The organism is Pseudodesulfovibrio profundus, assembly GCF_900217235.1.
GTDB classification, from domain to species: domain Bacteria; phylum Desulfobacterota; class Desulfovibrionia; order Desulfovibrionales; family Desulfovibrionaceae; genus Pseudodesulfovibrio; species Pseudodesulfovibrio profundus.
Genome location: NZ_LT907976.1, coordinates 1 through 42,836 on the forward strand (window position 1 = coordinate 1; position 42,836 = coordinate 42,836).

General features: G+C 50.3%; 41 protein-coding genes and 2 pseudogenes. 29 read left to right on the top strand and 14 right to left on the bottom strand.

Annotated elements, in window-relative coordinates; genetic code table 11:
- Nucleotides 1–65: 65 nt before the first annotated feature.
- The 16 genes from DPRO_RS19615 to DPRO_RS19690 all read left to right on the top strand — a co-directional run bounded on the left by DPRO_RS19615 (nucleotide 66) and on the right by DPRO_RS19690 (nucleotide 19,964).
- Nucleotides 66–1,228, top strand: a protein-coding gene (locus DPRO_RS19615) for an IS3 family transposase (protein WP_097010279.1) whose coding sequence is annotated in 2 segments (ribosomal slippage) — nucleotides 66–338 and nucleotides 341–1,228 — 1,161 coding nt in all. Because the reading frame shifts where the segments join, the coding sequence is not laid out codon by codon here.
- 9 nt (nucleotides 1,229–1,237) lie between these two features.
- The gene (locus tag DPRO_RS19620) at nucleotides 1,238–2,278 is read left to right on the top strand and encodes an SLBB domain-containing protein (RefSeq protein ID WP_157917573.1); all 1,041 of its coding nucleotides are present in this window, start codon (nucleotides 1,238–1,240) and stop codon (nucleotides 2,276–2,278) included.
- Nucleotides 2,279–2,302: 24 nt separating this feature from the next.
- The gene (locus DPRO_RS19625) at nucleotides 2,303–3,352 is read left to right on the top strand and encodes a glycosyltransferase family protein (RefSeq protein WP_097013819.1); all 1,050 of its coding nucleotides are present in this window, start codon (nucleotides 2,303–2,305) and stop codon (nucleotides 3,350–3,352) included.
- Nucleotides 3,349–5,361 carry a capsular polysaccharide biosynthesis protein gene (locus DPRO_RS19630; RefSeq protein ID WP_097013820.1) on the top strand — a complete coding sequence of 671 codons (2,013 nt, stop codon included), beginning with the start codon at nucleotides 3,349–3,351 and terminating at the stop codon, nucleotides 5,359–5,361. The genes DPRO_RS19625 and DPRO_RS19630 overlap by 4 nt, the downstream gene beginning before the upstream one ends.
- A 13-nt stretch (nucleotides 5,362–5,374) precedes the next feature.
- Nucleotides 5,375–5,725: a DVU3141 family protein gene (locus tag DPRO_RS19635; protein ID WP_157917574.1), complete on the top strand. Its 351-nt coding sequence runs from the start codon at nucleotides 5,375–5,377 to the stop codon at nucleotides 5,723–5,725.
- Between the two features lie 72 nt (nucleotides 5,726–5,797).
- The gene (locus tag DPRO_RS19640; protein ID WP_162291212.1) at nucleotides 5,798–9,427 is read left to right on the top strand and encodes a glycosyltransferase; all 3,630 of its coding nucleotides are present in this window, start codon (nucleotides 5,798–5,800) and stop codon (nucleotides 9,425–9,427) included.
- 153 nt (nucleotides 9,428–9,580) lie between these two features.
- On the top strand, nucleotides 9,581–10,621 hold the full coding sequence (locus DPRO_RS19645) for a GHMP family kinase ATP-binding protein (protein WP_232005811.1): 1,041 nt from the start codon (nucleotides 9,581–9,583) through the stop codon (nucleotides 10,619–10,621).
- Nucleotides 10,622–10,645: 24 nt separating this feature from the next.
- A complete protein-coding gene (locus tag DPRO_RS19650; RefSeq protein WP_157917575.1) occupies nucleotides 10,646–11,458 on the top strand; it encodes a class I SAM-dependent methyltransferase in 813 nt (270 codons plus the stop codon).
- Nucleotides 11,445–12,200 carry a TylF/MycF/NovP-related O-methyltransferase gene (locus DPRO_RS19655; protein WP_157917576.1) on the top strand — a complete coding sequence of 252 codons (756 nt, stop codon included), beginning with the start codon at nucleotides 11,445–11,447 and terminating at the stop codon, nucleotides 12,198–12,200. The genes DPRO_RS19650 and DPRO_RS19655 overlap by 14 nt, the downstream gene beginning before the upstream one ends.
- A gap of 94 nt (nucleotides 12,201–12,294) precedes the next feature.
- On the top strand, nucleotides 12,295–14,502 hold the full coding sequence (locus tag DPRO_RS19660) for a sulfotransferase family protein (RefSeq protein ID WP_097013825.1): 2,208 nt from the start codon (nucleotides 12,295–12,297) through the stop codon (nucleotides 14,500–14,502).
- 116 nt (nucleotides 14,503–14,618) lie between these two features.
- Nucleotides 14,619–15,341 (top strand): class I SAM-dependent methyltransferase, encoded by a 723-nt coding sequence (locus DPRO_RS19665; protein ID WP_157917577.1) that lies wholly within the window; start codon nucleotides 14,619–14,621, stop codon nucleotides 15,339–15,341.
- Nucleotides 15,342–15,451: 110 nt separating this feature from the next.
- Complete coding sequence (locus tag DPRO_RS19670; RefSeq protein WP_157917578.1) at nucleotides 15,452–16,135, top strand: class I SAM-dependent methyltransferase; 684 nt, start codon at nucleotides 15,452–15,454, stop codon at nucleotides 16,133–16,135.
- Between the two features lie 144 nt (nucleotides 16,136–16,279).
- A complete protein-coding gene (locus DPRO_RS19675) occupies nucleotides 16,280–16,909 on the top strand; it encodes a class I SAM-dependent methyltransferase (protein ID WP_097013828.1) in 630 nt (209 codons plus the stop codon).
- 24 nt (nucleotides 16,910–16,933) lie between these two features.
- The gene (locus DPRO_RS19680; protein ID WP_157917579.1) at nucleotides 16,934–17,647 is read left to right on the top strand and encodes a nucleotidyltransferase family protein; all 714 of its coding nucleotides are present in this window, start codon (nucleotides 16,934–16,936) and stop codon (nucleotides 17,645–17,647) included.
- 5 nt (nucleotides 17,648–17,652) lie between these two features.
- Entirely contained in the window at nucleotides 17,653–18,309 is a 657-nt protein-coding gene (locus tag DPRO_RS19685) for a class I SAM-dependent methyltransferase (protein ID WP_157917580.1), read from the top strand.
- 492 nt (nucleotides 18,310–18,801) lie between these two features.
- A protein-coding gene (locus tag DPRO_RS19690) for an IS3 family transposase (RefSeq protein ID WP_097010279.1) occupies nucleotides 18,802–19,964 on the top strand; the annotation gives its coding sequence in 2 pieces (ribosomal slippage) (nucleotides 18,802–19,074 and nucleotides 19,077–19,964; 1,161 coding nt in all).
- 59 nt (nucleotides 19,965–20,023) lie between these two features.
- Here the strand turns inward: DPRO_RS19690 and DPRO_RS20795 are convergent.
- Entirely contained in the window at nucleotides 20,024–21,163 is a 1,140-nt protein-coding gene (locus tag DPRO_RS20795) for an RNA-guided endonuclease InsQ/TnpB family protein (protein WP_097013831.1), read from the bottom strand.
- Between DPRO_RS20795 and tnpA (DPRO_RS19700) the strand changes: the two genes are divergently transcribed.
- Complete coding sequence (tnpA, locus tag DPRO_RS19700) at nucleotides 21,089–21,514, top strand: IS200/IS605 family transposase (RefSeq protein ID WP_157917582.1); 426 nt, start codon at nucleotides 21,089–21,091, stop codon at nucleotides 21,512–21,514. The two genes, DPRO_RS20795 and tnpA (DPRO_RS19700), sit on opposite strands and share 75 nt — an antisense overlap.
- Nucleotides 21,515–21,692: 178 nt before the next feature.
- On the opposite strand, the gene DPRO_RS19705 is transcribed toward tnpA (DPRO_RS19700), so the two are convergent.
- The gene (locus tag DPRO_RS19705) at nucleotides 21,693–22,601 is read right to left on the bottom strand and encodes a site-specific integrase (protein ID WP_097013832.1); all 909 of its coding nucleotides are present in this window, start codon (nucleotides 22,599–22,601) and stop codon (nucleotides 21,693–21,695) included.
- Nucleotides 22,602–23,088: 487 nt separating this feature from the next.
- Between DPRO_RS19705 and DPRO_RS19710 the strand changes: the two genes are divergently transcribed.
- The 5 genes from DPRO_RS19710 to DPRO_RS19730 all read left to right on the top strand — a co-directional run bounded on the left by DPRO_RS19710 (nucleotide 23,089) and on the right by DPRO_RS19730 (nucleotide 25,782).
- Entirely contained in the window at nucleotides 23,089–23,520 is a 432-nt protein-coding gene (locus DPRO_RS19710) for a hypothetical protein (protein ID WP_097013833.1), read from the top strand.
- The gene (locus DPRO_RS19715; protein ID WP_097013834.1) at nucleotides 23,507–24,163 is read left to right on the top strand and encodes a hypothetical protein; all 657 of its coding nucleotides are present in this window, start codon (nucleotides 23,507–23,509) and stop codon (nucleotides 24,161–24,163) included. The genes DPRO_RS19710 and DPRO_RS19715 overlap by 14 nt, the downstream gene beginning before the upstream one ends.
- Before the next feature lie 238 nt (nucleotides 24,164–24,401).
- Nucleotides 24,402–25,154, top strand: a complete 753-nt coding sequence (locus DPRO_RS19720) for a ParA family protein (RefSeq protein WP_097013835.1) — start codon at nucleotides 24,402–24,404, stop codon at nucleotides 25,152–25,154.
- A complete protein-coding gene (locus DPRO_RS19725; RefSeq protein ID WP_097013836.1) occupies nucleotides 25,147–25,506 on the top strand; it encodes a hypothetical protein in 360 nt (119 codons plus the stop codon). The genes DPRO_RS19720 and DPRO_RS19725 overlap by 8 nt, the downstream gene beginning before the upstream one ends.
- A gap of 36 nt (nucleotides 25,507–25,542) precedes the next feature.
- The gene (locus DPRO_RS19730) at nucleotides 25,543–25,782 is read left to right on the top strand and encodes a hypothetical protein (protein WP_097013837.1); all 240 of its coding nucleotides are present in this window, start codon (nucleotides 25,543–25,545) and stop codon (nucleotides 25,780–25,782) included.
- Between the two features lie 71 nt (nucleotides 25,783–25,853).
- On the opposite strand, the gene DPRO_RS19735 is transcribed toward DPRO_RS19730, so the two are convergent.
- The 6 genes from DPRO_RS19735 to DPRO_RS19765 form a co-directional block, all read right to left on the bottom strand.
- A complete protein-coding gene (locus DPRO_RS19735; RefSeq protein WP_097013838.1) occupies nucleotides 25,854–26,426 on the bottom strand; it encodes a recombinase family protein in 573 nt (190 codons plus the stop codon).
- Complete coding sequence (locus tag DPRO_RS19740; protein WP_097013839.1) at nucleotides 26,423–26,665, bottom strand: hypothetical protein; 243 nt, start codon at nucleotides 26,663–26,665, stop codon at nucleotides 26,423–26,425. The genes DPRO_RS19735 and DPRO_RS19740 overlap by 4 nt, the downstream gene beginning before the upstream one ends.
- A 5-nt stretch (nucleotides 26,666–26,670) precedes the next feature.
- Complete coding sequence (locus DPRO_RS19745; RefSeq protein WP_097013840.1) at nucleotides 26,671–26,892, bottom strand: hypothetical protein; 222 nt, start codon at nucleotides 26,890–26,892, stop codon at nucleotides 26,671–26,673.
- A gap of 138 nt (nucleotides 26,893–27,030) precedes the next feature.
- A complete protein-coding gene (locus DPRO_RS19750; protein WP_097013841.1) occupies nucleotides 27,031–27,462 on the bottom strand; it encodes a hypothetical protein in 432 nt (143 codons plus the stop codon).
- Nucleotides 27,463–28,138: 676 nt separating this feature from the next.
- A complete protein-coding gene (locus DPRO_RS19760) occupies nucleotides 28,139–29,491 on the bottom strand; it encodes an IS1380 family transposase (RefSeq protein WP_097013843.1) in 1,353 nt (450 codons plus the stop codon).
- A 111-nt stretch (nucleotides 29,492–29,602) separates the two neighbouring features.
- Nucleotides 29,603–30,196: an IS1595 family transposase gene (locus tag DPRO_RS19765; protein WP_097013844.1), complete on the bottom strand. Its 594-nt coding sequence runs from the start codon at nucleotides 30,194–30,196 to the stop codon at nucleotides 29,603–29,605.
- A 110-nt stretch (nucleotides 30,197–30,306) separates the two neighbouring features.
- Here DPRO_RS19765 and DPRO_RS19770 point away from each other — a divergent pair, with 110 nt between their 5' ends.
- Complete coding sequence (locus DPRO_RS19770) at nucleotides 30,307–30,549, top strand: hypothetical protein (protein ID WP_097013845.1); 243 nt, start codon at nucleotides 30,307–30,309, stop codon at nucleotides 30,547–30,549.
- Between the two features lie 407 nt (nucleotides 30,550–30,956).
- Nucleotides 30,957–31,334, top strand: a pseudogene (locus DPRO_RS19775) (transposase family protein); the annotation flags it as partial.
- Nucleotides 31,335–31,397: 63 nt separating this feature from the next.
- Here DPRO_RS19775 and DPRO_RS19780 read toward each other — a convergent pair.
- Nucleotides 31,398–32,563 (bottom strand): IS3 family transposase gene (locus tag DPRO_RS19780; protein ID WP_097010545.1). Its coding sequence is split into 2 segments (ribosomal slippage): nucleotides 31,398–32,285 and nucleotides 32,288–32,563, totalling 1,164 coding nucleotides; the frame shifts between segments, so codons are not numbered across the junction.
- Nucleotides 32,564–32,630: 67 nt separating this feature from the next.
- Here DPRO_RS19780 and DPRO_RS19785 point away from each other — a divergent pair.
- From DPRO_RS19785 to DPRO_RS19795, 3 genes and pseudogenes are all read left to right on the top strand, one after another.
- Nucleotides 32,631–33,467 (top strand): annotated as a pseudogene (locus DPRO_RS19785) (ISL3 family transposase); the annotation flags it as partial.
- Nucleotides 33,468–33,564: 97 nt separating this feature from the next.
- Nucleotides 33,565–34,146, top strand: a complete 582-nt coding sequence (locus DPRO_RS19790) for a diheme cytochrome c (protein ID WP_097013846.1) — start codon at nucleotides 33,565–33,567, stop codon at nucleotides 34,144–34,146.
- A gap of 211 nt (nucleotides 34,147–34,357) precedes the next feature.
- Nucleotides 34,358–35,506: an IS4 family transposase gene (locus tag DPRO_RS19795; RefSeq protein WP_157917345.1), complete on the top strand. Its 1,149-nt coding sequence runs from the start codon at nucleotides 34,358–34,360 to the stop codon at nucleotides 35,504–35,506.
- Nucleotides 35,507–35,679: 173 nt separating this feature from the next.
- Here DPRO_RS19795 and DPRO_RS19800 read toward each other — a convergent pair whose 3' ends face one another.
- The 5 genes from DPRO_RS19800 to DPRO_RS19825 all read right to left on the bottom strand — a co-directional run bounded on the left by DPRO_RS19800 (nucleotide 35,680) and on the right by DPRO_RS19825 (nucleotide 40,488).
- Complete coding sequence (locus DPRO_RS19800; RefSeq protein WP_232005810.1) at nucleotides 35,680–36,495, bottom strand: metallophosphoesterase; 816 nt, start codon at nucleotides 36,493–36,495, stop codon at nucleotides 35,680–35,682.
- Nucleotides 36,496–36,626: 131 nt separating this feature from the next.
- The gene (gene tnpA / locus DPRO_RS19805; protein ID WP_097013847.1) at nucleotides 36,627–37,058 is read right to left on the bottom strand and encodes an IS200/IS605 family transposase; all 432 of its coding nucleotides are present in this window, start codon (nucleotides 37,056–37,058) and stop codon (nucleotides 36,627–36,629) included.
- 301 nt (nucleotides 37,059–37,359) lie between these two features.
- On the bottom strand, nucleotides 37,360–38,574 hold the full coding sequence (locus DPRO_RS19815) for an ISL3 family transposase (RefSeq protein ID WP_097010316.1): 1,215 nt from the start codon (nucleotides 38,572–38,574) through the stop codon (nucleotides 37,360–37,362).
- Between the two features lie 1,231 nt (nucleotides 38,575–39,805).
- Nucleotides 39,806–40,135 (bottom strand): helix-turn-helix domain-containing protein, encoded by a 330-nt coding sequence (locus tag DPRO_RS19820; RefSeq protein WP_097013849.1) that lies wholly within the window; start codon nucleotides 40,133–40,135, stop codon nucleotides 39,806–39,808.
- Between the two features lie 14 nt (nucleotides 40,136–40,149).
- Entirely contained in the window at nucleotides 40,150–40,488 is a 339-nt protein-coding gene (locus tag DPRO_RS19825; RefSeq protein WP_097013850.1) for a type II toxin-antitoxin system RelE/ParE family toxin, read from the bottom strand.
- A gap of 833 nt (nucleotides 40,489–41,321) precedes the next feature.
- On the opposite strand from DPRO_RS19825, the gene DPRO_RS19830 reads away from it, so the two are divergent.
- Nucleotides 41,322–42,305: a replication initiation protein gene (locus DPRO_RS19830; RefSeq protein ID WP_097013851.1), complete on the top strand. Its 984-nt coding sequence runs from the start codon at nucleotides 41,322–41,324 to the stop codon at nucleotides 42,303–42,305.
- Between the two features lie 235 nt (nucleotides 42,306–42,540).
- A complete protein-coding gene (locus DPRO_RS19835) occupies nucleotides 42,541–42,681 on the top strand; it encodes a hypothetical protein (protein ID WP_157917581.1) in 141 nt (46 codons plus the stop codon).
- Nucleotides 42,682–42,836: the final 155 nt, after the last annotated feature.

The following is a 42,836-nucleotide window of genomic DNA, read 5'->3' on the forward strand; positions in this document are numbered from 1 at the left end:
GAAGTGGCCTCGGAAAACTGGACCACTCGATAAGGTGGACATAAACTGCCCGAAGGAGGCAATTCATGTCCAAGACGAGAAAACGTTTCAGCGCGGAATTCAAAGCCCGAGTCGCCCTGGATGCCCTGTCCGGGGAACACACCCTGTCGGAACTCGCCAGCAAGTACGGCGTACACCCCAATCAGGTTTCCCAGTGGAAGAAGCAGGCCAAGGAAGGGATCGTGGCGTCCTTTTCAGGCAAGGCCGTCGGCCGTCAGGATAACGGGGCCCAGATCAAGGAGCTTCACGCCAAGATTGGCCAGCTCACGGTGGAGAAGGATTTTTTGCAACAAGCCTTCGCCAAAATTTGAGCTGTGAGCGAAGGCGAGAGGTGGTCGACAAGACTCACCCCGAGCTCAGTATCCGGCGGCAATGCCGAATTCTCAAGCTGTACCGATCGACGTACTACTACGAACCGATCGGCGAATCTCCGGCCAACCTGGCCCTTATGCGCCGAATCGATGAGTTGTTTATGGAGCTGCCGTTTTTCGGTTCCAGACAGATGCGTAATACCCTACGAGACGAAGGGCAAAGGGTCGGTCGTGAACGGGTACGACGTCTGATGCGTAAAATGGGCCTGATGGCGATTTACCAAAAGCCAAAGACAAGCCATCCGCATCCGCAACATAAGACGTATCCGTATTTGCTGCGGCACAAGGCGATTACGAAGCCCAATCAGGTTTGGTGTGCCGACATCACGTATATCCCCATGACACGCGGCTTCTTATACCTTGTGGCGGTCATGGACTGGCACAGTCGGGCCGTCCTGTCGTGGAGGCTCTCAAACACGATGGATGCTGATTTCTGCGTGTCTGCCTTGGAAGAAGCCCTGAATCGTTATGGGGTGCCGGAAATCTTCAACACCGACCAGGGATCACAGTTCACCAGCTACGAGTTCACACGGACGCTCAGAGAGGCTGGAATTCGTATCTCCATGGACGGTCGAGGCCGATGGATGGATAATGTGATGATCGAGCGTCTGTGGCGTTCGTTGAAATATGAATGTGCTTACCTGCGTGAGATGGGAACCGGAAGCGAACTGCGGCAAGCCTTGGCTTGGTGGTTCGATTTCTACAACAATCGACGTCCGCATTTTGCTTTTGACGGCAAGAAGCCGATGGAGATATATCAGAACCGTTCCAGGCCAGAGGGGGTACCCCCTCTGGCCTGGAACGAAAGAGCGGCGTAGCTCGTAAACGTGTCCACCTTAAAATCGTCGCTCAGTGGTCCGAAGAACCGAGGCCACTTCTGTAACATTCGACTCAAAGACGGTGATGTTATCGTAGTCAGTAAGCGCGGTATTCGGGTTGGCGTTAACGGGCATGTTCGTACTCAGGCATGGTTTGAATTCTCCAATAAAGTTGTGCGCGGTTCTGAAGTTATGAAGTGGAGCGATCCGCTGCCAGGTGTAACCCATGTTTCTATTTGGGGGCATCGGGCAGGTGCACCGCTTAAGACCTACCTGTCTCTTGATGAGTTTGAGACGTTCGCTGTGCATGAGAATGATACTATTGAATTTATCTATGATGAACCTTCTGAGGCCATCACCATTTATGCTGAGGGTGCCTTGGATGGGCGATCACAGTTCTTCGTTCAAAAGGGAGCACGTCTCCATGATGTGTTGAATTATATCAAGGTGGATAAGAACTATGCTAAACTCGATTCCATCTACTTGCGGCGATATGAGGTTGCTAGGCGACAATCTGCGGCACTCATGGAATCGTTGTTCAGGCTGGAACAAAATGCGCTGACTTCTTCATCGGCCACGGCCGAGGGGGCCTCTATCAGACTTAAGGAAGCCCAGTTGATCAGTAAATTTGTCCAGCGCGCAAAAAAGATTAAGCCGCAGGGCGTGGTCTCCATTGCTCATGACGGACAGGTGGAGAACATTTATTTGCAGGACGGGGACATTATCATTGTTCCCAATCACTCCGATGTCGTGCTTATCTCAGGTGAGGTGATTGTTCCTAATGCTGTGGTTTATAAAACGGGATATACGATTTCTGACTATATTGGCATGTCCGGTGGTTTTGGCAATAAGGCGGATCCTAAGAATATTATCCTGTTCAAGGCAGACGGTCGAATACTGGATGCCAATAAAGACTTGATTGAAGCTGGTGATGCGATCATGGTCTTGCCAAAATATGAGACTAAGACCTTGCAGATAGCTAAGGACCTGACTCAGATATTCTTTCAGCTAGCAGTTGGCACAAGAGCAATCCTCACCCCTCTTTTCTAGTCGGCCAGATGTGCTATACCACAAATGACTGTTACAGTTAAAAAACTTGTTGCCAGATTGTGGCCCGCCTCTTTCGAAAGACTTCCTGGGAAAGTGGGGCCATTCACATTTTCGTCAACCGACAATCTTGTTGTCCTTCATTTTGGTGATACGCCGACTTTGGATTATTACTGGAAGACACGGTTCCCGACTGCGTTGTACATTGATACCGCTTGCGAAAAGTCAGATGCCGAGCTTTTGAACAATGCATCAGCCATTGTTCTGGTGCGGCATATCAGTCCGGTTTGGCAGAAAATGTTGCTGGCCGAATCCAACTCTTTGCCTCCGGTTTTGGTGTTTTTTGATGACGACATACCGGGCATCTTGAACGATCCACACATTCCTTTCGTCTACTCTCTGAAAACCGCCATTCGGTATGCTCGGGCTTTGAAGATTTTTGATAAGATTTGTTCATCGGTCTATGTTTCTTCCGATGGTCTTGCTGTGAAATACGGACTGGATGACCAATCTGTTTTAGGCCCGTTGCCGGTTGAGCCGACTGGTTCAGTTTTGTCCCAAAATGATGGTCCGGTGACGATTTTTTATCATGGCACCGCCTCTCATAGGCGAGAGATTCTCTGGTTACGGGATGTCATAGCTGAAGTGGTAAAACGCCAGCCCGGCGTGCTGTTTGAACTTTTTGGTGAAAAGCCGGTGAGTAAACTCTACCAAGGCATCGAAGGTGTCAGGGTCGTGCATCCCATGAAATGGCAGCCATTTCTGACGTATTCTGCATCTGTGAGCTATGATATCGGTTTGGCCCCACTTCTCGATTCACCCTTCAACCGATGTCGAAGTCATGTAAAATATTACGACATAACCAGAGCTAGTGGTGTGGGAATCTATTCCGAAAATTCAGTGTTTCATACTGTGATTAAAAGTGGTGAAAACGGACTTTTGGTCAAAAATTCCGTTCAGGACTGGGTTGATGCTATCTGTGGGTTGGTTCAGAATGGCAACATGCGCCGACGCATGTTTGAGAATGCGTCGGCACATATTGTCGATTTGCGCGAAACGTCAGGAGCTAGGGGATGATTGGTATCTTCTCCAGGGGCATGAGTCGCATCCCACACCTTGAAACTTTGCTCGGCGACGAGGTGCGTTTTCGCCCTGGTGCCCCAGATGGTTTGTCGGCTATTGCTGGGTGGGGCCACAAGCCCACGGCAGACAAAGCTAAACAGATGGCCGCAAAGTGGAGCCTTCCGTATTTGGCCGTGGAAGATGGCTTCTTGCGCTCCCTTGGTTTGGGCGTACAGGGCCATGCCCCTCTTTCTATTATCGTCGATGATGTTGGTGTTTATTATGATGCTACAGGCCCTTCTCAGCTCGAAAACATGATCCGAGATCGTGATTTTTCCGATGCAGAACTTCGCTTGGCCCGTAAGGCGATTGAGGGCATTGTCGCCAATGGGGTGAGCAAGTATAATCATGCTCCAGAACTGGCTGACGATTTGCCGAAAAATGGGTGCGAAAGGGTGCTTCTCATCGACCAGACCCAAAATGACGCTTCCGTCAAGCTGGGGTTGGCCGACGAATCAACATTTCTGGAAATGGCCCGTGCAGCGCGGGAAGAACACCCTAAAGCTGAGATTCTGATCAAAGTACACCCGGATGTCACTTCGGGGAAGAAGGTGGGCTATTTGGCCGAGGCTGATTTGTCCAACGTGACGGTCATCGATTACGATGTGAATCCCCTTTCCCTGCTCAAACAGGTGGACCATGTTTATACTGTGAGTTCGCAAATGGGGTTCGAGGCACTGCTTAGGGGGGTGGCGGTTACCTGCTTCGGGATGCCGTTTTATGCCGGACGGGGGCTGACCTGTGACAGGTTATCACTTGACCGGCGATCTGTCGGACGATCCCTGGAAGAAGTTTTTGCCGCAGCATATATCTGCTATGCGAGGTACCTAGATCCCTTTACCGGGCAGCTTTCTGGAATCATGGAGTCTGTCCAGATCCTTGCTGATCAGAAACGTCACAATGACCGGAATCGAGGCGATTGGGTTTGTGCCGGTTTCTCCTGGTGGCGCAGGGGGTTTGCTTCACATCTATTCAAGTCCACGGACGGCAATATTCTCTTTGAAAACACAGCCGTAACCACGGCTGTCACCGCCTACGATATTGGCGGAAGAGCCTTGGTTTGGTCTGCGAAAACACCGCCCGGAACGTGGGAGGCGTGTGAAGACAAGGATGTTACGGTGATCGGTGTAGAAGATGGTTTCCTCCGTTCCACAGGGCTTGGTTCGGATTTTTACTGGCCTTACTCGCTCTGTATGGATTCGAGGGGAGCTTACTTTGATCCGTCTGGCCCTAGCGACCTAGAAGTCATTCTCAAAGAGAAACAGTTTGATGAACAACTTGTTGAACGGGCCACGGCGTTGCGAAAGAAGATTGTTGCCAGTGGTATCACTAAATACAATGTTGGGTTAACGAAAGAGCAGGTCCCTTTCGATTCGGGCGGTCGGCAAGTGGTTCTGGTTGTGGGGCAAGTCGCGGATGACAAATCGGTGGAATTGGGCGGATTGGGCATAGCTTCTGATCGGGAGTTGCTTGAAGCTGTCCGGGTGAATCGACCTGACGCCTACTTGATTTATAAACCGCACCCGGATGTGGTCAGCGGTAATCGTGATGGTGGTGCTTTCGCTGACGAGGGTCGAAATGTCTATGACGTTATTTTAACGGATGTCGGCCTGAACGCGCTTTTCCCTGTCATTGATGAATTGCATACGCTGACATCATTGTCTGGTTTTGAGGCCTTGCTGAGGGGCATTTCAGTGTATACGTATGGCGGCCCTTTCTACGCGGGATGGGGACTGACGGAAGATAGATTAGATTTTCCCAGACGAAACCGCATTTTGGCTTTGGATGAACTTGTCGCTGGGGTGTTAATCCTGTATCCAACCTACTATGATTGGCGAACAGAAATGTTTTGCGGCCCCGAAGTTGTCCTGCAAAGGCTGGCTGACGGCGAAGAACCTCGTCAGGGAGTCGTGAGGCGGCGCATGTGCAGAGCCTTACAGACGGTACTCAATATATTGCCATAGAATGGAGTTGCTAGTGTTTCGAAGAATATTGCTTGTTGTACTGATCTGTTTCGTGGGGGGGTGTGTTTCCCAAAAAGCGCCACCGCCACAGCAAGTGGAGAACGAACAGCCTCCTCCGCCCACTATGAATGCGCTGGAAAACTACGTTGCAACATCTGTGGTGGGTAGTGAGACATTCATTGTCAACACCCGCTATGGTGATGTGCGCTTGAGAATCCGCAATCAGTATTATTCCGCTTCAAATAAAATATGTCGTTTGGTCGACCTGACCAACCAGAACGAATGTGATATCGAATTGGTGCTTTGCATGGATGAGAGTGGCGACTGGAAAGAAAAGCCGATTCTCTGGAACAGCTGTCAGTAACAATAGCCTTTTTAGTCAGTGGACGATTCTTTCCACAATATCCCTATCCGCATTAAGAGCTGCATGTCAAAAATGATGATAAAAGATATAATCCTTCCGACAAAAGAAGCTGCTGAATGCACGGGCGAACGGTTTGTTTTTCATGAGTCTGTTTCTTTGGAGATGACGTGTGAGCATATTCACCGATATATGTTTGCCGCTCTCCATGTTGAGGGCAAGAAGGTTCTCGATGTTGCCAGTGGCGAAGGATACGGCAGTCACATTCTCTCCCAGGTGGCAGAAAGTGTGGCTGGCGTGGACATTGACACCGCCTCGGTGCAAGCCGCCCGCGAGAAATATCAGGCTGGAAATTTGAGCTTTGTGGAAGCAGATTGTAAGGCAATGCCTTTCGAGGATTCCCGTTTTGATGTGGTTGTGAGTTTTGAGACTATAGAACATATTGTCGAGTGCGAATCATTCGTGGCTGAGGTAAAACGTGTTTTGTGCGATGATGGACTTTTCATATGTTCTTCCCCGAATAAAGAGGAATACGGAAAAAACATTCCGCATCCCAACGAATTTCATTTGCGCGAGTTAACGCAAGATGAGTTTGTCTCTTTGATTGATGATGAATTCAACCATACAAAAGTGTTGGGGCAATCATTTTTTATTGGATCGGCCATGTCGGTTCTTGATTCTATGAAGGCTAGTAATTTGGCGTACTTTCGCGACACAGGAAGTGGGGCTATTGCGTCGGATTCTGTCATGTCAGCGCCAGTTTATACCGTGGTCTTAGCTTCCAATGCCTTGTTACCAGAAGTCCCCGAGAATTTTTATGAGGGGAACTATCCTCGAACCTTGTTGAGCTCGTTGCAAGGGGGAATTCAGGAACGTGATGCAGCTTTTGTCAGGGAGCAAGCTCGCCTGGAAGGAGAGCTGGCTGAACGTGATAAAGTGTTGGTTGCCGAACAAGCTCGCCTGGAAGGAGAGCTGGCTGAACGTGATAAAGTGTTGGTTGCCGAACAAGCTCGCCTGGAAGGAGAGCTGGCTGAACGTGATAAAGTGTTGGTTGCCGAACAAGCTCGCCTGGAAGGAGAGCTGGCTGAACGTGATAAAGTGTTGGTTGCCGAACAAGCTCGCCTGGAAGGAGGGCTGGCTGAACGTGATAAAGTGTTGGTTGCCGAACAAGCTCGCCTGGAAGGAGAGCTGGCTGAACGTGATAAAGTGTTGGTTGCCGAACAAGCTCGCCTGGAAGGAGAGCTGGCTGAACGTGATAAAGTGTTGGTTGCCGAACAAGCTCGCCTGGAAGGAGAGCTGGCTGAACGTGATAAAGTGTTGGTTGCCGAACAAGCTCGCCTGGAAGGAGAGCTGGCTGAACGTGATAAAGTGTTGGTTGCCGAAATGGAACGCATGCAAACGGAGTTGACGGCTTTACATACGCAAAACAGTGAGTTGCAAAAGAAAAATGAAAGCAGCGCTTTTGGTCAGGATGAAGTAATTCGGGAGAGGGATCGTTTCAAATTGTATTTTGAGCAACAGGTGGAATATTCGGAGATGCTCAAGCAGTCTCTGTCCTACCTTCGGCATATGCTTACTGTCATGGCTGGTGATACAGTTCATGTTCGCAATTCTTTGCGTTGGAAGATCGGTACGGCTATTATCCGTTTTCTAGATGCGACCCAGTTGCAATTCAAGAGTCCTTCCAGGCTTGATCGTATGGACAGGACCATAGCGGAATTCCGTACTTGGGAATCCAACTATGACCGATGCGAGCGGCGTAGCGAAAGTATTGATGCCTGTGATGTGCAGTGTTTCGAGCTTTGGGACAAGCCTGTAGTGTCGGTGATTATCCCTGTCTATAATCAATATGAATACACCCGGAACTGCATTACATCTATTGTAAAAAGTAGCATCAAGGTGCCATACGAAATCATTGTGGCGGATGATTTGTCTACGGATGAAACGCTTAATTTGAGTGAGGAATTCCCTTTCGTCAGTGTTGTGCGTAACGATGAAAATCTCGGCTTTCTCAAAAACTGTAACAACGCCGCAACACATGCTGAGGGCGATTATCTGCTCTTTCTTAACAACGATACGCAGGTTATGGATGGGTGGCTGGAAAGCCTCTACCAGACAATGGACGCGGACTTAGCCATCGCCATATGCGGTTCTAAGCTCGTTTTTCCTGACGGCACGTTGCAAGAAGCTGGCGGTATTCTCTGGAGAGACGGTAGCGCGTGGAATTATGGACGTGGTGGCGATCCTGAAGCATCGCAATTTAATTACGTCAAAGAAGTCGATTATATCTCCGGTGCCAGTATTATGGTCCGCCGCTTGTTTTGGGACGAGGTTGGCGGCTTTGATGAACGATATGTCCCTGCATATTGCGAGGACAGTGATCTTGCTTTCGAAGCACGCAAGCATGGCTACAAAGTCGTTTATCAGCCCAAGTCCGTTGTCGTGCACTTTGAGGGCAAGTCTCATGGCACGGATGAAACGGCAGGGCTTAAAGCCTATCAGGTGACCAACAACGAAAAGTTGGTGGAGAAGTGGCGGGATGTGTTGGAGCGTGATCATCTTCCCAACGGGCAGGACCCTGTAGCCGCTCGCGAGAGGAGCATTGGTCGTAAACGAGTCTTGTACGTGGATCATTACGTTCCCCATTTCGATCAGGATGCAGGTTCGAAAACCGCCTTCCATTATCTGAAACTCCTGAGAGAGAGCGGTATGGCGGTCACGTTTCTTGGAGATAATTTTGCTAGGCTTGAACCCTATACCGAAGTTTTACAGCAACTGGGTATCGAGGTCTTGTACGGTGTAGATTGGTTCGAAAACTGGGAACAATGGTTCGCAGATAATAGTCATCTTTTTACTCATGTATTCCTCAACAGGCCACATGTTGCTCTGAAGTACGTGGAGGCGATTAGGAAATACTCGGATTGCAAGATTGTCTACTATGGGCATGATCTCCATTTCCTGCGGGAGGAACGCCGAGCGTTGCAGGCTGAGGAGTCGCCGGACAACAAGGAAATTCAGAAAATTAAAGAGATGGAGTTGTCGATCTGTAGCCAGGTGGATGTCTGTTATTATCCGTCCGATGTCGAGGTGAAGGTTATTCAGAAAGAGTTGCCGGAGGTTTTGGCTAAATCCGTGCCTGCATATATTTATGATACCCCCGGTGGTGGTGGAAAGCCTATTCAAGAAAGAAAAGGTATCCTCTTCGTCGGCGGTTTTGGGCATCCTCCGAACATTCAGGCTGTTCAGTATTTTCTCGATGATATCCTGCCGCATATTGAAGCTTCAGGTGAGGATATCCCATTTTATATTGTCGGTTCAAAAACACCAGATTGGCTTAATCGGATTGGTAAGCCAAACGTTCATGTGAAAGGATTTGTTTCCGAAGAGGAATTAGTGGAACTGTATGGAATGTGTCGCCTCGTGGTGGCCCCACTGTTATATGGAGCCGGAGTAAAAGGTAAGGTCGTTGAAGCTCTTTATTATGGTGTCCCGGTTGTCACGACTTCTATCGGGGCTGAAGGTCTGTGTGCGACAGAGGCTGTGATTGTGGCTGACGGCGACAAGGGGTTTGCCGATAAAATTGTCGAACTCCATGAGGATTTGCATCGGATTGAAAAGCTCTCAGAGGGAGCACACCAGTTTGTTCAGAAATATTTTACCTCAAAAAGTGTGTGGCAGGTTCTAGGGGAAGACTTTAATATTTAATATTGTTGATCCTATGTGTTCGCAGTTGCCTATATCGACTTGCCAACAAGGGCGATTGGTATTATGGTCGAAAGATATAGTCCGCATTATGCAAAGGGCTTTCTATTCATTAATGTTTTTTTAGCTACCCGGTAAATCGAAGTAATAATAAATATGTCAATATTCATACGTTCAAAAGCGCCACTTCGACTCGGTTTTGGGGGGGGCGGTACCGATATTGCTGAATATTCGTCTCGATTCGGCGGGGCAATTATCAACACTACGATTTCCCGGTATGCTTACGCGACCATAGAGCCCCTGGTTAACGGGACAATCGAACTCTGTTGCACTGATCGCCACCAGTATTCCATACACGAATCCGCCCTAGAATTGGAGACCCAAAATGGGCAACAGCTTCTGGTTGGGGTATATAATAGAATTGTTCGGGACTATGTCAAAAAGCCTCTTTCCTTTCGTTTAACCACATCGGTTGATGCGCCTCCCGGTTCTGGCCTGGGGTCTTCTTCCACGTTGGTTGTCGCTATTTTGGGTGCCTTTTGTGAGTGGCTTAAGCTGCCACTCGGGGATTATGATATCGCTCATCTCGCATATGAGATTGAACGTGTGGATCTCGCTCTTGCCGGAGGCAAGCAGGACCAATTCGCTGCGACTTTCGGTGGGTTTAATTTTATGGAATTTAACCGTGACGGTTCCACCCTGGTCAACCCGCTCAGGGTCAAGCAGGAATTTGTCAATGAATTGGAACACAATCTATTGTTACTCTATACTTGTGTGAGTCGAGATTCGGCCACGATCATCGATGACCAGAAGAAATTTGTTAATGAGGACAATCAGAGTCGTATTGAGGCATTGCACAGCGTGAAAAAGTCAGCAAGCGCTTTGAAAAAGGGGGTCCTGACCGGAGATCTCGACTGCGTAGGCAGGCTGCTTCGTGATGGTTGGGAGAGCAAAAAACGAAGCTCTGATGTTATCTCCAATCAGAGTATTGATGCAATCATTTCTGACGCATTGAAGGCCGGTGCATTGGGTGCAAAAATATCAGGTGCCGGTGGCGGTGGTTTTATGATGATTTACTGCCCTGGTAATACGCGATATGCAGTGCTTGATGCCTTGTCGGGGCACACTGTCGAACCGGCGGATTTTCGATTCGTGAATCATGGTCTCGAGACTTGGACACGAAATCATACATACTAAGTTGTAGCAGTAAAAGGACCGCCAGTGAAATCAACGAGTAATTTTTTCAGAACTCTTGCAACTCGCTTTGAGAACGAGGATGCAAAGGCTCTACAGGAGCTTCTTGATTGGATGCGAACGTCCGGTAATGAAGCTTCTTTCTTTGCTGACAAAGATGTGATGCTTCAGTTCTATTGGAATATGCATCCTCGTTTTCAGTTTTTTAAGACCGTTGAACATGAAGGACGGCTGTTGGATGTTGGGGCCGGAAGCGGTGCACTCCAATGCTGGAAGGGATGGATGGCACCGGTCAGAGATGACATTCGTTATTTTGCCAACGACCTGACCAAGGGTGAATATTTCGATAATTGTGAAGGTTTTTTTGTACACAACCTGTCTGAAGAGCCATTCGTTGATCACGTAGCATATTTTGATTCTATCTTTGCTTGTCATGTTCTGGAACATGTCCCGAATTGGGAGCCTTTTTTTGACAATCTGATTGGTGCACTCAAGCCAGGAGGGACATTGTATCTAGAGTGGCCCACCAAGAAGAGTGCGTTCTTTCCCCAATTGGCGAAGTTTCACGAAGCAGGCATAGCCATATCTACAGTGAATTTCTATGATGACGCTACTCACTTGCATACGGCAGACATTGCAGAAGTATTACCATATCTTAATGATCGTGGGCTGGAAATGACCAATATGGGATACATAGAAAACCCATTCCTCGGAGCCGAATTACTCAAGGTCGGCGCAAGGGAGAATGACCAAGAACTCAACACCTACGGACTGTGGATGGCTCTTGGCTTCTCCCAGTATATTGTAGCGAAAAAGCGGAATGATTATGAAGCTGGCTGAAGACTTGCTCGTCAAGCAATTAGAGTCTAAGGGGTATATCGTTCAAAAGATTAGTGAGGCTTTGCCTGGCATCCCGGAACGAGAAATGTATAAGCCTTTTGTAAACCCGTGGTCCATCTTTAGTCCGTGGGACCATGATGAAACCATTCAAGATGTCATAGCTCAACTGGTTTCAAAAGGGCGCATGACTCTTGTTTCACGCGATAGATTGTGGATTCTCATGAACCTGGCAAAACAGGCGTTTACTCTGGACGGTGAAGTTTGGGAAGCGGGCGTTTACCAAGGAGGTACCGCGCTTCTTTTTCACGAAACTTTGAAGCAAGTTGGTGCTAGCAGGACAATCCGTTTGTTCGACACCTTCCAGGGAATGCCCGAAACAGATAAGAACTTCGATAAGCATAGTGCTGGTGACTTCGCTGATACGGATGTGGACGCTGTCAAAGATCTAGTGGGGGAAGCTGACTACATCGATTTTAGGAAGGGGTTCGTCCCTGATACTTTTGCAGGACTGGAAGACAAAATTATTGCCATGGCTCATATTGATTTGGATATTTATCCAGCTATCTTAGCGGCTTGTGAGTTTGTCTATCCACGTATGGCTTCAGGCGGTTTTATGCTTTTCGATGACTATGGCTTCCACTCATGCCCTGGAGCCAGAAAGGCTGTGGATGAATTTTTTGCGGATAAGCCAGAAGTGTATATTTCGCTGCCGACAGGGCAGTGCTTCGTCGTAAAATTGTAAGATTGGCATTGGTTCTGAACAGGCATAGAAGGTGCCTAGCGACGGGCCGACTGTTAGTGTGTATATTGGGGTTTGTGATTTATGGAGAGAGTTAATGACAGTTATATCGGTTCATGTCCCGAAAACGGGTGGTAGTTCTTTCTTGGACATATTAAGGAAAAATTATGGGGCAAAGCTGTTGGTTGACTATGGCTTAGAAGCTACAACTGCTCTTGCTGCTATGACTTCTGGCGAACATGAAATTGTCCATGGTCATTTTGTTGCAGATAAATATGTTGATGTGCAGGGTGCAAGATATATCACATGGTTGCGGGATCCTATCCAGCGTTTGTTTTCACACTATCAGTTTTGGCAGCGTAACAAGTTTCCACGGAGTCCTTTTTGGCGTCAGCAGTATTATAACAATTTTACTTTTGAAGAGTTCGCCTTTTCTCCTGCTGTTCGAAATGAGCAGGCCCGATATTTGGGTGGCATGGATATTAAAACTTTTTCATGCATAGGTATCACTGAGTTCTTTGTAGAAAGTATGGAGCTTTTTTCGAAATCGCTGGGAATGGATATTGAACTAGATAATTTGCCGCAGCATCGTGTGAATACATTAAGCAAAAAAGGGTATGAGCTTGATGATAAAGGTCTCCGTGCTGCGTTGTATGAATTTCATAGTCTAGACTATCAACTATATATACAAGGGTTGGAGGTGTTTAAATCTCAGTACAGCCAAGTGTCAGGTTGTTTAGATACCAGGTTCTGGGACTTGCAAAAGAGTAGTCAGAAATCGTTCCCCCCCCAGTTCTCACTGCAAAAGTTGCTTGCTGAGAAGCAGGTTAGTAATGTTATCGGGACATATTACTATGGTGATGGTTGGCCCATCAATATGTGGGATACTTTCCGTCGGGATGTAGTCGATGAGTATCTTGATGAGGTCAGGTCTGACGGTTTTAATACGATTATTTTACTTTTTCCAATGTCGCTTTTTAAGCTTAAAAGTAGTAATCAGAAAGCGCATGAGATTTTTTATAATGACCTAGTTTTTCTTTTAGACAAAATTAGGGACAAAGGGTTGAACTTTATGTTTCGGCTGGGCTATTCTTGGGATGGATTCCCTCTCAGCGGAGATCGTGGTCGTGTGGCCTTCTCTGTGTTATGTGAAGGCTCTAGCAAAGATGAGTTTATTGAAGAAGCCCGCCAACTGTATTTGATCGCCGAGACATATTCAGAATTTCTTTATGGTTTTATTACATGGGAAGATCTACTAATGTTCCCTTGCAATCGTGCACCCAAAGCTAGTGAGCCGATGAGAATTCAATTAGCTACGGAACTTGGTTTTACAGGGAATAGCGGGGCAATCCCAGAAAGGGATTCAGGTGAATTTCTTGGATATCTGGAATTTCTCGATATCAAATTTACAGATTTATTTATGGATTTGGCAGTAGCCTTTCCAAGGCTGTCTGCTGAGGTTCGTGTCGACACGACTCCCTACAATGATTCGGATGGAGGAGAGCATCATTATGTTCATCATCGTCAGTTTGTAGAAACTGATTGTGACGTTATTGGTACGTATTTTGCGACATATATGCTGCCTGAAAAGCCAACTCTGAATGATATGAAAAGGATTCTAAGCTTTGTACACCGTCAGCTTCAGGTCTCAGATCCTTCTAAAAAGATATTTATAGACCAATTACTTTTGGTCATTGATGAAAGCATTGGCAAGGGCTATTCAACAATCAGTGAAAAAGTTATTGATGCATTCGTAAAATGGTTTCCTGAATGGCTTGATGCAAACAGTATTGGATATGCCACGTGGGCATTTTGTGATTATGTTTGGGATGTGATTTTTAATGGCACTTTTCGATATGGCCCTTTGGGCTGGGAGTTTGGGGGCAATACTATGCTTGTGGAAAGCGCAGAGACTCGTTACGTGCAAATGGAGTCGGGGGCTTGGTTGAGAGGGGGGAGAATCTTACATTTTGAACCATGGCCTCAGCGTGGATGCATTCAAATTGAGTTAGAGGTAGATGATGCCTGCTCTATTACTGTTGAGTTGAGCGATTCCTATACCGTTGAATTGGATAAACGAGACATGTCACAAGTAAGCTCTGGGAAAAGGCAAGTAATAACGACAGAATTTGAGATTGTTCCCGAGTATTTGAAGATTCTGATAAATGGAGGAGCGGCTAAGATATATCGGGTTGGTTTAGGGAAGGAAATTAGTTCCTGTGGCGGTAGAGACTTGAATATGAATCATCGGGTTACATCCAGATTGATCAGGGAATTGAATAATAATTACGGTGGAAACTGTTAGTGTCAATAATAAATGCATATAATTTAGAATTGGTTAAGAGGATCGCTTCCTTCGCCGAGTGGGAGAGGTTTTTCTTATCGAACCCGATAACGGACCCTAAGCTGATTAATACTCTCGTGGACAGGATTAAGAAACAAGGTTTCCTTTGTTCGTTTTCTGGCGGAAAAGTGGAACCGGGGTTGTTCAATGTGCAATCGGCTAATTATAGAGAAGATTTTCTTTATAATGGTTTGAATAGTAGATTGAGAGCGGTTATTTGTGAATTGAACAAAGTTGTTGCCGAGAAGGGCGATAACGATATTCGGATATATGCCCCTGAAGCTGTAACGCCATTTGCGTTGTTGCTTCGAGGGCGTTATCCGCGATTTCTTGGTTCAGAATATAGTGATGATCAATTAGTTCGTGACGGCTTATTTCCTATACTATGTGAAGATTTGTTGTCCCTCTCTTTTTCTGATTCAGCATTTGATGTCGTTGTCATCAATGATGTTTTTGAACATGTTCCGGACATTGATAAGTGTCTGGAAGAACTTGCTCGTGTGATTGTCCCTGGCGGTAAACTCATTTCGACCTTTCCATTCAATATGGGGGCGGATGAGTCCGTTGTGAAAGCCAGACTAACAGATTCGGGCATAGAGCATCTCACTGAGCCTGAGTATCATGGAAACCCGGTTGACCCGCAGGGCAGCCTTGTTTTCGAGATACCAGGTTGGGATATTCTTGGTAGAGCTCAGGCGGCCGGTTGGAGGAAGGTGGAAATTGTTTATCATCACTCAGCGAAGTATGGCATTATCAGCAATGGGTTTTCAGGGATTTTCACTCTGGTTGCAGAAAAGTAACCTTTTAATATTTGAGTTGTCATATGGGAAGAGTGTGTCCCGTTTGTAAGAATGATCTGCATCTGAAAGGTCGAGACGTCATCCCCGATGGACTCAGTGTCCAGTGGAGGTTGGATGTTCAAGAACGCCATGCTGTCAATCGTCGTGAAGGGGATATCTGCGCCGAATGCGGGAGTTCATTGCGGCTCATCGCTTTTGCCAGCGTTGTCAAAGACGTTTTGCATGGAAGATTTGAAGTGGAGGTGTCCTCTTGGGGGGACATCCCTGATGCATTAAGACGATCGGGAAAAGTTTTGGACATATGGGAGTGCAATGATCTTTCCGTGCTGCATCCCTACCTCCAAGACACGCCGGGGCTGGTTTACACGCAGTATGCGTCAATGTTGCCGGAGGTGCCGTCGGAAGATTTGATGGACCTTGGGTTCGGCGACAATGCTTTTGACCTGATATTGATGACGGATGTTCTTGAACATGTCCTGGATTTGGGGGCGGCGCTAAGTGAAATGGCTCGTGTCCTCAAACCGGGAGGGGCGATAGTTCTAACCGTGCCGGTATTGATGAACAGGAAAACCAGACAACGGGCTGTTCTGGATTCTTCCGGTGAAGTACGTACCATCCTTGAACCGTCTTACCATGGTGCTCCCGAAGATGAATTGGCTGATTTGCTAGTGGCTCATGAATTTGGTAGTGATGTGACATCGTTGTTTCAGGACTTTTTTGATGTAGCTCTGCACAATGAAGAGGATCTGCCTTTTGGAGCCAACACTGTTTTTGTCCTGACTACGAAAAGCTAAGTTGAAGAGGGGTCGAATGCTCCAGAGCACCGAAGAAAAAGTTCTACAAAAAAATGGTTCTACCCTTTTTTGCTTCCGAGCGGCCAGGTTACACCTCCCTACATACCCGAACATATTATTCCTGTTCATGAAACTCGCCGACAGATGATCAGTGGTGCGCTTGATCCGCTTTTTGCTGACAAGTGGCATGACATTCGTTGTGTCGATCTGGCCTGCAATCAGGGCTTTTTTTCAATGGAATTGGCTCGTAAGGGGTGCCGTGAAGTTCTCGGCATCGAGGCCCGTCAGGAGACTGTGAACGAGGCTAATCTCATGCGCGACTGCCTCGGCCTGATGAATGCGACCTATGTGCAGGGTGATGTCATGGCCATGGATGGGAGCGAATATGAGGCGTTTGATATAGTGCTCATGCTCGGACTCATCTATCACCTTGAGAACCCGGTTGGCGCCTTGCGCATTGCGAAAGCTATGACCAAGGGAGTGCTCCTCGTTGAATCTCAGGTCGGCCCAGAGATTGAGGGTAAAATCGACTGGGGGACGTGTGAGATGCAGCAGCCAGTACACGGAGCCTTTACCATTATCGACGAGACTGAACAGTTTGCCAATCCTCTGGGGAGTGTCACCGGAATAGCCTTGTGCCCAAGCCCTCAGGCTATTGTCTGGATACTCAAAGCCCTTGGCTTTGCGCGGGTGGAGATATTACCTTTACCTGATAATGCGTATGAACAATTTGTTGCCGGAAAGCGGGTGATGATTGCCGCCTATACGGCATAAACCGATATACGACATGAGGTTGCAGTGATCCACCAGGCAGTCATACTCGCAGGCGGCAAAGGAACCCGACTCGGCAAGCTGACCGAGGCCATGCCCAAGCCGGTGCTCCCCGTAGGCGGCGATCCATTTATCAATTATCTTATCTGGAATCTGACCCGTTACGGGGTTACTGACATCGTGATTTCGTCGGGCTATCATCACGAACAGCTTGTCTCAATCCTCGATTGTCATCCCGTCTCCGGCGTGGACATCCGTTTCGTTCAGGAAAGTACTCCGTTGGGAACCGGAGGAGGTCTGCGTAATTGCCTTTCGATTTTGGACGATCAATTTTTTGTACTCAACGGCGATTCAATCTTTGACCTCAATTATCATGATCTGGCGAAACGAGCTGGTTCCGGTGCTGCTATTGGCTTGCGCCGGGTGGATGACACAGCTCGGTATGGCCGGGTCGAAGTGACGGATGATCTGGCAACCAGCTTTCGCGAGAAAGGGGAGAGTGGCCCCGGCTTTATCAATAGCGGCATCTATTGCCTGACGAAGGCAATTGTTGAAGATATGCCGGATGGTGAATCCTCTCTTGAGTGTGATCTTTTCCCCCGTCTCGCGGCCCAAAAACAGCTGGGTGCAGGACAATACACCGGCTTTTTTATCGACATAGGTATCCCTGAAGATTTCAATCGTGCCCAGGAATCGGTCCCGGCCTGGAAACGCATGGCGGCTTCCAGCGAGATGGAGTAATGTCGGTGGCGCGGTGGTTGCGTCGTATTAAACACGCCCTGACTGTAAATAAGCGGGCGGATTTGCTGCGTGCGCTGCAAGCAGGCTCTACGGTTTTAGACGTGGGGTGTGGCAACGACGCGGCATTCCACGCCAAGAACATCAATCCTAATATCGTGTACGAGGGGGTTGATGTTGGCGATTACAATATCCTTCATAAAGATGCCTTCGATGTCTATACTATTGTTCAAAGCGAAGATTTCGCATTGACACTTGAGAACATGGACAAAGAGTATGACCTTGTCATTTCCAATCACAATCTTGAGCACTGCCTTTATCCTTACCGCATGATTGACGCCATGTGCGCTCGGATCAAGCCCGGTGGTTTGTTGTACCTCGCTTTTCCCAATGAAGATTCCATAGGATTTCCGTGTCGCGCCGGATCTCTGAATTTTTATGATGACTGCACGCACAAATGGTTACCGCGAGGGCATCTTGTGGTTGATCGTGTTCGAGATAATGGCTTGAGCATGATCGAATCGCATATTCCATTTCGCCCCCGTACAGAGTATTGGATGGGGTGGGTCATGGAACCATGGAGCAGTTTGACGCAAAAGACTATGGCTGGGACATGGGCGTATTGGGGATTTGAAAACGTATTGTTGGCACAACGCCCAGTTTGAGAAATGGTAGCAAGACCATGAACAGCACCTTTACCATATCCGGGAAAATACCAGTCCCCTCCAAACTCTCCATGGTTGGAGACGAGGAAGGCCATTGTCTGGGTGTTCATGGAGACGTGGATGGATTGACAGCAGGGTGGTTCCGCATCAGGATGCAGTCAGCCTGTCAATCTGGCCCTGACGGCGCGGCGCTGGCCTTTCAGGATGGGCGAGATGAGCCATTCAAAGTCATGCACCTTCCTTTTGGCGTGAACGGTCAGCTCGATCATATTTTCTTCCTTCCCTTCTTGCCGAAGAGGCTCTGTTTTCTTTCCCGCCGGGCAGATCAACGTGGTAAAGTAGACACGGTAACATTTGATCCTATTTCCATGCCGACAGCCTATTGGCTTATGGCGGGGCGACTCCTGCACTACTTGCAACGGGAAGAGAAGTGGCCTCGGAAAACTGGACCACTCGATAAGGTGGACATAAACTGCCCGAAGGAGGCAATTCATGTCCAAGACGAGAAAACGTTTCAGCGCGGAATTCAAAGCCCGAGTCGCCCTGGATGCCCTGTCCGGGGAACACACCCTGTCGGAACTCGCCAGCAAGTACGGCGTACACCCCAATCAGGTTTCCCAGTGGAAGAAGCAGGCCAAGGAAGGGATCGTGGCGTCCTTTTCAGGCAAGGCCGTCGGCCGTCAGGATAACGGGGCCCAGATCAAGGAGCTTCACGCCAAGATTGGCCAGCTCACGGTGGAGAAGGATTTTTTGCAACAAGCCTTCGCCAAAATTTGAGCTGTGAGCGAAGGCGAGAGGTGGTCGACAAGACTCACCCCGAGCTCAGTATCCGGCGGCAATGCCGAATTCTCAAGCTGTACCGATCGACGTACTACTACGAACCGATCGGCGAATCTCCGGCCAACCTGGCCCTTATGCGCCGAATCGATGAGTTGTTTATGGAGCTGCCGTTTTTCGGTTCCAGACAGATGCGTAATACCCTACGAGACGAAGGGCAAAGGGTCGGTCGTGAACGGGTACGACGTCTGATGCGTAAAATGGGCCTGATGGCGATTTACCAAAAGCCAAAGACAAGCCATCCGCATCCGCAACATAAGACGTATCCGTATTTGCTGCGGCACAAGGCGATTACGAAGCCCAATCAGGTTTGGTGTGCCGACATCACGTATATCCCCATGACACGCGGCTTCTTATACCTTGTGGCGGTCATGGACTGGCACAGTCGGGCCGTCCTGTCGTGGAGGCTCTCAAACACGATGGATGCTGATTTCTGCGTGTCTGCCTTGGAAGAAGCCCTGAATCGTTATGGGGTGCCGGAAATCTTCAACACCGACCAGGGATCACAGTTCACCAGCTACGAGTTCACACGGACGCTCAGAGAGGCTGGAATTCGTATCTCCATGGACGGTCGAGGCCGATGGATGGATAATGTGATGATCGAGCGTCTGTGGCGTTCGTTGAAATATGAATGTGCTTACCTGCGTGAGATGGGAACCGGAAGCGAACTGCGGCAAGCCTTGGCTTGGTGGTTCGATTTCTACAACAATCGACGTCCGCATTTTGCTTTTGACGGCAAGAAGCCGATGGAGATATATCAGAACCGTTCCAGGCCAGAGGGGGTACCCCCTCTGGCCTGGAACGAAAGAGCGGCGTAGCTCGTAAACGTGTCCACCTTAAAATCGTCGCTCAGTGGTCCGAAGAACCGAGGCCACTTCTAAAGGAATTGGCTTTGACTCTTCCGGCTTTCAGCATCAACACAACCGCAATTTCCGCAAGTTTGTGATGTGTAAGCTGGATTAACAACGTGAACACTCCCTCCAAACATACGCATTTTGTATTCAAGCATAAGTCTGAAAGCGTGCCACCCTTGGTCAAGGATGCTTTTATTCAAACCGCTCTTGGCCTTCACATTACGCCCAGGCTCTTCAATAGTTCCCTTCGCGCTTGCGGACATATTTCGAATGCGCAAGTCCTCCAAAATAATCCCCGCGTGTTTTTTGCAGAGTTCTGTGGAAGTCTTGTGCAGGAAATCTCTTCGCGCATCGGCAATGCTGGCCTGAAGTTTTGCAATTCGCAGTCGCGCCTTCTCACGGCGATGACTGCCTTTTTGAGTTCGAGCGTACTTACGTTGTGCACGGGCAAGGGCCTTTTCAGCGGCCCTCAAAGGATTCATCGGACGGATGAAAGAACCGTCGGAGAGCGTAGCAAAACGAGCTACGCCAAGATCAAGGCCCACTACGGAAACGGACGGGTGAACAGGTTCGGGAACTTCCGCCTTGCAGCACACGGACATGTACCATTTCCCGGCCCGCTCGAAGACGGTAATGTTTCTGGCTTCGCCACGCATTTCACGGGACTTGAAGAAGCCAACCCATCCGATCTTGGGGAGCCGGACCCTGTTGCCCTCGAAAACAAATCCCTGGGGAAAGCGGAAGGATTCCCGGCAGCGTCCCCGCTTTTTGAACCTGGGCGCTCCTGCGCCTTCCCGGACACACTTCTTCCAGGCCGCATCCAGGTCACGAAGCGTTTGCTGGTAGGTTTCGGCCACGCCTTCGGCCAGCCAGGGGAAGGGGTCTTTCTTCCAGTGCGGAAGGAACGAAGCCATTTCGACGTAGAAAATTGGAGCCTGTTCCTCATCCCTGGCTCTTTTCTGAAGCCCCAAGGCCATGTTCCAGACAAACCGATTCATGCCCGCCCACCGCTTGAAAACGGCGGCTTGACCTTCATTGGTCTTAAGCCTGTAAACATAACCCTTGACTGCATCCATGCTCAAAAATATATCTTGGTCTACGGAGGCAGTCAAGTGGAAGAACTTAGAAAAGGGCGGCATGTCGTGTCGATGCTTCATGCCCATTTAGTCTTTGTGACAAAGTATCGAGGGAAGGTGTTGAGCAGGATTCATTTGGATAGATTGCAAGAAATATTTCAAAGCGTCTGCAATGACTTTGATGTTTCCTTGAGTGAGTTCAACGGAGAAAAAGATCATGTGCATCTTCTGGTAGAATACTCTCCAAAGGTGCAGCTTTCAAAGCTGGTCAATTCTCTTAAGGGTGTATCATCTCGACTTCTAAGAAAGGAATTTGCGGACATTCGTATTCGATACTGGAAGGGCGTGTTGTGGTCGCCTTCATATTTTGTTGGCAGTTGTGGGGGCGCACCAATCGACATCCTACGACGCTACGTTGAAAATCAGGGAAAGCATTAGGAGCGGCGCTTCCCCTCCCGCCTAAAGGCGGGAGTCCCCGCGCCGAAGAACGATGGGCAAAGCGCGGATCTCGCTGCCTGGGTGGATTTGGTCTGTTTGTCAGAAAGAAATCGCCGGGAAAGGCCAGGGAAGCTTGCTCTGATGGCTTCCATCGTTCCGAGCTTTGTCCCTATTTTCATTAGCGAAGATAGTGCAGGGTGATATCGGGCCTGTGGTGGCCCATTTCCTCGGAAATCAGATAGTGCGCCTGTTCAGGCGCGTATCCTTCCCGCGTAAGTTCCTGATAGCGGTCCTGGGCGAAGTTGTATCTCAAATCGTGTGTTCCTGAGTTGACTTCACCGGCCCGACTTGCCGCTTCAGCAACGTGATTGCGGTACGTCGATTGATTGACCCGCAGCACCCCGCCTCGCTCGCTCAGCGTTTGTTGCAAACGCTGAAACGTGTCGGGCCTGACTTCGATTGTCCGAGGCATCCCGCCCTTCGTGTTTGTCAGGTTGATGGTGTTTCCCTCGCGCAGCTGGTCGGCGCGGATCTGCGTCACCTCATGGCAGCGCGCGCCGCCTTCCATTTGGATGGTGGCCACCAGACGCGAATCGGGGTTGTTTACGTTCCGTATGACTTCGCGTGGGTCCACGTATCCCCTGTCTCTGTCAGGATTTTCAAGGGCATCCTTGGCCCCGGCCCGTAGGTCGTTGATAGCTTCGCGGAAGTCCACCCGCTGCCCTGTCTTCTCGCTGATCGCGTTGCCGAGCTTCCCGGCGTGAGCCGCTTCCTTGCGCCATGTGGACAGGGCAATGCCGCTTTCCCGGCGCATGTCCAGATATGACTTCACGTGCTCCGAGGTGATTCGCTCCATGTCCTTCTGGCCCATCTCACGGGCATGTTGGCCTATGGCCTTCCATGTCTCCTGATAGTCGTGGGCTGTGCCGTAGGAGTGGATTTTCGTCTGGTCTGAAATGCGTTGGGAGGTGGCGGGAATGTCACCCAGAGCGGCCCGAGCCGCTTCCTTGTCGGTGTGTTTTGACTCGCCAATCGCGGAGATTGCTTGTCGCAGCTGGTCGGTCTGCCAATTGATTGAGCCGCGCATAATTCGTGGGTGTTGAGTTATAAGCTTCAGGAGGGAAGCTGTACCTTGTTTGCCAGTCTTCGATTTCCGTGGAAATCAGGATGCACTTAGCATGTCCCTTTCGCCCTTCGTTGTTCGTAAACAACACGCTGGGAAGCGTTCTCGCTCTGCTTGGAATCTTGTTCCTTTTTCGCCGTCATGCAGAGTTTTCACTGACGCTTGTGCTTCACATCAAAGCCATTTGTGACCCCTCTAATAGCCGCCTATCGGTCGCCATTTAGGCAGTTGTGGTCGGTGTTCGAGTTCGCAGGGGTTTTTCATATATGCCCCTGCCGTTAGCGGAAGACGGGGCGGGCTGTCAAGCCCTCTTAGCGAAAGCCGCCCCGTTACCTGCCCTGCGGTCAGGTAACGGGGCTACGCCCTAGAGCCGCTTGCATTTACCGCCGATTTTCTCTATGTAAAATTCACAGGTGCAAATACACCTGTAAATTTCACAAGAGAAAATCACATGACGGACAAGCAAATCAAGCTCTGGGCATGGCTTTGCCGCCAAGGACCGAAGACGGTCCTTGCGACATTCGCCGCCCTCAAGATCGACACCAACGATTTTTTTTCTGTGGTCGGTTCCATGAAACACGACCTTGAAAAAACCACATCCCGAAAATTGAAGGTGGCGAAGCCGCTTGATGAGTTGGGGAAGATTCACGAACTGCGTTTTGACCGCATGAAAAAAGTGAAGAAGGCCAAGAGAGCGAAGAAGGCCAGAGCCATTGAACGCCAGTATTGGGCAATCGTCGGATTGCGCGAGAAGGGAGCAAGCTGGAACGATATCGTCAGCTACCTCTCCCGCTACCACAAGCTGAAAGTCACCAGAGAGTACCTGCACAAAGTCATGTCGCAGCTTGCCGACAAGTATGGAGATGCCAATGAGAACGCTTAGAATCGCTGGATTTGTTGCCCTTGCGGTTGTTGTGTTGTGGCTCGTGGCACTCGTCACAGGCTCGTTTGTCTTCGACAACACAGCCACAACAGCGGTCAAGATCGCGGTGCAGCTCGTCCTGCAAAGGTGGCTCGGGCTGATGCTCATGCTGTTTGTGGCCGCGGTTGGCGTTGCCATTGGCTACGGCCTTCATGTGGCAGCGGGGAACAGCATCATCCAGAACCACGCCGAGAACTGCCGAGAGAAGGAGCGCGAGTTGTCCATGCAGATCAACAAGGCCAGAAACGAACGGGCCAAGATCAGCCGCCAAATCGAAGAACAGGGGGGAAAAAGAGCCGATGAAGTGGAGCGCGACCTGGTCGCAAAAAATCGGGCCACAGAACTCGCCCTGGGCGAACGCGAAAGAGCCGTGTCCGAGAGGGAAGTGAAGGCCACGAAACGCGAGGATGCAGCCTACCACGCCGCGCAGAACGTGGCGCAGTTCAAAGACCTACGCTCAATGTATCTTGCGCAGATCGGCAGAGCCATTGAAGCCTTGGAAGAAGGCAATCCGGGCCGCGCCCACAAGATACTGACCAAGGACCGCAAAACATACCGCCGCAGACGCTCCAGAAAGCCCCAGAACGCACCCAAGCGGAATTAGCCTCCGTCATGTTCGGCAAAGAGCCCCAAAACGCTCAAATTTCGATTCTGAGCGTTTTTTCTCAGCCTCTGAGAGAGTCCATATCTCTTTATCACACATCATAGGTGATTCAAAAATACTCCACTCCATTGCCCTTGTCAATAAATTCGAGAATTCTTCTAATTCTAGAAAGAACTGACCTTGACATTTGTATGCCATACGTTTATTTCTGACTTAGAAGAATGGAGGAACTAGAAGAATGAGAAGAATAGCCGTTGCAGTTTCCAAAGGTGGAGTCGGCAAAACAACCACCGCCGTCAACCTGGCTGCTCGACTGGCCAGCACGGGCAAAAAGGTGTTGCTGGTCGACGCTGACACACAGGGGCAGGCGGCGAAATTCCTGGGCGTTGAGCCGCCATATGGACTCTATGAATTCCTGACCGGAGCTGGCGGTATCCATCGGAAGGAAGCCATATACCCAGCGCGGAAGAATCTTTACCTGCTCGCTGGCGGGATGCCTCTCGTCGAGCTGAAGAACTGGCTTGGCGAACAGCCAAGGGAAGGCCGAGAGCGTATCCTGGCCAGCAAGCTGAAGCCACGCGAGGACGTGCTTGATTATCTCATTTTCGACTGTGCGCCGGGGTGGGACATTCTCTCGGTCAACATCCTATGCTGCGCCGATGAGATCCTGACGCCGGTAAAGCTCGAAGGCGCGGCCTTGGACGGGCTGAAGGAGTTTCTCCTCTATGTGAAGGCGGCGAAAAAGCATAACCCCGCCCTTGATCTCAACTACATTCTGCCCACGATGGTGGACCAAAGAAACCGCCAGACGGGCGAATTCATGGAGCAGCTCAAGAAGCATTTTGACGGCAAGCTCTGTGATCCGATCCGGATCAACGTCAAGTTGTCCGAGGCCGTATCCTTCGGCCAGACCATTTTCGAATACAGCAAACAAGCGGCCGGCGCTGAAGACTACGCACGACTGGCCAGGAGGATAAAGAGCGATGGTTAAAAAGAAGAAAGAGACGATGCCGGATATGTTTGGTGACGACATTGACCCTATTGAGTCAGCTCTTGGAAGAAAAGAAGAACTAGAAGAAAAGAAGTCAAAAAAGACTGTCTCAAAAGGCATAAGCGAAAAACATTCTTCTAGTTATTCTACGAGAAGAAAGGAAGAAAAAATAAAAGTTGGCTATTATATTTCTGAGCTTCGCCAGGAGCGACTTGAGGCGGCCTGGTTACGTGCGAGGCTTGACGGTTTGCCAGTCAAAAGCAAGAGCGCCATGGTCGAGATCGCGCTTGATATCATGTTCGCGGATTTGGAAAAAGGCGAGGATTCGGAGATACGAAAGCGGTTTGCATAACTATCTAATACCCATAATTAAAAACCGGAGGAAAGCATGGACATCAAGGGTCTCTTTTTTCACACAGAAGTAAATGGCCAAATTCAATTCCAGGGGCAAATATTGAATGAGATCTCAAAAGCACAAATTGAGGTCCAGCTCTATTCTTTTGCTGACGGTGCGCCGACCGATATTGAGATTTGGAATGTCAAGGATCACAATTTCGCTGCCTTTTTCCGCACCGATGAGGACATGAATCTTTCATACTACGCTCGGACCAAGATCGAAAAACGTTGATCATAGAAGCGTGAGCCACATATATTGTGTGGCTGCGGCCAGTTTGAGATCGTCCAGGGATATGGATTTCTTCATACGCCGACCTCCTGAAGCCTGGTGTAAACTGTCGTGCGGCTGACGCCGTACTCTCTTGCAAGCGCGGCCACGCGCTCCCCAGCCTCCTTCCTCTCCAGGATCTCGGCCACCTGGTCATCGGTGAGCTGCCGTTTCCGGCCTTTATAAACGCCCTTGGCCTTGGCCCGGGCAATTCCTTCGGCCTGGCGCTCGCGGATCAGTGACCGCTCGAACTCGGCGAAAGCGCCCATCATTTGTAGCATGAGCCGTCCCATGGGATCGCCCTTCTCGTCGGCCTCAAAGGTGAGGCCTTCGCGGTTGAAGACGATGGCCACGCCACGCCCGTTGAGATCCTGCACGATCCCTTGCAGGTCCTGAAGATTCCGAGCGAGCCGGTCGATGGAATGCACATGAAGCACGTCACCGGCCCTGACGAAGGACAGGGCAGCATCAAGGCCCGGGCGGTCGGTACTGCCGGCGCTGGCCTGGTCTTGAAATAGTTTGTCGAGCTGGGCCCGGCGCGTTAGCCCTTCGAGCTGGCGATCCGGATTCTGTTCGACCGTTGAAACTCGCACATATCCAACATTCATTTTTGAAGCCTCTCTTTCATGGCCATGACCTTCTCGCGGTCGAGGCCTGCCGAATCAATGAGCCGGTCCAACAGCCCCGGCATTTTATCTAGTTCGTCAAAAAAGTCCGTTATCACCACTTCCACAGTCGCTGAAGCGTCTCCGCTTCGCAGGATAGACAATAACTCAGCCTCGCTGAACTGTATCCGGTGTCTGAGATTTGCTAGTACAGTTGCGGTTTTAAGCGGTGAAAATTCCATGGCGGTTATATCTTGCGCCAGCCGGGAATTTTGGCGTCTCTGGCAGCTCTGTACACTTCCTGCATGACATGGAGCAGCATGTCATCACCGGCCAGGCCTTTGAGCGTGGCAGCATGGGCCAGCTCATCGAGCTTGGCCGAGATCTCGTCACGGTAGAGCGTCTTGGCCAGTTGATAAATGTCGGGCCGCATGTGGTGCGTTTCGCCCAGGAGAAGAACGTCAGGCATGTGCGCCTCCTTTTTTTGAATCATACACACCCAGTAAAGACAAGTCTAGATCCCAACCGGAAAGCGTTCACAAAAAAAAGATTGGACTCTAAATTAACACTTTTTCAGACTGGCCAGTCTGTTTAGTTGGGGTACACCCTATTCTGATTTAATATTTTTTTCATGAAGTTGATTCAGCCGGGCTTGCTGTTGATCATACTCCTCAGACTGTATTTCTCTCAGCAGCCGGTAGGCATAAAAACCGAATGGTACAATTGGAACGAACGAAGCAAAGCTCAAAAAGAAATTTTGTGTTGCTTCATAGATCACAGCCCAAAGAAACCCGACAAGATCGTACCCAAACCCGGCAAAAAAACCGAAATTCATCAACAGCCAGTGCTTCCTCAAGGGCTTGGTTTGAGTAAAAAATAAATATGAAAATCCACCAACAGAAGAGCCTACGAACAACCCCATACCTACGAATGTCAAATCTCTGAGCTTGTAAGGCATCAGCAAATTTATTCCGACGCTGGCACCAAGCCCGGCAGCAATACCAAGCAAAATACACAATATAAATAGACACTTCTTCACAACAGGGTCACTCCTTTAACTTGATAAATCGCACACTGATGGCTGACGTTCACAAACAGCGGTTTGAGTTACATACACAATGCAACCCCTTTTACTCAAGAAAAGTAAGAGAATTGTGGTCAGCGCAATTTTCCCGGGCACAAGTAGAGCGTCTTGGCAGGGGCTACCGGGGGTCAAGGAGGGCAGCGCGATTATGCTCACCGAAGCGAAGCGCAGGGGAGGGATAAAAGCGCTGGCCAGCGAAGCGATCCTTGACGCCTGGTCGACCCGATCTATGCTCGATGGAGGGCGTCAGCCCCCACAGCGAAGCGCCAGCGCAGCAACAGGGGCTGACCCCTTGCCACGCGGCGAGCTGCCCCCGGAGGGCCGCCGGAGGCCTTAAAAGGGAAAGCCCCCTGACCAGGTTGGACAGAGGACTTACACTCCAGATAGACTCTCCCCTTCACTCCTTGTCGCCATCGGGGCCGACAAAATTTATATTTAAACCTGAATCCGTGAATAAGTGTTGCCAACGTTGTTGGCTCGAAATTTCAACCATATTTTTCGAAAATCCAGGCGACTTTCGACCTGAAAATTTTCAACTGAAGGACCATTGTCGCTTCGCAAGCTCTGAGAACCGACTTTTCGCAGTTTTCAGACGCACTACTCCTAGGAATGCAGCCTAATGACCATCTCGTTACGCCGTCTTGAGACGATAGAACAGGTCAGAGACCACCTTGAACCATGGCTCCGGGCAGGAGACATGCAGGATTACCTTGCGTGCATGGCGGGTGATCCGAGCACAAATGCTCATCATGCTCCGCATGACCGTCTTGGTTCTGCGACGGTTGGCTTTTTTCAGCCCCAGCATCCGAGCCACAACCAAGTCCACGGAGGCTACCCGAAGCATGTTGTAGACCAGCATGCCCAAGCGCAGGAAGGCGGCATTCACGGCAAACTTGCCCGACGGCAGGCGTTCCATGTCCATCTCGGTCTTGAATTCCCCGTGATGCTGCTCGCTGGTGCCCCGCTTGCGATACAGTTTCAAAGCCTGGTCGGCATCAAATTCCAGGTTAGTCCACAATACGCAGACGCGGACCTCTGGAATCATCATGAACACACCGTCCTTGCTCAACACTTCCGTGACCTCGAAAATCTGGCGGACCGGCCTTTTCTTTTTGCCGATCTCACGCATCACGAAGCCCCGGTAGATCCGACCTTTTTCTCGGGACGTTACGAAATTCTCTACTTTCTGCGCGTGCTCCTTGGCCGTGGCGAGCCAGCCGGTCACCGGCTCCCTGCGCAGATTGTGCTTGATGATGAAGCCGGTGCGCGCCTGCGTGCACAGAGTCTCCAGACGCTCCTTGCTGTCAAATCCGCTGTCGGCCACCACGAGGATGTTCGCATCCACCATGGACTTGGCGTACCCGAGGCTCTCCAGGATGAACTCATCCGTGCCCTCGCAACTGGAATGGCTCGACCCGGGGCGAAGCTTGCCGTTGACCATCCAGCCGCCACCAAGATGAGCAAAGATCGGAGCGAAGCCGAATCTCTTGTCGTACGTCGCGCTGGCACCTTCCTTCTCGGTGTCGGCGTTATCAAAAATGCTGACGTCGATATCAAGGCGCACCCAGTGCTCTTTCTTGTTGTCGTCCCTGGTCATTTCAATGAGTTCAGGCTGCATTCCGGTCTTCTTCCACAGTTCGACCGAGCAGCGGGGCAACTGGGCATCCAGGTCAGTTTCCAAGGCGATCCGCTGAAACCGTTGCCGCAAAATTTCGGCGGAAGGAACGCGTCCAAGGCCAAGGCTGGTCGCGAAGAAATCGTCGCCGTAGTACTCACGAACATGGTCGAAATCCGTTTTGCCTTGGCACATGAGGCCGACCAATGTGCGGAAAATTTCACGCTCCTTGATCTGCGGAGCTTTTCCAGGCCCAAGACGGTCGACCAGTGTATCCAGACCGCACACCCTGGCCATCTCGCCGATCAGAGCCAGGCCGACGTGGCCAATGTTGTTTCCTTCGTTTCGCTTGATATCGGTGATGAGCATTGCAACCTCCTGTCGCACCCAATGGGTGCAAAAACTCATTCAGGAAAAGCAAGTCCAATATACCGGTATCATTGATTTATTTCAACCACAAAATGTTTCAAAACTGTATATTCAATGCAACTTTTTCACGGATTTAGGGAACAGGAAAAAACTGTCCCTGGGGATGCCGTTGAACCGGCGGAGGTGGCGCTTGGCTTGGTTCCAAAAGTTCTCAATCCCATTGATGTGGTTTTGCCTGTCCACGAACCTTTCAGAGTGATTGATCCGCACATGGTGGAAGTCCGAGACATCCAGCGCATCATAGCTTCTGAAAGCGTCAGTGTACACGATACTGTCCGGCAAGATCATACGCTCCATGATGGGGAGAAGTGTCGTGCTCCGGGCGTTTGGGATCATGACCGTATAAACCCGCCCTCCACGCTTCAACAAGCCGAAAACAGGGACTTTCCCTGCAGCACCTCGACCGCGCTTGCCTTTCCTGACTCCTCCGAAGTAGCTCTCATCAACTTCAATCTCACCGTCGAATGGCGATGCCTTTTCCATCTCATCGGCAATGATTTTCCTCAGCCGAGTGAAAAACGTGGCCGCCGTGTTCTTGTTGACGTCCACCAGTTGAGCGGCAGCACGTGCCGTTGTGCCGGCAATGAAGTGCTCAATGAGCCTGGCCCGCTTCTGTGGGCTGAGCCTGCTTTTCCTTTCGTACATGATGCCATCCTAAGCCTAAGCGGAGTGCTTAGCTAGGACAGCCCCTTAATTTTTATATTTTTAGTGCCATTAACATGCCTTTGAACAAGTAGGCAATTATGGAGACCGAAATGAATAACTGGCCTGAATACCTTGAAATTGCTTCTTTAGCTTTCGTCACTCTCGGTACAATTTTTCTACGAATAGCCGACAAGAAAACGCCCTTACCTGATGCAACTAAAAACCTATTAGGAGGCCTAGATTCGGCAATTGAAAAAACGGTTACAAGATGGAAGGTCGCCGGCTACACATTGCTCATTGCTGCCCCTGTGGTGCAGGCAAGTCAGATACCCCCGGCAAAGCCGGGGGCTTGAGCTTGTGAGCCGCTCAAAGCGGCTTTAAGAACCGCCTAAAGGCGGAAAGAGCGGTTCTTCGACAGCAGTCCCTTGTTCTTTACATATTGCCATTGCCAGCCATTTCGAGGCCCGAAAACCATGGGTAACACTCCATAGACACTGTCGTTTGTTGAGGGGCTTACGCCAAGAATGACTCCCGCATAAGTAGAACTCTTACGGTCCCCCGGCAGAGCCGGGGGATTTCTCATTGGATTAAAATTTTCATCCAAACCTTTTGGTTCTCTTAACAGCAGATGAAGCTCATTCCTAGCCGAAAAAATCCCGCTATAACAGGTTCATCCGGCTCAAGAGTACTTTTGACAAAATGAAAGGACATGGCGTCCAACCGATGGAAGTACCACCAACCATCGGGAGGAAGAACCACCATGTCCACGAGTTTGATGTATCACGCCTTCGGTCTGACCGGCTTCGACTATGTTCGGCAGTCGTTTGTGGCCGGGAACATTATCTTTGATGTCCGGCCCAAGCCGAAACTGGTCAGATGTCCGGAATGTAAAAGCCAAGAGGTCGTTCGACGTGGGTCATTTGAGAGGTGGCTCAGGACCGTTCCCATCGGCTTCAAACCTGTTTGGCTGTGTGTGGAGGCTCCGCGAGTAGAATGTCGGAAGTGTGGCTGTGTTCGACGAATCGACCTGAAGATTGCCGAGCCGAGGCGTTGGTACACAAGGGCTTTTGAGCGATTCGCATTGGCACTCACCAAGATGATGACCATGCTTGATGCATCTGCCTTACTCGGTATCGGGTGAGAAGTGGGTTCACTTCCTTGGACCAGTCAGCGGCGAATTTAAGGTGGACAGTTTCATAGGCTACGCCGCCTTGTGGGGCCAAGCCAGAGGGGGTACCCCCTCTGGCTTGGGGCCTTCCTGATATATCTCCATCGGCTTTCTGCCGTCAAACGCCTTGTGTGGGCGGCGGTTGTTGTAGAAATCGATCCACCAGGCCAGGGCCTGCCGCAACTCGCTTCCCGTTTCCAATTCCCGCAGATACACGCATTCGTATTTCAGTGATCGCCACAGGCGTTCGATCATGACGTTGTCCATCCAGCGGCCGCGGCCGTCCATGGAGATGCGGGCTCCGGCTTCCCGGAGCGTCCGTGTGAACTCGTAGCTCGTAAACTGCGAGCCTTGGTCCGTGTTGAAGATTTCGGGCACGCCGTAGCGGTTCAGGGCCTCCTCCAGGGCGGACACGCAGAAGTCCGCTTCCATGGTGTTCGACAGCCGCCAGGAGAGCACCGCGCGGCTGTGCCAGTCCATGATCGCCACGAGGTACAGGAAGCCCCGCTTCATCGGGATGTACGTGATGTCGGCGCACCACACCTGGTTCGGCCTCGTGATCGCCTTGCCGCGCAGCAGATACGGATACGTCTTGTGCTGCGGATGAGGCTGGCTGGTTCGCGGCTTCTGATAGACCGCCATCAACCCCATCTTGCGCATGAGCCGCCGGACGCGATTGCGCCCGAGTTGATGGCCCTCATCGCGCAGGATGTTGCGCATCTGCCGGGAGCCGAAGAACGGCAACTCCAGGAACAACTCGTCGATGCGCTTCATGAGCGCCAAGTTGGACGCGGACTCGCCGATCGGCTGGTAATAGTACGTTGAGCGGTGCAGCTTGAGGATTTCGCACTGCCGTCGAACACTGAGCATCGGATGCCCCTTGTCGACGATGTCTCGCCTTCGCTCGCAGCTCATATCTTTGCGAAGGCTTGTTGCAAAAAATCCTTCTCCACCGTGAGCTGGCCGATCTTGGCGTGAAGCTCTTTTATCCGGGCCTCATCGCTTTGTTGGGTCTTTTGGGCCTTGCCCGCAAAGCCAGCTACGATCTGCTCCTTGGCCTGCTTCTTCCACTGGGAAACCTGGTTGGGATGCACGCCGTACCTGCTGGCGAGCTCGGACAGGGTGTGTTCGCCGGACAAGGCATCCAACGCGACACGGGTCTTGAATTCGGCGGTAAAGTTCCTTCTTTTCCTGGACATCAAAAGCCTCCTTTGGGCTTCTTACGTCCACCTTAGCTCGTGGTCCAGTTTCCTGAACCCACTTCTGTGGGACGGAATCAAGTCCATCTTTAAACGTCACCTCCAGCGTCGTTTCGGCAATCCGTCTCTGTCCGGCCTCAAGTATATCGCCATCGATGAAATCAGCGTCCGCAAAGGGCACAAATATTTGACCCTAGTTATGGACCTTGAAAGTGGCGCAATCGTATTTGTGGGAGACGGCAAGGGCGCGGAGGCACTGGATCCATTCTGGAAGCGGCTGAAGCGTTCAAGCGCAATGGTTCAAGCGGTCGCTACAGATCTGAGTATAGCATACATCAGCGCAGTTATGACCCACCTTCCAGGTGTCCCACTGGTGTTCGATCATTTCCACGTGGTGAAGCTCATGAACGACAAACTGACAGAGATTCGACGCAAGATTTTCCAGGAGTTGGAAAACATGCCAGGGCGGGAAGTTCTCAAAGGAAGTCGCTGGATTCTATTGAAAAATCCAGAAAATCTGAATAAGAAACGCAATGAACCGGAACGATTGAAAGAAGCTCTGCGATTCAATGAGCCATTGGCCACGGCCTATTATATGAAGGAAGATCTGCGGCAAATTTGGAGTCAATCGGACAAAGCAAAAGCCTTTGTTTTCCTGGACGACTGGATTGCCCGTGCAACTACGTCAGGGATCGGCCCACTGGTGAAGATGGGCAATACCATGGTAAAATTCAGGTTCGGCATTCTGGCTTGGTATGATCATCCCATTTCGTCAGGCCCGATGGAAGGCTCCAATAACAAGATCAAAACCATGAAACGGCAGGCCTACGGCTACCGGGACAAGGAGTTCTTTAAACTCAGAATCATGGGCATCCATGAGTCCCGGTTTATCCTGACGGGGTGATTTATGATGTTTGTTTCTTTTTGTGGACTTTTTTATCCCCTAGAGGTATGGTATTCAAAATACTATCCTCAGCGCTAAGTGTTTGAATAAAATCAGTATGTTGCTTGATGAAAAAAAAGGGAAAACCATGTGTAAGTCAAAGCTCTTGGTGGGACTCATAATGATTACTTGTTTTCTATCGAGTATTGTTGCCTTGGCAGATGACCATAATGATCGTCGTAAACACCGTAAAGACCACCACGATCGAGAGGAGGTAGAAGATGCCGTGCCCAGCCCTAAAAATGAGCTCTACCTATCGGTTTGCGGTTCATGCCACATGGCCTATCCGCCGGGGTTGCTAAATTCGGCCTCGTGGGCTGCTTTGATTCAGGGGGCGAGTGAGCATTTCGGCGAAGATCTTAGTTTAGACACCAAGGATGCCGAAGAGCTCGAAACCTATCTTACATCAGGGGCATCTGAAAACGTTCAAGGAGAATTAGCTAGGGATATTTCCCGGGATTTGGGGAATCGGATTGTAAAGCGCATCACCGAAATTCCTGAAATAAGAAAAGAACATCATGAGTTGAGTGCCTCAGTGTTTTCAAGAACATCTATTGGTGGTCTTTCAAACTGTATTGCATGTCACAAGCGTGCTGATGTCGGAGTGTTTGACGACGAGGTAAGCATACCACGAGAATGATCCAAAGAATTTGAGGTTAAAGGGCGAGACATTGCTGTCCGGTTAAGAACCGTTGGTATCCCAGGATTTCGGCATGAGCATTCACTTCCTAGGCGAAGGTTATTTGATGGACATGTTTGACAGCCCTTCAAAAAGAAAAATGTCCGAATTCTCCTCTTTTTGTGATATGCAGAGGATGTCTAACTCACTGCACAAAAAGGAGATTTCGGACATGGCTCATGCTAACACAATCTTTCATCAAGTGCTATCCCTGATCCCTCGGACTGAATTCGAAGCCCTGGCCAAAAAGTACAGTACCGGCAGGGCGTTCCGGAGTTTTTCCCGGTGGAACCAGTTCGCATGCCTGCTCTTCATCCACCTTGCAGGTCGCCAAAGCATGCGTGACGGCATCCGCAGCCTGGGTGCCAACATCAGGCAAATGTATCATCTGGGGCTGCGCAGCGTGGCACGCTCGACCTTTGCCGATGCCAACTCCAAGCGGCCAGCGGAGTTCTTTCAGGCGATTTTCGGCAAGCTCTACCAGCGTTGCTCGTCCGTGGCTCCTGGGCATAAGTTCCGCTTCAAAGCCAAACTCTACAGCTTCGATTCCTCGGTCATCAAGCTCTGCCTGTCCGCCTTTCCATGGGCATCCTATCGGGCTAAAAGGGGTGGCCTCAAAATCCATACAGTCCTCGATCACGACGGATACCTGCCTGCCTTTGTCCGTGTCACCAATGCCCGACTTCATGACTCCAAGATGGTCAAGATGCTCAGGCTCCCCAAGGGGTCCATCGCCGTCTTCGACAAAGCATACATCAACTATTCCTGGTTTCGGACCCTCAGCGCCTCGGGGCTGTTCTTCGTCACCAGGCTCAAGACCAACGCCGTGTACAAAGTTCTCAAAAGAAACCCGGTTCGGAAAAGCACTGGCGTCACTTCCGACCATGTGATTGTCGTCTTCAGCCAAGACAAGGAACTGCACCTTCGGCGGGTTGGCTACAGGGATCCAGAAACCGGCAAGTTCTACGAATTCCTGACCAATCACTTAAACCTCTCGGCCAAGACCATCGCCGACATCTACAAGGAACGCTGGCAGATCGAGACATTCTTCCGGCTCATCAAGCAAAATCTTCGCCTCAAATCCTTTGTCGGCACCTCGGAGAACGCCGTTCTAAGCCAGATCTACGTGGCCATGATCGCCTATCTCATGCTGGCTTGGCTTAAGTTCAAGTCCAGCGTTGCCTTCAGCCTCCAGGAGATGTTCCAGTTGCTCCAGGTCAACCTCTTCGATCGGCGAGAAATGGAGGACATCTTCAAACCACCCGACGCCTTCCATGACAACATCAACAACGATTACAGGCTACTGAGCTATGTCGCTTAACCGGACAACACTGGGCGAGAGTTTTTTTGCTTATCTTTTGGTGATGTTATTTCGACCGTAAGGTGACCCGCAGGATTTCGCTTGGCCTCCACAGACGCATGCGCGGCCCCCAAATGCCGGTTCCCCGGCAGATGATGACGGGCGAGAGTTTTTTTGCTTATCTTTTGGTGATGTTATTTCGACCGTAAGGTGACCCGCAGGATTTCGCTTGGCCTCCACAGACGCATGCGCGGCCCCCAAATGCCGGTTCCCCGGCAGATGATGACTGTCATCGAGTCGACCTCGTGACGTCCTTCCAGCAGTGGGTAGCGCAGCCGCACCAGATAACCGAAAGGCCAAACTTGCCCTGCGTGGGTATGGCCGCTTAGCATCAGTCCGACGCCTTGTGCAGCCGCCTCTGCGGTGCGTAGTGGGGTGTGCGACAGCAGAACGGTGGACCCGGCAGGACGGTCTGACAATGTTTCGGTTATGGGGTCTGCGGTTGCTGCCATGCGTGAGTGGATGGTTAGATCCTCCACTCCGGCTATGATCAGCCCCGATGCCGGGGACTCCCACTTGTTGAGCAGCACATTGAATCCGGCATCAGCCATGAGCTGCATGGGATTCCCCTCACGGCCATATTGCTCGTGGTTGCCCTGAACCGCAAAGACACCAAACGGTGCGCGAAGGGTGCGTAGCACGGGCAGCAATCCGTCATAGTTTAGGCTGTGTCCCTCGAAGATGTCCCCGAGCAGCACGATCATGTCCGGCTGCATGGACATGGTTTGCTCTATGCGAGCTTTGAGCCAGTCCGTGTCCTGTTGGGAGCCGATATGAAGGTCCGACAGTCCGGCAATGACCATACCGTCGATGTCGAGCGGTAATTCGGGCAGGGCTACCTCGTACTCCGTGATTACAGGCGAACGTAGCCCTTGCACCATGGCCAATCCCGACAGGAGCAGTCCGGCCAAGAACGCCGCCCCCCGCAGCTTGGGTGTCATGCGTGGCATGAAAAAACCGAATCCGGTGATGATGTCTACGAACAGCAGCAGGACGAACGTGAGAAAAATGACGAGTCATGACCCCCGGCAAAGCCGGGGGCTTGAGTTTGTGAGCCGCTCAAAGCGGCTTTAAGAACCGCCTAAAGGCGGAATTTCAGTTGTTCGATTCGTTTGTCTTCCTGCTCTTGCTTGCGGATGTACTCGCGAATCACTTTTTCATCTCTGCCAACGGTCGAGACAAAGTATCCACGTGCCCAAAAACTCTGGCCAGAATACCCTCGCGCCCGGCCTTGGACTTCACGGGCTATGTGGATGGCGCTTTTCCCTTTCATAAAACCAATAACTTGCGCCACCGAATACTTGGGCGGTATGGCAATGTATATGTGCACATGATCCTTGCACAAATGCCCTTCCATTATCTCACTTTCTCGCTGTCTTGCCAGCTTATGGAAGACTTCTCCCAAGTACGTCCGAATTCTACCAAACAGAATCTTACGGCGACATTTCGGTATCCAAACGATGTGATACTTGCAGTCCCACCGAGTGTGACATAGGCTTGAATTGCACTTCATTTAAAGCCTCTCCTGTGCTCACTCTGAGCAGCTCACCAGGGGAGGCTTTAAACTATTCCCGCAAAAGTCAAACTTTACTGGTCCCCCAGCAAAGCTGGGGGGTTTCTCATCGGACTAACAGGTTCATTCCAGCAAGTTCAATGACCGAAGCCCATTGTTCATCGCGGCCATGACAAAACGCTCTGCCCAACCAGACGGAGACCCAGGACAGGACACAGAGGCCCAAGCGTATCGGCCAGGAAATGCGGTCGAACAGGGGGAGGCCCCCCATGCGCCAGAAGATGTACCCAACCATTAGGGTTCATCCGGCTAAAGCGTACTTCGCTTCGTGAATTCCCATGATCCTGAGCTTGAAGAACTCGGTATCCCGATATCCGTAGGCTTGTCGTTTCAGCGTCTTGATCTTGTTGTTGGTTCCCTCGATTGGGCCTGATGAGATGGGATGGTCGTAATAGGCAAGAATGCCGAAACGATACGAGGCAAGCGTCCTCGCCATGATCTGCAAAGGGCGTATCTCCGAGGCTTCGGCTCTGGCGATCCAGTCGTTGATGACTTTCTCTGCCGTCGCCTTGTTCGGCTGGGACCAGAGTTGCCGCAAATCCTCTTTCAGATAGTAGGCTGTCGCCAGAGGTTTGTTCAGCCGCAACGCTTCATCCAAGCGCTCCTTTTCATCACGGCTTTCATCCAGATTTTCGGGGTTTTTCAGAAGAATCCATCGAGTTCCTTTGACCGCTTTCCTTTCAAGTGGCGAGGTGAGTTCCCGAAAGAGCTGGCGGCGGATCTGCGTGATTTTCTCGTTCATCAGCTTGACCACATGAAACCGGTCAAACACGATAGCCGCATTCGGCAAGTTCTCCATGACAGCGCTGATGTAGCCTGCGTTCATGTCCGTCGCCACAGCCGCAATCTTGGCTTTTGTCTTCTTGAGACGTTCCCAAAACGGGGTAAGCGTTTCTCGACTTCGTCCTTCACCAACAAAGACGACTGCGCCACTTTCGAGGTCCATGACCAGCGTGAGGTACTTTTGCCCTTTACGGACGCTGATTTCGTCGATGGCGATATACTTGATCTTTCCCAGGCTGGGACTTGAGAAACGGCGAAACAGATAGCGCTTGAAGATTGATTTGATGGTGTCCCAACCGACGCCCAGCAGATCGGCAACATCCTGAATCGTCATCTTTTTTGCCAAGGCGAGAGCATATCGCTCAAAGGCTTTCGTATACCAGCGCCTGGACTCGGCGATCTGAATGTCGATCAAACGAATGACGCCGCAATTGCGACATCCTACCCGTTGGACGGGAATGACCAGCCAGACGGGCTTGAAACCGATGGGCACAGTCTGAACCCATCTTTCGGCAAAGCCGTGGCGAATGATGTTTCTGGAATGGCAGCAAGGACAACGAATCAAGTCATCCTTGGGCTGCACTTTCAGGATGATGTTGCCTGCGATGAAATCCTGCCGAACGTAGTCGTAGCCTCGCAGGCCGAACGCGTGGTAGATGAAACTCGTGGACATGGTGATTACTCCTCCCGCTGGTTGGTGATGCTTCCAACGGTTGGACGCCATGTCCTTTCATTTTGTCAAAAGTACGCTTTAGCCGGATGAACCACCATTAGGGCAGCCGCAGTCAGAAGGATAGTTCCGAACATGTGACCTGATTACCACAGTAAGGGAATAATGCCACCGCCTAGTTGTTTCTAAATTTTTATGATCATCCAGCTAAAGCGTACTTCGACTCATGAATGTCCTTTCATTTTGCCAAAAGTACTCTTGAGCCGGATGAACCCTATAACAGGCTTTCCGGGCATTTTGCCCTTAGATGATAATTTTGGCTGGCATTTCGGGGTATCGAGCGGTATATAAGTAGACATCCGCAGGCCATGGACCCTCATTGCAGGTTAACAACTTGCGGACAGGACGGGGATCGAAGGAGAGTAGGTAAGCTATCGAGTACATCGTAGCGATCGAACTCCTCAAAGGTTGTGCTTATGCCTTCGGCATCTGGGCAACCTCGGAGTTCCTTAAATCCCTCAACGAAGAAGACGACTAGCACTTAGCTAACCGCCTTCCTCAAAAGCGACACGGCTCCGCCTGTGTTGCCACAGCGGAGCCAGTCAAAAGCCTTATGGTTATGGCGGGGTCCACTGGTCAAGCTTGATTCCCGCTCCGGGGGCGATGGTGCTACCAACACCGTCGCCCTTTCCTTATTAGCTAAGCACTATTGACAGAGGTGTCAACAAGACTATCTTGGCGTAATAGTTGGATTTTTAAAAGTCTAGATAATAACAAGAGAGGGAGTAGGCTCGCGCCTAGCTAAGCATCGCTAAAGCTAGGCGCGAGCCTACTCCCTCTCTTGAAGTTTGTCAAGGGCATGAAAATACGGTTTCTATACGGTATCTGTACTGTTCCCATACGGTTTAGATAGGGTTTGCATAGGGCATAGGCAAGAAAGGCGTCTTAGCAGGGGCTACCGGGGGTCAAGGAGGGCAGCGCTATTAGGGGTCACCGGAGCGAAGCGCAGGGGAGGGATAAAAGCGCTGGCCAGCGAAGCGATCCTTGACGCCTGGTCGACCCGATCTATGCTCGATGGAGGGCGGCAGCCCCCACAGCGAAGCGCCAGCAGCAACAGGGGCTGCCCCCTTGCCACGCGGCGAGCTGCCCCCGGAGGGGCCCGCCGGAGGCCTTAAAAGGGAAAGCCCCCTGACCAGGTTGGACAGAGGACTTTCAACTTTACTGGACTAAGTGTTTAGGCGAAAGCGGGAATACCGCAGGCCTCATCAATGTTGGCGTCTTTGTCTACCAGACACATGACCAGGCGCTTATCGACGGCGCTTGCCGCCTTTTCCAAAGTCTGAACGGTGACAGACGTATTTCCAGCGTCGAGGAGTCGATCCAATGCAGATCTGCTTGTGTGCATCTTTTTGGCCATGGCCGTCTTGGAGATATTCTGTTCTTCCATGGCCTGCGAAACTTGCCAAGCAATAACTCTTTTGACCGCTGCCCTCGTAACTTCTTCGTAGATTCCTTCCTCAATCAGGAAGTCATCGAACGATGAGCCTATGTGCTTGTCGCTCATGGGTTCCTCCTTTGTTATTTCTTCAAAACTTCTTTCATGCGTTTTTTAGCCAGATCTAGGTCTTGCTTCGGCGTCTTGTTACTCGTCTTCATGATGCCATGGAGCAAGATCATAAGTTTGTCTTTCACGCAAAAAAAGACTCTGGCCCATTTATCAGCAACTTCGGTTCGGACTTCATTCAGGCCCCCGCCAAGGATCCTGCATGTCGGCATACCAATTGGCCAGCCGAATTCTGTGGTTTTGATGTCATCACCGATTGCCTTTTTTTCTATTGCTGGCAGCGATTTGAGCCAATCACGCACTGGCTCATTGCCTCTGGCAGTTTTATAAAATTTGGCGGTAATTTTTTTCATTCAGTTTCCTTTTTTGTTTCTCTTACAGAGATAGTACCTATTCTGGTACATTTGTCAACGGCAAAAGAAGGGTCAAAGAAGTACAGGCGGCAGCAGCTCGGAAATGTCTGAATTTCTGCCTGTAAAGGGTCAAAATCGTGAAAACTCCGTTTTGTCACGTCATTGTCTCTTGAGCTCGAAAAATGTGTCAGAGACGAAATTTGAGAGAAATACGGCTATTCGAGATTCCAGCATTTCTTAGCGGGGGTCCTGGGGGTCGCAGACCCCAGGAATGCGGAGCGCGAAGCGCGGCTCTCCGACCGGCCCGAAGGGGTGAGAGGTCGGCCACCTGGTCAAGATCGCACTAAGTCTCGCCGCGTGGTTGTTTTAACAGCTTCGACAGAATCGACACTCGCGCCCTCAAGGTTTCTTTGGTTTTGGTTTTTGTATGTGCCGAAGGCCATTTCCATATCGCGCCTTCGGCGCATCCTTCATTGCCTTTCGTTTGGGTGGAGGAGGAGCCGCAGGCGACGGGGGGCTTGGCCGCAAGGCCAAGGGGCCTGCCTTTACGCGCGTAAGCGCGGCCAGGATTGGCCATATTTCGCTCTTCTTAAGCAAAGTAGATATTTCAGCTACTTTTCCTACTTTTAGCCCCTTGCAACCAGCTGAAAAACTTCCTTTTAATTGCTCAAAGTGAGACACTTACAGGGTCAAAGTGAGACACTTACAGGGTCAAAGTGAGACACTTACAGGGTTTATTGAGACAACCATCTTGACTTGTCTCTCTTTGTCTTCTAAGCCTCTTGTTGAGACAAAAACACGATGTGTCCACTTTTGCAATTCGAGAGGTAAAAATGAGCGAGCAACCAGACAGAAAAGAGATCATCGCCAAACACAACGATTTGATTCCTATCTTGTCCAAGTTCGGCCTCCAAGAATTACGACTCATGGCCTTTTGTCTGTCACTGATTGACTCTCAAAAAGATGAGAATTTCTACAATATTACATTCAGTGTTGCTCGCATGGCCGAGGTTTTTGACATAAATACGAACGACATTTACGCCGTGGCCAAGCAAACTGCGATCTCCATCAACCAAAAGCCGGCAGAGTTTGACGACAAGGACAAAACACGCCTGTCCTTTTGGTTCACTGACCTGGAATACCACAAGGGCGCAGGCAATCTGACTTTCAAATTCAACGAGTCGTTGAAGCCCTATCTTCTCCAATTGAAAGAGAATTTTACTCAATACCGAATTCGGGATGTGTACCAATTCAAACGGGCCACGACCTGGCGGCTCTATGAAGCCCTGCGCCAATGGAAACGATCCTCGGAACGCAAAAAAGAGTGGACCCTTGACGAATTTCGGGAAGTGGTCGGCGTCCAGGGGAAATATCCGCGATTTGTGGATCTCAACAAAAGAGTGATCACCCCCGCAGTTGAGGACATCAACAAATCGTCTGACATTGAGGTCCAATGGGATCGAAAAAAGTGGGGAAAAGAGATAGTTGGAGTTGTTTTCCATATCGTCAAGAATCGGAAGACAATGGAACCAGGCGAGCTAATCCGTGACATAGCCCATGACAGCCTGGATGATGGTTTAGGACCAAAGGAAGAGGCTCAGGCCTTCTTTGAAGTCCTGACGCTGAAATACGGCATCGCCGAGTCCACGGCTAAAGGACTGGCCAACGGCTGTTATTATGCTGGCCTTTTGGATAAAATTGACTTCGCGGCCATTGAAAAACGATGGGATAAAATCAAGACGGCAAAGAAGCCCCTGAAGGCATATTTAACTGGGGCGATCAACAGCGAATTGAAGCAAAAGGGAGAGCTTGTGTGAGACAAATTGTAAATCGGTCTCACTTGTCTTGATCTTTGTCTCACTATGATTTTTAATTTTGCTGTATGTTCAATTATATTTGGTATTTATATGCAAATTGCCCGTGTAAGAATTCCTAGGCATTATTGGGGTCACTCCATAGAACGGACAAAATTGCACGCTAAGAATTTTGTCCGTTCTATGGAGTGACCCCTTGTGGCCTGAAATGGAACTGCGGTTGCGACATGAATTTCGAATGAATGCAAAACAAGCCAGACTGACCGCAAACGGCTTTTCCCACCGACGCAAAGAGCTTGAAAAGCTCTTGCCCAAACTTGAAAAGTCGTGGTCAGAACTGCCCGAAGAGAACCCAAAATTGACATCCTCCCCGGCCTAAAGGCCGAGGATTCCTGATTGAATCAGGGGTTCGCACTTCATCGGCTGGCTGATGCCAAAGCCTCCACGCGCAGGAACCGAGTGCCCCCCGGCCCGAAGAATATTACATGCGGCGTTCATATCCGCATGTGATTCAAATCCGCAACTTGTACAAAA

Bases quoted from the DNA above. Each gene is read 5' to 3' on its own strand.
- DPRO_RS19625 (WP_097013819.1), top strand. From the start codon at position 2,303: ATGACTGTTACAGTTAAAAAACTTGTTGCCAGATTGTGGCCCGCCTCT.
- DPRO_RS19630 (WP_097013820.1), top strand. From the start codon at position 3,349: ATGATTGGTATCTTCTCCAGGGGCATGAGTCGCATCCCACACCTTGAA.
- DPRO_RS19640 (WP_162291212.1), top strand. From the start codon at position 5,798: ATGATGATAAAAGATATAATCCTTCCGACAAAAGAAGCTGCTGAATGC.
- DPRO_RS19645 (WP_232005811.1), top strand. From the start codon at position 9,581: ATGTCAATATTCATACGTTCAAAAGCGCCACTTCGACTCGGTTTTGGG.
- DPRO_RS19655 (WP_157917576.1), top strand. From the start codon at position 11,445: ATGAAGCTGGCTGAAGACTTGCTCGTCAAGCAATTAGAGTCTAAGGGG.
- DPRO_RS19660 (WP_097013825.1), top strand. From the start codon at position 12,295: ATGACAGTTATATCGGTTCATGTCCCGAAAACGGGTGGTAGTTCTTTC.
- DPRO_RS19675 (WP_097013828.1), top strand. From the start codon at position 16,280: ATGATCAGTGGTGCGCTTGATCCGCTTTTTGCTGACAAGTGGCATGAC.
- DPRO_RS20795 (WP_097013831.1), bottom strand. From the start codon at position 21,163: ATGGGCATGAAGCATCGACACGACATGCCGCCCTTTTCTAAGTTCTTC.
- DPRO_RS19705 (WP_097013832.1), bottom strand. From the start codon at position 22,601: ATGCGCGGCTCAATCAATTGGCAGACCGACCAGCTGCGACAAGCAATC.
- DPRO_RS19710 (WP_097013833.1), top strand. From the start codon at position 23,089: ATGACGGACAAGCAAATCAAGCTCTGGGCATGGCTTTGCCGCCAAGGA.
- DPRO_RS19715 (WP_097013834.1), top strand. From the start codon at position 23,507: ATGAGAACGCTTAGAATCGCTGGATTTGTTGCCCTTGCGGTTGTTGTG.
- DPRO_RS19720 (WP_097013835.1), top strand. From the start codon at position 24,402: ATGAGAAGAATAGCCGTTGCAGTTTCCAAAGGTGGAGTCGGCAAAACA.
- DPRO_RS19725 (WP_097013836.1), top strand. From the start codon at position 25,147: ATGGTTAAAAAGAAGAAAGAGACGATGCCGGATATGTTTGGTGACGAC.
- DPRO_RS19730 (WP_097013837.1), top strand. From the start codon at position 25,543: ATGGACATCAAGGGTCTCTTTTTTCACACAGAAGTAAATGGCCAAATT.
- DPRO_RS19735 (WP_097013838.1), bottom strand. From the start codon at position 26,426: ATGAATGTTGGATATGTGCGAGTTTCAACGGTCGAACAGAATCCGGAT.
- DPRO_RS19740 (WP_097013839.1), bottom strand. From the start codon at position 26,665: ATGGAATTTTCACCGCTTAAAACCGCAACTGTACTAGCAAATCTCAGA.
- DPRO_RS19745 (WP_097013840.1), bottom strand. From the start codon at position 26,892: ATGCCTGACGTTCTTCTCCTGGGCGAAACGCACCACATGCGGCCCGAC.
- DPRO_RS19760 (WP_097013843.1), bottom strand. From the start codon at position 29,491: ATGCTCATCACCGATATCAAGCGAAACGAAGGAAACAACATTGGCCAC.
- DPRO_RS19765 (WP_097013844.1), bottom strand. From the start codon at position 30,196: ATGTACGAAAGGAAAAGCAGGCTCAGCCCACAGAAGCGGGCCAGGCTC.
- DPRO_RS19770 (WP_097013845.1), top strand. From the start codon at position 30,307: ATGAATAACTGGCCTGAATACCTTGAAATTGCTTCTTTAGCTTTCGTC.
- DPRO_RS19790 (WP_097013846.1), top strand. From the start codon at position 33,565: ATGTTGCTTGATGAAAAAAAAGGGAAAACCATGTGTAAGTCAAAGCTC.
- DPRO_RS19795 (WP_157917345.1), top strand. From the start codon at position 34,358: ATGGCTCATGCTAACACAATCTTTCATCAAGTGCTATCCCTGATCCCT.
- DPRO_RS19800 (WP_232005810.1), bottom strand. From the start codon at position 36,495: ATGCCACGCATGACACCCAAGCTGCGGGGGGCGGCGTTCTTGGCCGGA.
- tnpA (WP_097013847.1), bottom strand. From the start codon at position 37,058: ATGAAGTGCAATTCAAGCCTATGTCACACTCGGTGGGACTGCAAGTAT.
- DPRO_RS19815 (WP_097010316.1), bottom strand. From the start codon at position 38,574: ATGTCCACGAGTTTCATCTACCACGCGTTCGGCCTGCGAGGCTACGAC.
- DPRO_RS19820 (WP_097013849.1), bottom strand. From the start codon at position 40,135: ATGAGCGACAAGCACATAGGCTCATCGTTCGATGACTTCCTGATTGAG.
- DPRO_RS19825 (WP_097013850.1), bottom strand. From the start codon at position 40,488: ATGAAAAAAATTACCGCCAAATTTTATAAAACTGCCAGAGGCAATGAG.
- DPRO_RS19830 (WP_097013851.1), top strand. From the start codon at position 41,322: ATGAGCGAGCAACCAGACAGAAAAGAGATCATCGCCAAACACAACGAT.
- DPRO_RS19835 (WP_157917581.1), top strand. From the start codon at position 42,541: ATGAATGCAAAACAAGCCAGACTGACCGCAAACGGCTTTTCCCACCGA.